The following is a 57077-nucleotide window of genomic DNA, read 5'->3' on the forward strand; positions in this document are numbered from 1 at the left end:
CGATGAAACGGCAGCATGGCCTGGGAGATCTGGTCTTCAGCAATGCCCGGTCCGCTGTCCTCCACGCTCAGCTCAACGGCATCGTTAGCCGTGCGCAGGTACACCGTCACGACGCCCTGCTCCGGTGTGTATTTGATCGCGTTCTCCAGCAGGTTGGCGCAAAGTTCGCCCAGCAACACGTCATCCCCCTCAATCATTACCGGCTGCTGTACGCCGTCATAACCGAGATCGATACCCTTGCTGCGCGCCTGCGCCAGCCGGGAAAAGCAGCAGTTTTGCACCACCTGTACCAGATCGACAGGCGCAAACTGTCGCTCCCCCTGCTCTTTTCGCTTCACCGCCGAAAGCTGCAACAGCCTTTCCGTCAGCACGATGGTGTTATCCAGCGTGACGTTCATCGCCCGTAAGCTCTCCTGCCACAGCGCCGGATCGTTACGCGTCAGGGCAACCGATACCTGGGTTTTCAGCACCGCCAGCGGCGTTTTGAGCTGGTGTGAGGCGTCAGCGTTAAAGCGCGCCTGCCGCGAAAGCACGCCACGTAACCTGTCGATATAGCGGTTAAATGCCACAATCAGCAGCCGCGTTTCCGACCAGGGCAATAACTCCGGCAGCGGAGCCAGCAGCCCCGGCTCACGGCGCACCATCAGGGACGAGAGCTGCCGCATCGGGCGCAGCACGCGACGCAGCAGCCACGCGGTCAGGACCAGCGTCAGCAGCACCAGCAGCCCCTGCGACACGAGCGAGGAAAACAGCAGCTGAGTGGCCAGATAGCGCCGCGACTGCAACGTTTCGGCGACGTAGATCTCCGCCATCCCGAACACACTGTCCTCGTTAACCGGCTGGAGCAGCTTCGCCACGCGGATCGCCTGCCCGCGATACTCGGTATGATAAAACCACGCCAGCGCCGGATAGTGTGTAGTGCGCGACGTGGAGGGAGGCATATTCGGCAGATCGTCGTAGCCGGAGATCGTCCGCCCGTCAGGGTCCACGACCTTGTAATAGAGGCGATCGTTCATGTTCAGCTCGAAGCTGTCGAGCACGACCCAGGGCACGTTCACCTGGAGTTTACCGTTGTGCACCACCAGCCGCTCTGACACCGTGCGCGCCGAGGATAACAGCGTGCGGTCATAGGCCTGCGTCGCCGCCTGTAACGCGCTAACGTAGCTGTTAAAGGCTGACAGCCCCCATAACAGCAGCAGCGGCAAACCCAGAAAAAGCAAAAGTTGCAGGTAAAGCGACTGCGGCTTAACCCACCTCATCGCCGCACTCCAGCACGTAGCCCAGCCCCCGGAGGGTAATGATCCGCACCCCGCTGCCGGTCAGCTTCTTACGCAGGCGGTGAATATAGAGATCGATGCTCTCGGGGCTGACGTCGTCGTTCAGGCTGAATACCTGGTCGAAAAGCTGTTGCCGGGAGACGGGACGGGTCCGGCGGTGCATCAGCACCTTCAGCAAAGAGAGTTCGCGCGGCGTGAGGGAAAGGGGTTCATCGCGCAGCAGAAAAAAGCCTTCATCATCGTACTCCAGCTCTCCCAGCCGCTGGCGCTCCTGGGTTCGTCCTTCGCTGCGGCGCAGCAGCGCGCGCAGGCGGGCATCAAGCTCCTCCAGCTCGAACGGTTTCGGCAGGTAGTCATCCGCCCCGGCATTCAGCCCCTTCACCCTGTCTGCCACGTTGCTGCGGGCGGTAAGAAACAGCACCGGCAGCGTCTGCCCGCGCTTTCTCAGGCGATGCACCACCTCCAGCCCGTCGAAGCCGGGCATGCCGATATCAAGGATCGCGACGGCATAGTTTTCTCCCTGCAAAAGATGATCGGCCGCCCGTCCATCATTGACGCAATCCACGGCAAATCCGTTTTGTACCAGCGCTTTTTCCAGCCAGTGAGCCAGCTCACGATTATCTTCCGCCAGTAAGAGACGCATATCACATCCTGTAAAGTTGGTGTCGCAGTGAAAGGGAAATGAAAGGTTATTGTTTTAACAATCACGCAACGGAACCGCTACAAGGTGGTTCACATAATCAGAAAAAATACACCCGTACCCGTACTCCCGGTTCTCCGGCGTGAGGATAAACGATGAAAAAACAATTACTTTCTACCCTTGCTGCAAGCGTATTGCTGTTGAGTGCCTCTGTCGTTCAGGCGCAGGACGCGCCATCCCGTACCGAATGTATCGCCCCGGCCAAACCCGGCGGCGGCTTCGACCTGACCTGCAAGCTGATTCAGGTCAGCCTGCTGGAGACGAAGGCCATTGAAAAACCGATGCGCGTCACCTACATGCCCGGCGGCGTGGGCGCGGTAGCCTATAACGCCATCGTCGCGCAGCGCCCTGCCGAAGCGGGCACCGTGGTGGCCTTCTCCGGCGGTTCGTTGCTGAACCTGTCGCAGGGGAAATTTGGTCGTTATGACGTGAATGACGTGCGCTGGCTCGCCACCGTAGGCACCGATTACGGCATGATCGCCGTGCGCGCGGACTCCCCATGGAAATCCCTGAAAGATCTGCTGACCGCCATGGAAAAAGATCCGAACAGCGTGGTCATTGGCGCGGGCGCCTCTATCGGCAGCCAGGACTGGATGAAAGCCGCGCTGCTGGCGCAGCAGGCCAAAGTGGATCCGCACAAGATGCGTTACGTGGCCTTTGAAGGCGGCGGCGAGCCGGTGACGGCGCTGATGGGCAATCACGTCCAGGCGGTATCGGGCGATCTCAGCGAAATGGTGCCCTACCTGAGCGGGGATAAGATCCGCGTGCTGGCGGTCTTCTCGGAAAACCGTCTGCCGGGCCAGCTGGCAGACGTCCCAACCGCTAAAGAGCAGGGTTATAACCTGGTCTGGCCGATCATCCGCGGCTTCTTCGTCGGGCCAAAAGTGACCGACGCCGAGTACCAGTGGTGGGTGGATACCTTCGCAAAACTTCAGCAAACCGAGGAGTTCAAAAAACAGCGCGATCTGCGCGGGCTGTTTGAGTTCAACCTGAACGGCAAGCAGCTGGACGAGTATGTCAAAAAACAGGTGAATGACTACCGCGAACAGGCGAAAGCCTTTGGTCTGGCGAAATAACCGGAGGCGCTATGAGCGATCGCATTTTTGCCGGGATATGGCTGCTGCTCTGCATTGGCGGCATGTTCGTCGCCTGGCAGATCCACAGCGAATACAGCTATGAACCCGTGGGGCCACGCCCCTTCCCCGTCGGCATAGTCGGCCTGATGCTGCTCTGCTCGGTGGCGCTGCTGCTGCGCCATCCGGATACCGTGGAGTGGCCGCCACGCCGTACGCTGCAACGTCTGCTGGTAATGGTAATTGTCCTGCTGATGTATGCGTGGGGCTTTGAGTGGCTCGGCTTCCCGATTGCCACCGCCCTGCTGACGATGGTGATTGGCATACTGTTTAACGCCTCGCTGCCTGCGGCGGGGATCTCCGGGGTCGTACTGGGCATTTTACTCTGGTACGCCTTCGACCGCCTGCTGGACGTGACCCTGCCGCTCGGCGCATGGTTTAACTAACGGAGCACGCTATGGATACCTGGATCTATCTCTCTCAGGGGTTCGCGGTAGCGATGACCCCGGAAAACCTGGTGATCGCCCTGATCGGCTGTTTCGTCGGGACCATCGTCGGCCTGCTGCCGGGCCTTGGCCCTATCAACGGCGTGGCGATTTTACTGCCGCTGGCCTTTGCGCTACACCTGCCTGCGGAATCGGCGCTGATCCTGCTGGCGACGGTTTATATCGGCTGCGAATACGGGGGGCGTATTTCCTCGATTCTGCTTAACGTGCCCGGCGATGCCGCCGCCATTATGACCGCGCTGGATGGCTACCCGATGGCGCAGCAGGGGCGCGGCGGCGTGGCGCTCTCTATTTCTGCCGTCAGCTCGTTCTTTGGCTCCATGATCGCCATTGGCGGCATCATCCTCTTCGCCCCGGCGCTGGCCCAGTGGTCGCTGGCGTTTGGTCCGGCCGAGTATTTTGCCCTGATGGTGTTCGCCATCGCCTGTCTCGGCAGCATGATGGCGCAGAATCCGCTGAAGTCGTTTTTGTCTGCGTTGATTGGCCTCAGTCTGGCCACCGTCGGCGTGGATGCCAACACCGGGGTTTATCGTTTTACCTTCGACAGCGTTCATCTCTCCGACGGCGTGCAGTTTATCGTCGTGGTGATTGGTCTGTTCTCTGTCTCAGAAATCTTACTGATGCTGGAGCATACCAGCAGCGGGCAGACGCTGGTGCGTAAAACCGGACGTATGCTCTTTAATGCCAAAGAGGGGGCGCAGTGTATTGGCGCCACCCTGCGTTCGTCGGTGATCGGTTTCTTCGTCGGCATTCTGCCCGGCGCGGGGGCTACTATCGCCAGCGCTATCACCTACATGACCGAGAAAAAGCTGAGCGGTAACAGCGACAGCTTCGGCAAAGGCGATATCCGCGGCGTGGCGGCGCCGGAGGCGGCGAATAACGCCTCGGCCTGCGGCTCGTTTATCCCGATGCTGACCCTCGGCGTGCCGGGCTCCGGCACCACGGCGGTAATGATGGGCGCGCTGACGCTCTATAACATCACCCCGGGTCCGGCGATGTTTACCGAGCAGCCCGATATCGTCTGGGGTTTAATTGCCGCCCTGCTGATCGCCAACGTGATGTTGCTGGTAATGAACATCCCGCTGATCGGCCTGTTCACCCGCATGCTGACCATTCCCCTGTGGTTCCTGGTCCCGGCCATCGCCGCCGTCTCTGCGGTTGGGGTGTACGCGGTGCACAGCACCACCTTCGACCTGGTGTTGATGGTGCTGCTCGGCGTGCTGGGCTACATTCTGCGCAAGATGCACTTCCCGATGTCGCCGCTGATTTTAGGGTTTGTGCTGGGGGAAATGCTGGAGCAGAACCTGCGCCGCGCCCTCTCCATCAGCAATGGCAACATGGGGATCCTGTGGGAGAGCAGCGTGACGAAGATCCTGCTGGCAATGGCGATTATGGTGATTGTCGTGCCGCCGGTGCTGCGCTGGATCCGCCGACGCCAGCACAAACCGCAGCCGGATATCGGCTGATTAGCCCCTCAACAGGGCATTGACCCACTGCTTTAACGCCTGGCGGGAGATTTTAATCCCGCCATTTTTCAGTTCTGACGGCAGCGCCAGCCAGTGTACCGGCTGCTCAAAGCGCGCCAGCCTGCCCTGAACCCACTCCGGCAGCAGCGTGATATCCGTGCCCGGCTCGCATTCCACTACCGCCACCGGACGTTGCCCGTACTCGGCATCATCCAGCGGAACGACAAACGCCTGGCTTACCTGCGGATGCGTGGCGATAACGCGCTCCAGCGCTTCGGGCTGGATCCCTTCTCCGCCGCTGAAAAAGAGATTGTCCATTCGGCCCAGAATGGTCAGGCGTCCGTCATGCCACTCGCCGCGATCGCGGGTGGCGAACCAGCCCTGCTCATTGACCAGCGGCAATAATGCGCCGTCTCGCCAGTAGCCCGCCGCCATGCTTTCCGCCCGGATCCAGACTTCACCGTTCACCACCTGAACGTCTCTGCCCGGCAGCGCGCTGCCCACGTCCGGCGCGCCGTCGGCCTCTTTGGCGCAGACGGTGGAGGCGAACTCGGTCAGACCGTAGCCGCAGAACGTACGGATCCCCTGCTCGCGCGCCTGTTCGGTCAGCGCAACGGGGATTTCCGCCCCGCCGAGCAGCACGGCTTTCAGCGCGACGGGATGGTGTGAATTAAGCAGCCGCCACAGCTGCGTTGGCACCAGCGAGGCGTGGGTACAGCCCTGTAGCGCCTGCTCCAGCGGCTGTTTTTCACGCACGGTGAGACGGCCTCCGCCCTGCAACCAGCGCCACAAAATCCCCTGACCGGAGACGTGAAACAGCGGCAGAGAGAGCAGCCAGTCGTCGCTACCGCCGTAAGGCATCAGCGCCAGCACGCCCTTTGCGCTGGCAAGGTGGGCGGCACAGGTGTGCACCGCCGCTTTCGGCAAGCCGGTGGAGCCAGAGGTGAGCGTCATTGAGGCCAGCCGTTCTGCCCGCCACGTGACGCCGCCCTGCCCCTCGCCCTCTCTTAATACCAGACCGGGCAGACCGTCATACTCACCGTTAAGCACCAGCGCAAAGCGCAGGGTCATCTGCGGCAGGAGGACGTCCAGCAGCGGACGGGGAAGCTGAGGGTTCACCGGCAAAATGCGGGCGCCGCACTGAAGCAGCGCCAGCCAGGCCAGCAGGGTCTGCGGGTGGTTGTGGGCGAGCAGCATGACGCCATCACCGTCCGTAACGCCCTGAGACTGAAAACCGGCTGCGAGACGATCGATACGCTCGCCCAGCTGAGACCAGCTGAGCGTTATATCGTCTAAACGCAGCGCGGGTTTATTGGCACTCCGGGTGCGCCAGTGCCGCCACGGCCAGTCGGTAAAACTCATCGCAATGGCTCCAGCGCCCCGACGTCGAGGCACGGCAAGGTGCTGCCAGGCCACTGACGAATCAGCTGGGCCTGCATCAGGTTTAGCGTATCGAGACCGGGAACGGTGTCCGGCGTTAACCATGCAGCGATGCGCGCCAGCTGCGTCAGGCCGAGGCTGGATTCGATGGATGAACTGATCACCGCCGTCAGCCCTGCGGCATGGGCCGCCGCAACCTGCTCGCGCACCTTGTCGAGGCTGCCGGTCAGCGTTGGCTTAATCACCACGGCCCTGACGCCCGGCTCGGCGGCAAACGCGAAATCGGCTTCGCGCAGGCTCTCATCCCAGGCAATGGCAATGCCGGTTTCCCGGGCAAAGGCGCGCGAGTCGTCGCGCGTTTTGCACGGCTCTTCGAGAAACGCGATGCGGCTGCGGTACGCCGGGTTGACGTACTTCGCAAACTGTTGCGCCCTGAGCGGCGTCCAGGCGCGGTTGGCGTCCAGGCGCAGGTGCAGATCGGGAATGGCTTCCAGTAACAGGTTAACCACCATTCCGTCGCGCACTGCTTCGTACAGGCCAACCTTTATTTTCGCCACCTTCTCGCCAGGCATCGCGGAAAGGAGCGCGAAAAGTTCATCCGGATCGCCGGTACAGAGCGGCGCGGCGCGATAGTTCGCCGCGTCCGGTAAACTGCCGTCCAGCTCTGCCAGCGCACAGCTGATGCCGAACGCGGCGGAAGGAACGTCCGGCAGCGCCGGAACTGCTCCCTCACGCCATTCGTACGTCCAGGCCATCAGCGCAGCCTGCGCCTCGTCCAGCGTTTCCAGGCTAAAACCCGGAAGCGGGGCGATTTCGCCCCACCCTTCCCGCTCGCCCTGCCGGAGATGCACGCAAAAGCCGTCACGGGTTTTTAACCGCCGTTCACGCAGCACCACGCCCGCGTCCATCGGTATCTGCCAGCGGTAAACCTGCGCGCAACGCATTACGGGTTCCGTTTGTATTTGCTGAAGTCTGGCTGGCGTTTTTCGTTGAACGCGTTGCGCCCTTCCTGACCCTCTTCGGTCATATAGAACAGCATGGTGGCGTTACCTGCCAGCTCCTGAAGGCCCGCCTGACCGTCACAGTCGGCGTTGAGGGCCGCTTTCAGGCAGCGCAGCGCCATTGGGCTGTTTTGCAGCATTTCGCGACACCAGCGCACGGTCTCTTTTTCCAGATCGGCGATCGGCACCACGGTGTTAACCAGCCCCATATCCAGCGCTTCCTGGGCGTTGTACTGACGGCACAGGAACCAGATTTCGCGGGCTTTTTTCTGACCGACAATGCGCGCCATATAGGACGCGCCCCAGCCGCCGTCGAAAGAGCCGACTTTCGGGCCAGTCTGACCGAAAATGGCATTTTCCGCCGCGATCGTCAGGTCACACATCATGTGCAGCACGTGACCGCCGCCGATGGAATACCCTGCCACCATCGCGACCACCGGTTTTGGACAGGTGCGGATCTGGCGCTGGAAATCCAGCACGTTCAGGTGGTGCGTGCCCGCATCATCCTGGTATCCGCCGTAGTCACCGCGGACTTTCTGATCGCCGCCGGAGCAGAAGGCTTTCTCCCCTTCCCCGGTGAGGATGATGACGCCGATAGTGTCATCGTAGCGGGCATCCGCCAGCGCCTGGATCATCTCTTTTATGGTCAGCGGACGAAACGCGTTGCGCACCTGTGGACGGTTGATAGTGATTTTGGCGATACCATCGGCGGATTTGTGGTAACGAATGTCGGTGTAGCCTTCGGAGCAGTCCTGCCATTCAACCGGCGCGTAAAGCATGTGTTCATCAGGATAGATCATAGCGTGTCCTTTGTTCGATAACGCAGTATCTGAGCCAGACTCGCGGCAACCGCGTCCGGGTTGTCCCGGTGGGCGTTGTGTCCGGCGTGAGGGATAGCATGACGTGTGGCGTTGAGTTCAGCAGCGATGGCTGCAAACTTCCCGTCACGTTCGCCATAGAGATAGTCAAAAGAAAAATCACGCGCGGTGAGCGCGGGACGTAAATCAGGCTGAACGGCAAGCGAGGTGGCTTCCAGCATCTCTGCCAGCCTCGGGCCGTTGTTCCGGCTGCGCAGCGCGATCAGCGCCCTGCGCTGATCATCCGTAAGTGAGGCAAAGACCGGCTGTTGATACCAGTCGGCAAAGACGGCCTCCAGCGGCTCACTGCGAAACCGTGACGCCCAGCGGCGGTCAGAGATCAGCCGGGCCTGGCGCGCATTGGCGTCTTGCAGGCCCGGGTGCCCACCTTCCACAATCACCCCGTCTAACCCCGCAGGATGCTGACAGGCATGGAACATCGCAATGCGGCCGCCGAGAGAGTACCCCACGAGCCAGTATCTTAGTATGTTGTAACTAACAAGGGTATGCGAGAGCAATTCACTTACCTCTGCAAACCCCGTCACGCCCGTATCCGCTGAACCACCGTGCCCGGGCAGGTCAATGTAGAGCCGGGGGTAGTCATGCAGCGACGCCCCGACAGCCTGCCACTCGCGACAGTCGCCGGAAAAACCGTGCAGGAAAACCAGCCAGGGGTAGCCTGGTTTTCCTGGCTGGGAGACGCCTGCGAGGATCACAGGTGACTCACCTGCGCAAGCAGATGTTGCAGCTTCTGCGCGCCGTCAGCATCGTTTACCACCAGCTCAATCAGCGTCGCGCCAGGCTGCCGCCAGGCGGTGTTCAGCGCCGTCTCCAGCGCGTCCCAGTTTTCCGGGCGATGGTACTTCAGGCTGAACATGGCGGCGGCGTGTTCGAACTGCACGTTTTGCGGCATCAGATAGAAGCGCTCACGCTCGCTTTGCGGCGTCGGCAGCAACGAGAAAATCTGCCCGCCGTTATTGTTCACAACAATCAGCACGAACGGGGCCGACGCCTGACGCAGGAGCGCCAGCGCGTTGAGATCGTAGAGGGCTGAGAGATCCCCCACAATCGCCAGCGTGGATTTCGCGCTGGCCCGCTGTACGCCAGCGGCGGTGGAGATCAGGCCGTCAATGCCGCTCGCGCCCCGGTTGCTGTACACCGGATAACCCGCCGGCAGCTGCGAAAAGGCGTCAATCAGGCGCACCACCAGGCTGTTACCGACAAAAAGTTGTCCCTGCTCGGGAAGATATTTGCGGATACGGTGCGCCAGCCCGGCTTCACTGAACGCCTCGCACTGCGCTTTGGTGAGTTCCCACGCCTGACGTGACAGCGCCGGGATCTCCACCGCCCAGGGTTTGCGTTTTTCCGCCGGATGCAATTCCAGCCAGCTGTCAATGTTGCTCACCAGGCGGCGGCCGCGATGGTGCGCCGGGTCAAGGCGTCCTTCGAGCGGATCCACCAGCCAGTACTCTTCTGGGGTACAGGTGGCCTGCCACTGGAGCAGACGCTTCCCCGTCAGGCTCGATCCCAGCTGGACGACAATCTGCGCCTGCGCCAGCTCGGTAACCGCTTTCGCGTTACCCAGCCAGAGGTCGGCGCAGGGCAGCGGCTGGCCCGTCTGGGAAAGCACGTCACCAATCAGCGGCCAGCCAAGCGTTTGTGCCCACTCCGCCGCCAGCTTGCCTTCCGCCGCACTCATCCGCCCGGCAATCACCACGCCGCGCTTCTGGCGCCAGAAGAACCAGTCGCGCTGTTTTGCGCTTTCCAGATGAGTCTGCTCGCGCAGCCAGGATTTTTCGCTCTCCCACCAGTCTCCCAGCTGCTGTTGCCAGACGAGGCCAGTATCGTTCATTTCACCGTACAGCGGCTCGGCAAACGGGCAGTTAATGTGCAGCCCGCCGCTGCGCAGTGCGTTTATGGCGTGGTCAAGGGTTGAGACCAGCCAGCTGGCGGGAATATCCTGGGTGGGGCGCGGCAACGAGACCGTCTGTGAAGGATGCGAGGCAAAAATGCCAGGCTGACGAATCGCCTGATTAGCACCGCAGTCAATAAGTTCCGGGGGACGGTCGGCAGTGAGTAAAATCAGCTTTTCGCCGGTTAATCCCGCTTCTATCAGCGCCGGATACAGGTTCGCCACCGCCGTGCCGGAGGTGACTATCACCGCCACGGGCGCTTTGCTGACTTTCGCCAGCCCGAGCGCCAGATGGCCCAGACCCCGCTCATCAAAATGGGTGTGGTGAATAAAAGCCCGGTTTTCCGCGGCAGCAAGGGTGAGCGGCGTGGAGCGAGAGCCCGGGGCAATACACACATGCCTGACACCATGACGGGTCAGGGCTTCAAGGATCACCGCCGCCCAGCGTCGGTTAAAAGAACTTACTGACATGAGATTGTCCAGTATCAAGAATGCGACACAGTATAAATAATAGAAAAAGTCAGAATTTTGATATGAATCGGGATTGCACGAATCAGTATTAATCCCTTAGGAGAAGGGAACGCAGCCCGGCGGCCTTGTTTTCGATCTCCTGCCACTCCTGCTCCGGATCGGAGCCGCTGACGATGCCCGCCCCCGCATAAAGACGCAGCGCAGCGTCGTGAACGCGGGCGGAGCGTAATGCCACACAGAATTCGCTTTGATCGCGCGATAAATAGCCCGCCGACCCGGCGTACCACTCCCGGTCAAACGGCTCCACTTTCGCAATAAATTCTCGCGCCGCCTGTCGCGGCAGCCCGGCCACCGCCGCCGTCGGTTGCAGAATATGCAGGCACTGCTCGTCGTCAGGCTGTTTAAGTTCGGTCCAGATACAGCGACGTAAATGCTGCACCTTGCGCAGACGCAGCACCTGCGCAGGCAGGATCTCCAGCGTCCGGGTATGGTGCTGAAGACGCTGGCAGATATCTTCCACCACCAGCATATTTTCCCGCTGATTTTTGTCGTCATTCATCAGCCAGTCGCCCAGACGCTGGGCCTGCTTATCGTCAGAGTGGCTGGCGACGGTGCCTGCCAGCGCTTCAGTGCGCAGCAGCGTGCCGCGTCGCCGCCACAGGCGTTCAGGCGTCGAGCCGAGGAACGCGTTGCTGGCGTCAAAGACCATACAAAAATGATAGCAGTTGAGGTTTAGCGCGCGGCTGGCAGCCATCAGCGCGATGGCGTTCACGGGCTGCTGGCAATGCACGTCTGTAGCACGTGCGAGGACCACTTTCTCAAAATCGCCGCGAGCAAGGGTATCCGTCGCCTGACGAATCAACGCCAGCCATTCCGGTTTTTCCGGATGATGGGTTTCCTGCACAATCTGCACGGACAACGGGCGGATCGGCGCGGCGTCGCGCAGGTTATCGACAAAATTCAGCGCCTCACGGGCATCTTCCCGCAGCGACGTTTCGCTCCACAGTTGCAGACGCAGCGTGGCGACCCCGCCAGACCGTCGCCAGAGAAGGCGCGGTAAAAACAACTTGCCCTGCGCTGGGTTGAAAGCGTTCAGGCCGCAGATACGGGTGTCATTGGCTACGTCGTGGGTGTGCAAAAACCGCGAGGCCGAGGCCAGAGAATCGAAATGGGCGAGGCTTCCGAGCGCGGCAAGTTCTTCATCACCGCTGCGCTGTTGCCAGTAAAACTGAGGATAGCATCGCTGCACACTGAGCCAGGCCAGCGGATCGAAGGCGTCGTTTAACGGGAAAGAGACATCGAAATGGCGTAAACCGGGTGTAGCTGGCAATGCTTGCGCAAGCTGAGTACGCAGGCTTTGCAGCGCGAGGAAAATCGAGTGCACGCGAACCTCTCCCTGTTAAAGCCTTATATTATACGGGGTACTGACGATAAATAGCAGTACCCACGTGTAGGGAGTGGTTTACCGGCTTAACGACGGGCTAACAGCAGACCCAGCACCAGCCCTACGGCCGCACCGACCCCAATGCCCTGCCACGGTTTTTCATGCACATAATCGTCAGCACGATAAACCGCCTGCTTAGCGCGGTAGTAGTAATTGTCGGATGCGTTACTGACGCGGTTTTTCACGTCATGCAGCGCCTGCTCGGCGCGGGCTTTGAGCTCAATGTACTTCTGATCGGCAGGATCGCCGGAAGAGCGCAGCACTTCTTCCAGCGTTTCGCTTAGCAGCGTCAGGTCGTCGTCGACTCGGGTATCCCAGGATTGAAATGACATATTTTTCTCCATGTTAGTACACCAGTCCGGTAACTATAGACAACGTATTGCTATTGCGCCTGTTTCGCTTCGCGCGCCATGCCGATGTGTGGGATGCCGTCTTCGTCGTAAATGTCCGTGACCGGGGTAAAACCAAAATGGCCATAGAATGATTGCAAATGCGCCTGCGCGCCCAGGTATAACGCCTTGTCCGGCCACTGTTTCTGGCATGCGTCCAGCGTTTTTTCCATCAGCTGATAGCCCAGCTTTTCACCGCGCGCGCGGCCGCTGATAATGACGCGCCCAATGACGACAGGGTCAAAATCCTCTTCGCTTTTCAGAATCCTCGCATACGCCACCAGTTCGTTATCGCGCCAGCCAAGGATGTGCCGGTTCTCGCCGACCAGGTCATCACCGTCGATATCCTGATACGGGCAGGTTTGTTCAACCACAAAAACTTCGCAGCGCAGCTTGAGCAGGGCGTAGAGTGAATGCACGGACAGTTCGCTGTGGTGTAGATCTTGCCACTGGATCATGTGTTTCTCCTTCCTGGGGTTCATCACGTTATACTAAACCCCTTCCCATTCGGCAAAGGGCTGATTGCGTTATGGAACTGATTTTTCTGGGTACGTCCGCCGGCGTGCCAACCCGCTCACGAAACGTGACGGCGATTCTGCTGGATCTTAAGCATCCTACCCGCGGTGGGCTGTGGCTGTTTGACTGCGGTGAGGGTACGCAGCATCAGCTGCTGCATACCTCCTACCACCCGGGGAAAGTGGATAAAATATTTATCACCCATCTGCACGGCGACCATCTGTTTGGCCTGCCGGGCCTGCTGTGCAGCCGTTCGATGGCCGGTAACGCTAACCCGCTGACCATTTATGGCCCCGCGGGTATTCAGGAATTCGTTGAAACCACGCTGCGCCTGAGCGGCTCGTGGACCGATTATCCGCTGGAGGTGTTAGAGATCGGCGAGGGTCTGGTGTTCGATGACGGAGATTACCTGGTGCGCGCTTACCCGCTTAACCATCCGGTGGAATGCTACGGCTATCGCGTTGAGGAGCATGACAAGCCCGGGGCGCTGAACGCCGCCGCGTTGCAGGCCGATGGGGTGAAACCAGGCCCGCTGTTCCAGCGTCTGAAGCACGGCGAGACCGTCACGCTGGAAGACGGGCGCGTCATCAACGGTCAGGATTACCTCGCCCCGCCGCAGCCGGGCAAAAAACTGGCTATTTTTGGGGATACCGCCCCCTGCCCTTCGGCGCTCAGGCTTGCCAGAGGTGTAGATGTGATGGTGCATGAGGCGACGCTGGAAGCGGCGATGGAAGAAAAAGCCAACAGCCGGGGGCACAGCTCTACGCGTCAGGCGGCGCAGCTGGCACGTGAGGCTGGCGTCCGGAAACTGATTGTTACTCACGTCAGCTCACGCTATGACGTCCGCGGCGCTGAAAGCCTGCTGGCAGAGTGCCGGGAAGTATTTCCGGCATGCGAGCTGGCGGAAGATTTTGCTCAGGTCAGCGTTTAGTCCTTCATTTTTCCCTCAGCGTGCCGATAACGATTAAAAGGCCAGCATTTCTCTTGAGGGTAGAATGGATAATTTCCAGAAAGATATTGATGACAGGGCAAACCTGACCCTGTCCAACCGTTTTGAACTGTTGCTGTTCCGTCTTGGCACCTCTCTGAACGAAAATAAATCCGAGCTGTTCGGCATCAACGTATTCAAATTGCGCGAAATTGTGCCGATGCCGACCTTCACCAAACCGGCGGGAATGAAGTCTCCGCTGATGGGGATGGTGAACATTCGTGACCAGGTGATCCCGGTGATCGATCTGGCCGCCGTCGCCGGCTGCAAACCAGCCACCGGGCTGAACATCCTGCTGATCACCGAATATGCCCGCAGCGTGCAGGCGTTTGCCGTGGAATCGGTGGAAAACATCATGCGTCTGGACTGGAAGCAGGTGCACGCCGCGGAAACCGCCGTCAGCGGTCGCTACATCACCAGCATTGCCTGTCTGGACGAGAAGACCGATACCAACGATCTGGCGATGGTGCTGGACGTGGAGCAGATCCTGTACGACATCACCCCGGCGAACCACGATCTGCACGCCACCCATCTGGAAACCACCAAATTCAACATCAAGCCTGGCTCTGTCGCGATTGTTGCAGAAGATTCAAAAGTAGCGCGCTCAATGCTGGAGAAGGGATTGCAGGCGATGGAGATCCCGGCCCAGCTGCATATCACCGGCAAAGACGCATGGGAGAAAATCACTCAGCTGGCCGCGCAGGCACAGGCCGAGGGCGTTCCCGTTACCGATAAGATTGCCCTGGTATTAACCGACCTCGAAATGCCGGAGATGGACGGATTTACGCTGACGCGCAAAATCAAAACCGACCCGGTACTGAAAGATATTCCGGTGGTGATCCACTCGTCTCTTTCCGGCAACGCGAACGAAGATCATATTCGCAAAGTGAAGGCGGACGGCTATGTGGCGAAGTTTGAGCTGAACGAGCTGTCGTCGGTAATTGAAGAGGTGCTGGACCGCTCGATGAAGAAGATTGACGGGCCGTTGATTAGCCGCAAGCAGCTGGCTTAGTCGGGTGGCGCTTCGCTTACCCGACCTACAAGACCCGTAGGCCCTGCAAGCGTAGCGCCGCTGGGCATGTTTTACTCTGTGCGGGCTGGTGCCCTCACCCCGGCCCTCTCCCACGGGGAGAGGGAGAAAACAATAAAAAACCCGCCGAGGCGGGTTTTTTGTTTTTACATCAGCGGCATCGCGCGCTGCACGATATCAATCAGCGGCTGCGGATAGATACCGAAGATCAGCACCAGCAGCGCGGAGATCAGCACCACAATGCCCCCCGCGCTGTACTGCCAGTTAGACGGCGCATCGCGGTTGAGCTGCTGAGGCGCGCTCAGGTACAGGCTCACCGCTACGCGCAGGTAGTAGTAGAGACCAATCGCGGAGCCGATAACGACACCCGCCGTCAGCCACCACAGACCCGCCTGCACACCGACGGCCAGCACGTAGAACTTACCGATAAAGCCCAGCGTCATCGGGATACCCGCCAGAGAGAGCATCATCACGGTCATTACCGCAGACAGAATCGGACGGTGCCAGAACAGACCACGGTAGGAGAACAGGGAATCCGCATCCGGGCCACGGTACGGGCTGGACATCAGGCTCACCACGCCGAACGCGCCGAGGCTGCTAAACAGGTAACCGGCCAGATAGACGCCCACAGTTTCCATCGACATCTCACCGCTTTGCAGCGCAATCAGCGCCACCAGCAGGTAACCCAGATGGGAGATAGAGGAGTAGCCCAGCAGACGCTTGATGTTGGTCTGGCTCAGCGCCATCAGGTTACCGAAGATGATGGACACGAACGCGATAATGCCCAGCACCACGCGGACCGCTTCGCTGTCACCCACCGGGGCGTACAGGAACAGACGCATGACCACACCGAAGATAGCGATTTTGCTCGCCGTCGCCAGGAAGGTCGAGACCGGTGCAGGGGCACCCTGGTATACGTCTGGCGTCCACAGGTGGAACGGAACCAGTGAAAGTTTAAAGCCAAGGCCAACAATCATCATGCCCAGACCAGCCAGCAGCAGCGGCTCATGCATCATGCCGTCGCCAAGGCTCTTACCGAGCGCCATGAAGGAGAGATTACCCGTCTGTGCGTACAGCAGCGCGATACCAAACAGCAGGAACGACGACGCGGCAGCAGACAGGATCGTGTACTTGATTGCCGCTTCCAGAGAGCGCTTCTGGCGGAAAGCGTAACCAATCAGGCCGAACAGCGGGAGTGAGATCAGCTCAATACCGAGGAACAGCGCGGCCAGGTGGTTCGCGTTCGCCAGCAGAATACCGCCCAGTGCGGCAATCAGTACCAGCAGGTAAAACTCTTCTTTGTTGTCGTTGTAACCTTCGAGCCACGGGTACGCAAAGGTACAGGTTGCCAGGCTCGCCAGCAGCACCAGACCGGTGTAGAGCATGGCGTAACCGTCAACGCGCATCAGCGGCGTGACGTCCATCGCTCCCGCCTGGCCAACAAACCAGAGGGAAACTAACGCAGCGTTCAGACCCAGAACGGACAGGGTCGCATTCAGGAAGTGATTGCGTCGCCACGCAATGGAGAGCATCACAACCACCACCGTCAATCCGACGATCAGCAGCGGTAGCAGCGCGATCAGTTGTTGTGGAGTTATTGTCATGGCGAATTACGGCCTTGTAGTAGAAGCAGAATTAACAAACCACTGCTGGATGTTACCCATCGCGGAGTGCGAGGTATCCAGAATCGGCTGCGGATAGAAGCCCAGCAGCACCAGCAGTACGACCAGCAGCAGGATGATGAACAGCTCACGCAGCGACATCCCCGGCAGTTCTTGTGCAGCAATTTCACTCTTCGCTTTACCGAAGTAAGCGCGGTGCAGCATCGCCAGCGAGTACACGGAGGCAAACACCAGACCAAAGGTGGAGATGACGGTGATCGTCGGTACCACGTTGAAGCTGCCGAACAGGATCATAAACTCGCCGACGAAGTTACCGGTACCCGGCATACCCAGAGTCGCCACCGCGAAGAACATGGAGAGCGCCGGCAGCCATTTCATTTTGCCCCACAGACCGCCCATCATACGCATGTCGCGGGTATGCAGACGTTCATACAGTTGACCGCACAGGATGAAGAGACCGGCAGCGGACAGGCCGTGCGCAATCATCTGGATCACCGCCCCCTGGTACGCCAGCTGGCTGCCGGTGTAGATGGCAATCAGCACGAAGCCCATGTGGGAAACGGAGGTGTAAGCAATCAGACGTTTGATGTCGTACTGCGTGAAGGCCATCCACGCACCGTAGAAGATACCGATCACGCCAAGCCACATGGCAATCGGCGCGAACTCTGCGGAGGCGTTCGGGAACAGCGGCAGGGAGAAACGCAGCAGACCGTAGGCCGCCGTTTTCAGCAAGATACCCGCCAGGTCAACGGAACCCGCCGTTGGCGCCTGAGAGTGCGCGTCCGGCAGCCAGCCGTGCAGCGGTACGACCGGCATTTTCACCGCGAAGGCGATGAAGAAGCCGAGCATCAGCAGGTATTCCACACCGTGAGACATCGGGGTCTTCAGCAGGTCTTCGTAGTTGAAGGTCCAGACGCCGGTCGCATTGTAATGCACAAATACCAGCGCCAGGATGGCAATCAGCATCACCAGACCACTCGCCTGGGTATAGATGAAGAACTTGGTGGCCGCCGTGATACGCGTTTTACCGTCGGATGCCTTGTGGCCCCACAGCGCGATCAGGAAGTACATCGGCACCAGCATCATCTCCCAGAAGAAGAAGAACAGGAACATGTCGATGGCCAGGAACACGCCGATCACGCCGCCCAGGATCCACATCAGGTTCAGGTGGAAGAAGCCCTGGTATTTTTCGATTTCTCGCCAGGAGCAGAGTACCGCCAGAACGCCGAGCAGACCGGTCAGCACCACCATCAGCAGCGACAGACCGTCAATCGCGAGGTGGATCGTAATACCAAAACGTGGGATCCACGGCAGAATGAACTCAGACTGCCACTGCGGAAGGCCCGCGGACTGGGTCAGTGAGTAGCCACCCTGCAACCAGAGTTGCAGACCAAGCGCGAGCGTCAATCCCATGGTGATCAGCGCGATCCAGCGCGGCATCTTCACGCCAAAGCGTTCGGTCTGCCAGCACAGGAAGCCGCCGATGAAGGGAATTAATATTAGCCAGGGTAGTAACATGGCGATTTTTATTCCTTGTTAAAGTCCCTCAGGGACCGATTTTCAACGAATTCGACAAAATTCACGTTTGAGTGCGGGGCCTTTTGCCCGGTGGCGCTTCGCTTACCGGGCCTACGGTCCGTAGGTCGGGTAAGCGCTAGCGCCACCCGACAATCCCCGCTAACTCAAAATCAACGCAACACCATCAGCAGCGCCAGTACGACAACCGCACCGATGCTCATGGACGCCACATACCAGCGCAGATAACCGTTCTCGCTGAACAGCAGGCCTTTACCTGCAAAGCGGGAGAGGATCGCCGGGATATTCATCAGGCTGTTCAGTGGATCGCGCTTCAGCAGCCACGCAATGCCCAGGAACGGCTTCACGAAGATCATGTCGTACAGCCAGTCGAAGCCCCATGCGTTGTACCACCAGGTGCCCAGCAGACGGCCCGGCGCGCTGTTGGCAACGGCAGTCACCAGCGTGCGTTTGCCCAGCCACAGCCATGCGGCAATCAGGATGCCCGCGATAGCCACTACGCCGGAGGTGATTTCAAGCGTCAGAACGCGACCGTGCTCAAGCTCGGTTGTCGCCGGCAGTACGCCCTGCAACGGTGGCACAATCATCGCGCCAACGAAGGTGGACAGGACCAGCAGCACAATCAGCGGCAGGTGGTGGGTAATCCCCTTCCCTGCGTGAGCGTGAATTTGTTCTTTACCGTGGAAGACGATGAAAATCATACGGAAGGTGTACAGGGAGGTCATAAACGCACCGACCAGACCCGCAACCATCAGATTGATATGACCATTCGCCATGGCGCCCGCCAGGATTTCGTCCTTACTGAAGAAGCCTGCGGTGATCAGCGGCAGTGCCGCCAGCGCCGCGCCGCCTACCAGGAAGCAGACATACACCAGCGGGATAGACTTACGCAGTCCGCCCATTTTGAAGATGTTCTGCTCGTGGTGGCAGGCCAGAATCACCGAACCGGATGAGAGGAACAGCAGCGCTTTAAAGAACGCGTGCGTCATCAGGTGGAAAATGGCCGCGTCCCACGCCTGAACGCCCAGCGCCAGGAACATGTAACCAATCTGGCTCATGGTGGAGTACGCGAGCACGCGTTTGATGTCGGTCTGCACCAGCGCGGCAAAGCCAGCCAGCACCAGCGTAACCGCACCGACGATACCCACCAGATGCAGAATTTCCGGGGTCATCAGGAACAGGCCATGGGTACGCGCAATCAGGTAGACACCGGCGGTGACCATGGTCGCGGCGTGGATCAGCGCGGAGACAGGGGTTGGACCCGCCATCGCGTCGGCCAGCCATGTCTGCAACGGCAGCTGCGCGGATTTACCCACAGCGCCACCCAGCAGCATCAGCGTTGCCCACCACAGCATGTTGTTGCCTGCTTCGAAGTGCGCCGGCGCCAGTTCCACCATTTCGCGGAAGTTCAGCGTGCCCAGTTCGTTGTAGAGAATGAACAGCGCGAAAGCGAGGAACACGTCACCCACACGGGTCACGACGAACGCTTTCATGGCCGCTGCGCCATTCTTCGGATCGGTGTAGTAGAAACCGATCAGCAGGTAAGAACACAGACCCACGCCTTCCCAGCCCAGATACATCAGCAGCAGGTTATCGGCCAGCACCAGAACCACCATGCTGGCGATAAACAGGTTGGTGTAGGCGAAGAAGCGGGAGTATCCCTCTTCACCGCGCATGTACCAGGAGGCGAACATGTGGATCAGGAAGCCGACGCCGGTAACTACGGAGAGCATGGTCAGAGACAGACCATCCAGCACCAGGTTGAAACCGATGTTGAAGTTACCGACCGACATCCAGTTCCACAGCGGTACGCTGTAGGCCTGACGTCCATTGTTAAAGAAGTCGATACCCGCATACGCTGTGACCAGCGCAGCCAGGCCGATAGAGCCAATGCCCACGGTGGCAGACAGATTCTCAGACCAGCGGCCGCGAGAAAACGCCAGCAGCACGAAGCCAATCAGCGGAAAAATAATGGTTAAGGCAAGCATGTTCATCCACGCAACTCACTTACTGAATCGATGTTCAGGTTCTGGCGGCGACGATGGAGCTGTAGCAACAGCGCCAGGCCAATACTCGCTTCAGCAGCCGCGAGGCTGATGGCGAGAATGTACATCACCTGACCATCGGTCTGGCCCCAGTAGCTACCGGCGACCACAAAGGCCAGCGCGGAAGCGTTGATCATGATTTCCAGACCGATCAGCATAAACAGCAGATTGCGGCGGATAACCAGACCAGTTAAGCCCAGAACGAATAAAATCGCAGCGAGGATCAGTCCATGTGTTAAGGGGATCATGCGCGTTCCTCCGTTTTTCTTTTCGCGCGGTCGTCAGTGCGGTTGCTCAGCACCTCGCCGACACGCTCTTCGCGGCCAACGTGGAAGGCCACAACCAGACCCGCCAGCAGCAGCATTGAGGCCAGCTCAACCGCCAGAACGTACGGACCAAACAGGGTGATACCCACGGCTTTCGCGCTGATTGGCGTCCCGTCGATACCCTGGTCGTTGACGCCCAGAATGGCGTAAACAATCACCGCCAGCATGATGGCCGACAGAATCGCCGGGCCAATCCACACCTGTGGTTTTAACCACTGACGTTCCTGCTCAATTTCAGAGCCGCCCAGGTTGAGCATCATCACCACGAACACAAACAGCACCATGATGGCCCCGGCGTAGACGATGATTTCCAGCGCACCAGCGAAGTGCGCGCCCAGCGCAAAGAACACCCCGGAAATAGCCAGCAGCGAAATGATTAAATACAGCAGCGCATGCACCGGATTGGTGTGCGTGATCACTCGCAGCGTAGCCAGGATGGCGATAAGGCCACAGATATAAAAAGCGAATTCCATTGCCCTCTCCTTACGGTAACAGGCTCTTGACGTCGATAGGCTTAGCTTCGTTCTCTGCTTCGCCTTTATCTTTGCCGTCGATTGCCATACCCGCCATCCGGTAGAAGTTATATTCCGGGTATTTGCCCGGACCGGAAATCAGCAGATCCTCTTTCTCGTACACCAGATCCTGACGCTTGTACTCACCCAGCTCGAAGTCTGGAGTCAGCTGAATCGCCGTGGTTGGGCACGCTTCTTCACACAGACCGCAGAAAATGCAGCGTGAGAAGTTGATGCGGAAGAACTCAGGGTACCAGCGGCCGTCTACCGTCTCTGCTTTTTGCAGAGAGATACAGCCCACCGGACACGCTACCGCACACAGGTTACAGGCAACGCAACGCTCGGAACCGTCCGGGTCGCGCGTCAGCACGATACGTCCACGGTAGCGCGGCGGCAGATATACCGGCTCTTCCGGGTACATCCGGGTTTCGCGTTTGGCAAACGCATGCAGGCCGATCATCCAGATACTGCGTACCTGAGTGCCGAAACCTACCAATAATTCTTTTAAGGTCATGATCTCAAAGCCCCTTATGGCTGCTGCCAGAGAATGACAGCCGCCGTTACCAACAAGTTGACGAGCGTCAGCGGCAGGCACACTTTCCAGCCGAAGGACATTACCTGGTCATAACGCGGACGCGGTAACGCTGCGCGAATCAAAATGAACATCATCATGAAGAACGCGGTTTTCAGCGCGAACCAGATGAACGGCGGTAAGAACGGGCCATGCCAGCCACCAAAGAACAGCGTTACCATCAACGCGGAAATGGTGACAATACCGATGTACTCGCCCACGAAGAACAGACCGAACTTCATACCGGAATATTCAATGTGGTAACCGTCGGCCAGTTCCTGTTCGGCTTCTGGCTGGTCAAACGGGTGACGGTGACATACCGCCACGCCCGCGATGGCAAAGGTAATAAACCCAAAGAACTGCGGGATAACGTTCCAGATGTCGGCCTGGTTGTTGACGATGTCGGTCATGTTAAATGAGCCGGCCTGCGCCACCACGCCCATCAGAGAGAGACCCAGGAACACTTCGTAGCTCAGCGTCTGCGCGGAAGCACGCATCGCACCCAGCAGCGAGTATTTGTTGTTACTGGACCAGCCTGCGAACAGCACCGCGTAAACCGCGAGGCCTGCCATCATCAGGAAGAACAGAATGCCGATGTTCAGGTCAGCCACCACCCAGGTCGGGCTGACCGGAACGATAGCAAACGCAAGCAGCAGCGAGGTGAAGGCAATCATCGGCGCCAGCGTAAAGATCACGCGGTCCGAGAAGCGCGGAACCCAGTCCTCTTTAAAGAACATCTTGATCATGTCCGCGACCAGCTGGAGTGAACCACCCCAGCCCACGCGGTTCGGTCCGTAACGGTTCTGGAACAGACCGAGCAAACGACGTTCACCAAAGCTCATGAACGCGCCGCAGGTGACGACCACCAGCAGAATCACAACCGCTTTCAGAATGCTCAGCAGGATGTCGATAAGATCCGGCGTTAACCAACTCATGCTTTTGCCTCCTGAAGGTTATCAAGATGCGCACCCGCCAGGACCGGCGCGATGCCAGGCATACCCATCGGCAGACCCACCTGCCCTGCTGACAGGCGTTCAGAAATAATCAGCGGCAGGCTGATTGTCTGGCCGTCGTAGCTAAAGGCAATGTTCGCACCCGCGTTAACGCCAAGCTTCGCGGCATCCGCCGGGTTGAGCTTGATGTACGGCTGCGGCATACGCTGCTGGAATACCGGAGAACGCTGGGACATTTCGTCGCTACCGAACAGATGGTAGTACGGTGCAATACGCCAGTGACCTTCCTGCGCCTGGAAGCTCGCCGGAACGGTGGTGAAGAAGTCCAGACCGGTTTCGGAGGCTTCAATCAGACGCACGCCCGGATCGCCGTGGCGCAGGTGACCGCCCACTTCAGCCTGGAACTTGTTCCATGCCTGCGGGGAGTTCCAGCCCGGTGCCCATGCAAACGGGATTTGCGAACGCGGCGCAGACGGCTGGTTGTTCCCTTCCATCGAGAAGGCAAACATAGTGTCTTTATCCTGCGGCTGACGCGGTTCGTGCACGCTGATGTTGGCGCGCATCGCGGTACGACCGCTGTAGCGGTGCGGCTCACGCGCCAGTTTCTGGCCGCGAATGCGGAAGCTTGCGTCAGGCGCGGCGTCTTTAATGCCCGCCAGCTGAGGCAGTTTCTCAACAACCGCGTCAATAACGTGGTCGAGCTGCGTCCAGTCCACTTCACGGCTCTGCACGGTGCTGTGCAGAGAGTGCAGCCAGCGCCAGCTTTCCAGCATCACGGTGTTGCTGTCGTAGTAGGCCGGGTCATAAACCTGGAAGAAACGCTGGGCGCGGCCTTCGTTGTTGATCACCGTCCCGTCGCTTTCTGCGAAGCTTGCCGCAGAGAGAACCAGGTGCGCTTTGTCCATGATCGCGGTGCGCTGATGGTCGATAACCATCACCAGCGGCGCTCTGGAGAGCGCGGCGTCAACGCGAGCGGCAGAAGCATGGCGATGCAGGTCGTTTTCCAGCACCACAACGGCGTCAGCGGCACCGGATTCCAGTTCGCTTAACGCGTCTTCCAGCGAGCCGCCGCCAATCATACCCAGACCGATGCTGTTCACCGCACGGGCAATCATAGTCACACCGACGTCAGCGCCACGGCCCTTCAGGGCTTTGGCAACGTTCGCTGCGGCCTGAATGATTTCAGCGCTACCGGCGTTGGTACCGGAAATAATCAGCGGTTTCTTCGCCCCCGCCAGTGCCTGAACAATCACGTCGACCTTGTTTTGCAGGTCGCGATCCAGTTCAACGGCCGGCGAGTTGCTGTCCAGCGCGTGGGCAATGGCAAAGCCGAGGCGCGCCTGATCTTCAACCGGCGCGCAGTAGGTCCACGCGGCGATATCGTCCAGACGGGTGTTGTCGACGTTAGTCACAAACAGAGGATGCTTCGCGCGCTGACCGATGTTGAGGATGGCCGCAATCTGCCAGTCAGCCACTTTCTGCGCCGCTGCCATTTCACGTGCTTTGCCTTTCACCGCCTGACGAACCGCCAGGGCAGCGCGTGCGCCAGTCTGCGTCAGGTCTTCACCCAGCACCAGAACCGCATCATAAGATTCGATTTCGCGCAGCGCAGGCGTATGAATGCCGCCTTCACGCAGCACTTTCAGCACCAGCTGGAGACGTTCCTGCTCGCCCTGGGCGATACCGGTATAGAAGTTTTCCGCCCCAACCAGCTCGCGCAGCGCGAAGTTGCTTTCGATGCTGGCGCGCGGGGAACCGATGCCGATCACTTTCTTCGACTGACGCAGAATATCCGCCGCGCCCTGCATCGCCTGCTCAGCGTTGAGGGTAATGACGTCATCGCCACGGCGCTGTACCGGCTGACGCGGACGGTCTTTCAGGTTCACATAGCCATAGCCGAAACGACCGCGGTCGCAGAGGAAGTAGTGGTTAACGGTACCGTTGTAACGGTTTTCGATACGACGTAGTTCGCCGTAGCGCTCGCCCGGGCTGGTGTTACAGCCAAGGGAACACTGCTGGCAGATGCTTGGCGCAAACTGCATGTCCCATTTACGGTTGTAACGTTCAGAGTGGGTTTTATCCGTGAATACGCCGGTCGGACAGATTTCTACCAGGTTACCGGAGAATTCGCTTTCCAGCGTACCGTCTTCCGGACGACCGAAGTAGACGTTGTCATGCGCGCCATATACGCCCAGATCCTGTCCGTCTGCATAATCTTTGTAATAACGCACGCAGCGGTAGCAGGCGATGCAGCGGTTCATTTCGTGAGAGATGAACGGCCCCAGATCCTGGTTACGGTGGGTACGCTTGGTAAAGCGATAGCGACGGAAGCTGTGACCGGTCATGACGGTCATATCCTGAAGGTGGCAGTTACCGCCCTCCTCACACACCGGACAGTCGTGCGGGTGGTTGGTCATCAACCACTCCACCACGCTTTCACGGAACTGTTTGGCTTCTTCGTCATCAATCGAAATAAAGGTGCCTTCGGCGGCTGGCGTCATACAGGACATCACCAGGCGACCACGCGTGTCTTCCGCGTTTTGATATTGCTTCACCGCACACTGGCGGCAAGCACCGACGCTGCCCAGCGCCGGATGCCAGCAAAAGTACGGAATATCGAGGCCAAGAGACAGACAAGCTTCCAGCAGGTTGTCCGCCCCGTTGACTTCGTATTCTTTGCCGTCTACATGAATCGTAGCCATTAGCATGCTTCCAGTTGGCTCGGCCGAAACCGAGCGTTAATCAAAATTCTGTTTTTACCAGCGCGCTTTCAGCAGGTTCGGCTGAATACCATTGATCGAATGGGTATTGCTGAACGGCTGCTTGATGCCTGCTTCGAATTCGTCGCGGAAATATTTAATCGCGCTTTGCAGCGGCTCGACGGCGCCCGGTGCGTGGGCACAGAAGGTTTTACCCGGCCCTAAGAATCGACACAGTTGCTCAAGTGTCTCGATATCGCCAGGCTGGCCTTCGCCACGTTCGATAGCACGCAGGATCTTCACGCTCCACGGCAGACCATCACGGCACGGTGTACACCAGCCGCAGGACTCGCGGGCGAAGAACTCTTCCAGGTTACGCACCAGGGATACCATGCCGATCTCATGGTCGACGGCCATCGCCAGCGCCGTACCCAGACGGCTGCCTGCTTTACCAATGCTTTCGAACTCCATTGGCAGGTCAAGGTGGGCTTCGGTCAGGAAGTCCGTCCCTGCCCCACCCGGCTGCCAGGCTTTGAATTTCAGGCCATCGCGCATGCCGCCGGCGTAGTCTTCAAGAATTTCGCGTGCGGTGGTGCCGAACGGCAGCTCCCAGACGCCAGGGTTCTTCACGCGACCGGAGAAGCCCATCAGCTTGGTACCGGCATCTTTGCTTGAGGAGATGCCCTGATACCACTCCACGCCGTTCGCGAGGATCGCCGGGACGTTGCACAGGGTTTCGACGTTGTTGACGCAGGTCGGTTTACCCCACACGCCGGAGCTTGCCGGGAACGGTGGCTTGGAGCGCGGGTTCGCGCGGCGGCCTTCCAGGGAGTTAATCAGCGCGGTTTCTTCACCGCAGATATAACGCCCGGCACCGGTGTGCACGAACAGCTCGAAGTCAAACCCGGTGCCCAGGATGTTTTTACCCAGCAGACCGGCTTCAGTGGCTTCGGCAATCGCGCGACGCAGGTTTTCAGCCGCTTCGATGTATTCACCGCGCAGGAAGATATAGCCACGGTACGCTTTCAGCGCGAACGCGGAGATCAGCATGCCTTCAACCAGCAGGTGCGGCAGCTGTTCCATCAGCAGGCGGTCTTTATAGGTACCCGGCTCCATTTCATCGGCGTTACACAGCAGGTAACGGATGTTCATGGATTCATCTTTCGGCATCAGGCTCCACTTCAGACCGGTGGAGAAGCCCGCGCCGCCGCGGCCTTTCAGGCCAGACTCTTTCACCGCGTTAACGATGTCGTCCGGCGCCATGCCGCCAAGGGCTTTACGCGCGCCGGCATAGCCGTTTTTGCTCTGATATTCGTCGAGCCAGACCGGCTGTTTGTCATCACGCAGACGCCAGGTCAGCGGATGCGTCTCAGCAGTACGAATTACAGTTTTCATTTGTACTGCTCCAGCAGGTCAGGAATCGCTTCCGGCGTCAGATGGCTGTGAGTGTCCTCATCAATCATCATGGTCGGCCCCTTGTCGCAGTTACCCAGGCAGCAGGTTGGCAGCAGAGTAAAGCGTCCGTCGAAGGTGGTCTGGCCCGGCTTGATATTGAGTTTCTTCTCAATCGCAGCCTGAATGCCCTGATAACCGGTGATGTGGCAGACCACGCTGTCACAGTAGCGGATCACATGGCGGCCTACCGGCTGACGGAAGATCTGGCTGTAGAACGTGGCTACGCCTTCTACGTCACTTGCCGGAATGCCCAGCACTTTTGCGATCTCGTAGATCGCCCCATCCGGCACCCAACCACGCTGTTTCTGTACGATTTTCAGCGCTTCAATGGACGCCGCACGCGGGTCTTCGTAGTGGTGCATCTCGTGCTCAATGGCGGCACGCTCTGCTTCACTCAGCTCAAAAGCCTCGGTTTGTGGTTGTTGATTCTCGTGCATAATTAGCGGTCCACATCTGACATAACAAAATCGATACTACCCAGATACACAATCAGGTCGGAGACCAGACTGCCGCGAATGGCGGCCGGGATCTGCTGCAAGTGCGCGAAGCTTGGCGTACGCACGCGGGTGCGGTAGCTCATGGTGCTGCCGTCGCTGGTGAGGTAGTAGCTGTTGATACCCTTGGTCGCTTCAATCATCTGGAAGGATTCCTGTGCCGGCATGACCGGGCCCCAGGAAACTTGCAGGAAGTGGGTGATCAGGGTTTCGATATGTTGCAGCGTGCGCTCTTTCGGTGGCGGCGTCGTCAGCGGGTGATCCGCCTTGAACGGGCCTTCCGGCATGTTGTTGAGGCACTGCTCAAGGATGCGCAGGCTCTGGCGCAGCTCTTCCACTTTCAGCATCACGCGGGTGTAGCAGTCGGATACGCCGCCGCCAACCGGGACTTCAAAGTCGAAGTTCTCGTAACCAGAGTAAGGACGCGCTTTACGCACGTCGAAATCAATCCCGGTCGCACGCAGGCCAGCACCTGTGGTTCCCCACTCCAGCGCTTCTTTCGCGCCGTAGGCAGCAACGCCCTGGGAACGGCCTTTCAGGATGGAGTTACGCAGCGCGGCTTTCTCGTAAGACGCCAGACGTTTTGGCATCCAGTCGAGGAATTCACGCAGCAGACGGTCCCAGCCGCGCGGCAGATCGTGCGCCACACCGCCGATGCGGAACCAGGCCGGGTGCATACGGAAACCGGTAATCGCTTCCACCAGATCGTAGATTTTCTGACGGTCGGTAAAGGCGAAGAAGACCGGCGTCATCGCGCCGACGTCCTGAATGAACGTGGAGATGTACAGCAGGTGGCTGTTAATACGGAACAGTTCAGACAGCATCACGCGAATCACGTTAACGCGATCCGGGACGGTGATGCCTGCCAGCTTCTCAACGGCCAGCACGTATGGCATTTCGTTCACGCAGCCGCCGAGGTATTCGATACGGTCGGTGTACGGAATGTAGCTGTGCCAGGACTGACGCTCGCCCATCTTCTCGGCACCACGGTGGTGATAGCCGATGTCAGGCACGCAGTCGACAATCTCTTCGCCGTCAAGCTGAAGAATAATACGGAATGCACCGTGCGCAGACGGGTGGTTTGGACCGAGGTTGAGGAACATGAAGTCTTCGTTTTCGGTGCCGCGCTTCATGCCCCAGTCTTCCGGCTTGAAGGTCAGCGCTTCCATCTCCAGATCCTGCTTGGCTTTGGTCAGCTCAAACGGGTCAAATTCGGTGGCGCGTGCCGGGTAGTCTTTACGCAGCGGGTGGCCGGTCCAGGTCTGCGGCATCATGATGCGCGTCAGATGCGGGTGACCGTCGAAGGTCATGCCGAACATTTCCCAGGTTTCACGCTCGTACCAGTTGGCGTTCGGGAAAAGTTTGGTGATCGTCGGCAGATGCATGTCGTTTTCAGACAATGCCACCTTGAGCATGATATCCGCGTTGCGGTCTATTGAGATCAGGTGGTAGAAAACGGAAAAATCCGCAGCAGGGAGACCCTGGCGGTGCGTTCTCAGACGTTCGTCCATGCCGTGTAAGTCAAACAGCATGACGTAAGGTTTTGGCAATTTCTTGAGGAAATCGACAACTTCCAGTAATTGCTCACGCTTCACCCAAACAACGGGTACCCCGGTGCGGGTGGCCTGAACAGTAAAGGCATCCGGCCCAAAACGGTTGCGCAGTTCGCCAATGACGGGGTCATCGAGATGATCCCGGGTCTGCCAGGCGGCTTCTTGCGCGGTTAAGTCGGTCATATTGTTCACCATTGCAAATGGTCCGTGGTGACTGTTAAGCCTGGCTTCGCGCTATTTGAGTAGTGATATGCGAAGGTGTTCTCCAGGCCCACAGGCGCAAATTAAATTTCGTCAGGCGTACGCAGGTTGGTGACGGCAATACGTTCACCACGTTTACGCTCGCGCTCAGACTGCATGTTCGCGCGATAGACACCCTGATCGCCAACAACCCATGAAAGCGGGCGGCGTTCTTTACCAATTGACTCCTGGAGCAGCATCAGCGCCTGCATATAGGCCTCTGGACGCGGCGGGCAGCCCGGGATGTACACATCCACCGGAATGAACTTATCAACGCCCTGCACAACGGAATAAATGTCGTACATACCGCCGGAGTTTGCACATGCGCCCATGGAGATAACCCATTTTGGCTCCAGCATCTGGTCATAAAGACGCTGAATAACTGGTGCCATCTTGGTAAAGCAGGTCCCGGCCACCACCATCAGGTCAGCCTGACGTGGAGAAGCACGCAGTACCTCGGCCCCAAAACGCGCAACGTCATGCACCGCAGTGAATGACGTCACCATTTCAACGTAGCAGCAAGAAAGGCCAAAGTTGTATGGCCAGATGGAGTTCTTACGACCCCAGTTGACCATGTCGTGCATGGCATGTTCGAGCTTGCCCATGTACACGCTTTTGTTGACTTCTTGCTCCAGGGGGTCGGTTACGATCTCCTGTTTTTGCAGGGGGTAACGGTCATTCTCACCGTTAGGATCTATGCGGGTGAGCGTATAATCCATCTTATTGCCTCGCTGTTACTGCTGACGATTAGAGATACTGTTTTCCGGGTTGATGTGTTCACGGCGTGAACGCACAGGTGTCCAGTCCAGCGCGCCAATACGCACCAGATAAACCAGACCGGCCAGTAACACTAAAATGAAAATTGCGGCCTCGACAAAGCCCACCCAACCACTTTCGCGAATGGAGGTAGACCACGCGAAGAGGTAAAGCGCTTCCACGTCAAAAATGACGAAGAACATGGCTACCAGGTAGAACTTGGCAGACAGGCGTAAGCGAGCGGTACCTACTGAATCAATACCTGATTCGAAAGGTGTGTTTTTGTGCCTTGCGCGGGCGCGACCGCCCAGGAACCAGCCGCCGACTAACATCAGGCAGCACAGGCCAATGGCTACAATAAGAAAGATTGCGAATGCCCAGTGATGAGCGATGACTTCTGTGGATGTTGACATACTCATTGCTTACTCATCAAAAGTGATACCGACGACACTGCTCTTGCTGGCAGATGGGCATCACATCGATTCATGGGGAGGAACAAAATAACCTTACACTAACTGTCAGAAATGAGACATAGACAGCAAAATGATGGGGTTTTTTACTCCTTTCTATAACCTTTTGTCAACTTTAACAAAGGTTTCTTCACATTAAATTACAACATGCGATTCTCATTAACATTTGGTGCCCTTTAACCCTGGTGGGTACATGACTTTCCGTCAAATGCATCTTGTTGAATCGTGTCCGTTTTGGAAGTAAAAAAAATAACCCTCCTATTTTGACAGGATTTGCCAACGATTCCTCCCCCCAAATGGGAGTATTTTCTTGATCTGAGACACGCTTTTGTTAATTCAATCAAAAAAACAGCAACATATTTCCTGTTTTTTTAACATCGGCGGGGTATGAGGTAAGTTAGAACAGGTATTGTTTACATCTTAACCAAAAACATTTTCTGCATTGATAAATAAGCGGTATTTGCTTTATCCCTGCTCCGTTCACGGTTATGAATAGCAAAAAAAACCACTCGCAGGAAAAAATCATGCGAGTGGCTCTTTTTTGCACTTACATTTTGTTACGAGAATTTTGAGGGAATGATCACTCAAAATCCCCTTCCACGATCAGGGAGTCGTCCCCTCCTTCGGGAGTAACAGGCGCGTACTGCCATGGATTGTGGTAGTTTTCCATTGCCTCGAACACCACTTTTGCCAGCTCGTTGTTGCTGGCGGCGTTATGGCACAGCAGGTACTCCGTATCCGGCAACGACGGGAGTCCCTCGGATTGACCCAGCACACGCAGATCGGGGCTCATCATCTCCACCGGACGGGCCGTTACGCCAAGCCCGGCCTTCACCGCCGCTCGCACTGCGGGCAAGGTTGACGCCACGTACGCCAGGCGCCATGGAATACCGGCTTCGTTGAGCGCAGCCAGCACCATATCGCGGAACGGACTCGGATCGTCCAGCAGGACCAGGGGTATCGGCTCACCTTTCTGCAATACATACTCCGCGGCACAGTACCAGTGCGTTGGAGAAGTACGCAGCGTCAGGCTGTCAAACTGGCCAGGTCGATGCGTGGTGACCACCAGGTCAACCTCGTTTTCTTTCAGCATCTCAACCATGAAAGCATTGCGTTTAACGCTAACGTCCAGGGCAAGCTTCGGATAAACCGAGCTAATTCGGTTGAGAAGGAAGGGTAAAATGGTATCTGCTGATTCATCTGACGCCCCTAATGTTAACACTCCCTGAAGGTTGCTAAACATTAATGACATACAGGCTTCATCATTAAAGCGCAGTATCTTTCTGGCATAACCCAGAAGCTGAATACCATGTTCTGTTAAAAGCTTATTACGTCCATGACGCGCAAAAAGCTCTTTACCAACCAGTTGTTCCAGCCGCTGCATTTGCTGACTCACGGCGGACTGGGTACGGCAAACGGCGGCAGCAGCTGCTGCAAAAGTGTTGAGATCGGCGACCGCAACAAACGTTCTCAGCAGATCGAGGTCGAGATTCATTATCGGACGATTTGCATTTATCATATCTTTTCACTTTCAGGTTGCTCGTGCGGAGCTGCCCGGGTTGAAGCTGTGTGTAACAGTTAAGCAATTCCTTCTGAAGAGTTTCCCTCGCATCCCGGCCCGGCAGACTGCCTGACAGATAGTTATTGTACTGCGGTATATCACCAGTCAGAAATCACGTTTCATGACGTTATTTTTATTCTCTTGCGTCCAGGATATTTCGTTGTTTGCAGGTCGATGTTAATACCATAAAGAGTAAGACATGTTTTCTGCCATCTATATCGCAGCGTTGGCAACGTAGCAAGATGTGACTTACCCAATCAGCCAGAGATAATTTTAACAATAACAATCGATTAATACAGGAAAGCAGTATCCGATATACGTAACAGGCCTATCGCTATGCTGCATTCCCGAAACACATCTTAACCCAAATCCACTATATTTATAAGTCTTATTGCAATATTAAGGATTTACCGCCAATGATAAGCAACTACACTCTTTTTATTAAAATTAACGAAAGTTGCATTTTCGTCGTTAATAATAAATAAAGTTTAATTTAGATTCAGGCCATTCATTAATAACCCTTAACATTAATTTCACATGAGTAACTTTTAACCTGGCTTTGCTAATATGGCAATCGGTATCTCAGCATTCAGGTTTTACGAATGGTCACTCAGGGGGACTAATGCATCAGCCCGAATCGTCTTTTTATTTATTCCAGAATAATATTCATCCTTATATGAAATTTTTAGCATAAACCACCCAGCACCCCTCTTTATCACGATAAATTCAGGCACAAAATCACTCCGTCGTTAGAGTAAGCGATCACCGCGGCATTGCCCGGTTGGACGAAATCTTCTTCTGTGCGCCCTTCAAAACGAAGCGCGGTGGGAGTACATTGTTCCGTGCTCACTTCCACGGCAGGAAGTTGCAATAATAGCGAAAAGGTTAAAGGTTCATGTCCCCTATCGAAAAATCCAGCAAGCTCGACAACGTCTGTTACGACATCCGTGGCCCGGTACTCAAAGAGGCAAAACGCCTTGAAGAGGAAGGCAATAAGGTTCTGAAACTCAACATCGGCAACCCCGCGCCATTTGGTTTTGAAGCGCCGGATGAGATCCTGGTGGATGTGATCCGTAACCTGCCCACTGCACAAGGCTACTGCGATTCAAAAGGGCTTTATTCCGCGCGTAAAGCCATCATGCAGCACTATCAGGCTCGCGGTATGCGCGACGTCACCGTTGAAGATATCTACATTGGCAACGGTGTCTCGGAGCTGATCGTTCAGGCGATGCAGGCGCTCCTGAACAGCGGCGATGAAATGCTGGTTCCTGCCCCGGATTATCCGCTGTGGACGGCTGCGGTGTCCCTGTCCAGCGGTAAAGCGGTGCACTACCTGTGCGACGAATCCTCTGACTGGTTCCCGGATCTGGATGATATTCGCGCCAAAATTACCCCGCGCACCCGGGGTATCGTGATCATTAACCCGAATAACCCGACGGGTGCGGTCTATTCAAAAGAGCTGCTGATGGAGATCGTCGAGATCGCCCGCCAGCACAACCTGATCATCTTTGCCGACGAGATTTACGACAAGATACTGTACGACGCGGCGCAGCACCACTCTATCGCCGCGCTGGCGCCCGATCTGCTGACGGTCACCTTTAACGGACTGTCTAAAACTTACCGCGTTGCCGGTTTCCGTCAGGGCTGGATGGTACTGAACGGTCCGAAAAAACATGCGAAAGGCTACATTGAAGGGCTGGAGATGCTGGCATCCATGCGTCTGTGCGCCAACGTACCGGCGCAACATGCGATCCAGACAGCTCTCGGCGGCTATCAAAGCATCAGCGAGTTTATCGTTCCAGGCGGCCGCCTGTATGAACAGCGCAACCGCGCATGGGAATTGATTAATGATATTCCGGGCGTCTCCTGCGTGAAGCCTAACGGCGCGCTGTACATGTTCCCGAAAATCGACGCGAAGCGCTTCAATATTCACGACGACCAGAAAATGGTGCTCGACTTCCTGTTGCAGGAAAAAGTGCTGCTGGTTCAGGGGACGGCGTTTAACTGGCCGTGGCCGGATCACGTGCGTATCGTCACCCTGCCGCGCGAAGACGATCTCGAGATGGCCATCAGCCGCTTCGGGCGCTTCCTCTCCGGGTACCATCAGTAACGCTGACTTTCCGCCGGGTAGCGCTGCGCTTACCCGGCCTGCAACATCCGCAAATTTGCATCTTCCCTCCCCTCCCCGCACAATGAAGTCTGTCGCAGTGAAGACATAAGGTAACCTATGAGTCAGAGTCATTTCTTTGCCCACCTCTCCCGCCTGAAACTCATCAACCGCTGGCCGCTGATGCGCAACGTGCGTACTGAAAATGTGTCTGAGCACAGTTTGCAGGTTGCCATGGTCGCGCACGCGCTGGCCGCGATTAAAAACCGCAAATTCAACGGGCAGGTGAATGCCGAACGTATCGCCCTGCTGGCGATGTATCACGATGCATCGGAAGTGCTGACCGGGGATCTGCCTACGCCGGTGAAATATTTCAACTCGCAGATTGCCCAGGAATATAAGGCCATTGAGAAGATTGCCCAGCAGAAGCTGATCGACATGGTGCCTGAAGAGCTGCGCGATATCTTCGGGCCGCTGATCGATGAGCATCAGTATACGGAAGAGGAGAAATCCCTGGTTAAGCAGGCCGATGCGCTGTGCGCCTACCTGAAGTGTCTGGAAGAGTTATCCGCCGGGAATAACGAATTTTTACTGGCAAAAACGCGTCTGGAAAAAACGCTGGAATCCCGTCGCAGCGAAGAGATGGACTACTTTATGCGCGTGTTTGTGCCGAGCTTCCATTTGTCACTGGATGAGATTAGCCAGGATTCGCCACTCTGATTTTCGCCCAGCGGCGCTGCGCTTGCAGGGCCTACGGGGTTGTAGGCCGGGTAAGGCGTAGCCGCCACCCGGCAAAATGCTCAGAACGGAAACAGGACCGGTATCAATACCACGCACACCACCATCACCAGCACGGTGAACGGCACACCCAGCTTCACGAAATCACTGAACCTATAATTCCCGGGCCCCAGCACCAGCGTATTGACCGGGGAAGAGACCGGCGTCATAAATGCCGCGGACGCCGCCATCGCAACCATCATCGCAAACGGATACGGCGAAACGCCCATCGATTTTGCCATCGCCAGCGCAATGGGCGCCATCAGCACCGCCGTTGCGGTATTGGAGATGAACAAACCAATGGTGGCGCACATGACGAACAGGCAAACCATCATCAGGTACGGACCATATCCCCCTCCCGCGTCCATTAAGCCTTTCACGATCAAATCCACCCCGCCGGTTTTCTGTAGCGCCAGGGCGAAGGGCATCATCCCGACGATGAGAATGATGCTCGGCCAGTGAATCGCTTTGTAAGCGCTTTCGGCGTCAATACAGCGGAATTTGCCCATTAACAGACAGGCGATTATCGCCGCCACCGGGTTAGGGATCTCGTCCGTCAGCATCAGCGCGACCATCAATACCAGGCAAAAAATCGCATGGGGCGCCTGGCTGTGCGCCGGTGATGCATCGTTCTCTTCAATCGGCATATTCAGCACCACAAAATCGCGGCCTTTCTGCCCGAGCTGGCTAATCAGTTTCCAGTTGCCGACCACGAGGAAGATATCCCCCAGCAGGATCGGCTCATCCACCACCGCCCCTTCAAGGGCTACGCCATCGCGCTTCAGGCCCACCACGTTGAGGCCATAGCGGGTACGAAAGCCGATTTCACGCACGGTTTTGCCCAATAACTCCGATTCCGGGATCAGCGACACCTCGGCCATTCCCACATCCAGCGCCTGGTCAGAGAAATACTCGCCGCGCAGGACCATCGGCTCCAGCAGTTGCTCGCTACAAAACTCCCGCAGATCCACGTCTGCGGTGGACATATCAATCAGCAGGACGTCACGCGCGCGAAACTCTGACACCCCGTTCACGTTAACGATCACCCGACGAAAACGACGCCAGCGCTCAACCCCGATGACGTTCGCGCCATAGCGTTCGCGTAGCTTAAGGTCATCCAGCCGCTGCCCCACCATAGGCGATCCCGGGCGGATAGCCAGACGTCGGGCACGCCCGGTCAGACGATACTCTTTAATCAGATCGCGGAAAGAGCGCCGCTTCCAGCCCTCTTTGGCTTTATCCTGCTTCTCCCCTTTCAGCGCGAAACGGGTCAATAGCATATAGATAATGCCCATCACCAGTACCACCAGCCCGATCGGCGTAACGCTGAAAAAGCTAAACCCCTCAAGCCCCTCACGGATCAGTTCGCTGTTCACGACGAGGTTCGGCGGCGTTGCGACCAGCGTCATCATGCCGCTGATGAGCCCGGCGAAGCTCAACGGCATCATCAGCCGCGACGGGGAGATCTGCATCCTCATGCAGACGCTCAGCACGACCGGAATAAAGATGGCCACGACGCCCGTAGAGCTCATAAACGCGCCCAGCCCGGCGACCGTCAGCATCAGGTAAATCAGCATTTTGGTTTCGCTGCTGCCCGCCACCTTAACCAACCACGACCCCATCATCGTCGCCACGCCGGTGCGTACCAGCCCGTCGCCAATAATAAACAGGGCGGCAATCAAAATAACGTTGGGATCGCTAAACCCGGAAAAGGCTTCCGGCAGGGAAAGGGTACCGCTCAGAACGAATGCGACAATCACAAACAGGGCGACGGCATCCATGCGCACCTTGCCCGTGGCAAAAAGAATGATGGCGATTAACAGCAGGCTCAGGACCCAAATCAGTTCACCGTTCACAACATGTCCTTGTCAGTGGAGGAGAAGCAATTCTGCCATAAAAAAGCCCCGGTAATGCGGGGCTATATCATGGGATTACATTTTTAGCGAGACGGTTACAACTCCGTCTGACGCCTTCGAGACGTCGATGGCGGTCAGGGTGTTAAGCACGAAATCCGCCTCTTCCAGCCGGGGGGAACCCGCCGGGACGTTAACGGCAATGACGTGGCTTCCGGCGTTCAGCCCGGCCAGCACGCCTGCCGCCGCGTCTTCCACCACCACGCACTCCGCTGGCGCAAGGCCAAGCAGTTCTGCGCCGAGCAGAAACGCATCCGGTTCAGGCTTGCCGCGCTTCACGCGCTCAGCGGTAATGAAGACGTCCGGCGTCGGTAAACCTGCCGCCTTATGACGGGCATGCGCGACGGGAACCGAGCCGGAGGTGACGATAGCCCACGGGATCTGCGCTTCATTCAGGTGCTCAAGCAGTTCACGCGCACCGGGCAGCGCGGTGATGCCTTCGGTATCGGTAGCTTCAATCTGCTCAAGATAGCGGAACTCCGCCTGAATCTCTTCCTCAGAACGTCCCGCAAGGAAGTGCCGCAATGAGGTAATGGCCTGTTTGCCATGGATGAAATTCAGTACGTCCTGATGGTCGATGCCATGCCGGTCGGCCCAGTGGCACCACGAGCGCTCCACCACCGGTAGCGAATCCACCAGCGTACCGTCCAGATCAAACAGAAAACCTTTACACTGCACACACACCTCCGTCAGGCATTAATGATTTGTTGAATTTCGTTGCTGCTTAAATGGTACTGACGCGGACAGGCGTGCCACGCGCTCAGCATACGTTGATACTTATCCCACATCGGGGTCTGGGCGTTGAAGCCATGCGTACCCGCATCAAAATGGGTGTAACGCCCTTCGGTATTCACCATAAAGCGTACATAGCTCAGATAGCGCGCTTCCGTCGCGGCATCAAAGCCCAGGAACGTCACGCGGCGCTCGTCAATGGTCTGCTGGTCCTTCAGATTGGTCCAGGACACATGCAGCGCATGGTACATCTCCATGATGTCGATAACGATACGGCAGGTTTCCTCTTTCAGTTCGCCAAATTCGCGATCCAGTTCGCGCATCTGCAAGCCAAAACCACGTTCAACAATGGTTTGCAGGCGGCTGTAGCGCGCAGCGTTATCGGGATCAAGCATAGTCATCATCTTGTACTGGTTAGACAAAATCAGACGTTGAGCATGGGTCATTTCCATCTTTCGACTCCTGTAGCGCATTGCACTGTAAAAAAAAGACACGGTAACTGATTGTTACTGTGCCTTCTTTTGGTCGTCGTTTCGATGATCAATCACAAGTCATCGAGGAATGTTTTATCAAGCTGTTTAAACGCACGCTTGAGGGTATCCGCCAGCGCCTGATAGTCTGGCTTGCCTTCAACCGGCGCCAGCGCCTGGCCCGCCTCCTCCAGTTTTCCACGCACTTCATAAAACCAGTGTAAAACAGAAGGCGGAAGTGGCGTGACGGAACGTTTGCCTAACCACCATAGCCCCTGCATCGGCAGGCTTAAAGCAAAAAGCGCCGTCGCGACGGCAGGGCCAAGCTGTCCACCTAACGCTATCTGCCAGCACAGGGTAAAAACGGCAATCGGGGGCATAAAGCGAATCGCATAGCGCGTGGCGCGAATAGTGCGATTTTCAATAAACATGGGCGCGAGGCGCTTTTCCATCGGCCATGTCTTTGCGTAATGCTGTCCCCGACGAAACAGACTAAAAAAGTTCACGGACGGGATTTCGGGTGTCGACATGGCTGTACCTCAACTTCACATATAAAAATTAAAATTTTCGTGCAAAACCACAACAGGCTATGACAACGTTCAAAATATTTTGTCATCGCTACCCCGTATCGGGTATCCTGTGCCAGCCTGATAGGGCCGTAGACGATAAGCGTTAACTCGTCAAATTATCGCATATTATGCCATTGTCTGAAAAATGTTCAAAATGGCTTAAAATCATAGGTATTTCTTCCATCCTGCCAGAATGTTTGTTTGGCATGATGTTAATCATAAATGTCTGGGTCAGCATGCGTTACGCTTTTAGACTCACTGACGTTTTTTTAGCCACGTATCAATAATAGGTACTTCCATGTCGAGTAAGTTAGTACTGGTTCTGAACTGCGGTAGCTCCTCACTGAAATTCGCCATCATCGATGCGCTCAACGGTGACGAGTACCTCTCTGGTTTGGCCGAATGTTTCCATCTGCCTGAAGCACGTATCAAGTGGAAGATGGACGGCAGCAAACAAGAAGCGGCTTTAGGTGCAGGCGCCGCTCACAGTGAAGCGCTGAACTTTATCGTTAACACTATTCTGGCACAAAAACCAGAACTGTCTGCTCAGCTGACCGCAATTGGTCACCGTATCGTCCACGGCGGCGAAAAATACACCAGTTCCGTGGTAATCGACGACTCCGTGATCCAGGGTATCAAAGACTCTGCGTCTTTCGCACCGCTGCATAACCCGGCTCACCTGATCGGTATCGCTGAAGCACTGAAATCCTTCCCGAGTCTGAAAGACAAAAACGTGGCCGTGTTTGATACCGCGTTCCATCAGACCATGCCGGAAGAGTCTTACCTCTATGCCCTGCCATACAGCCTGTACAAAGAGCACGGCGTCCGTCGTTACGGCGCCCACGGCACCAGCCACTTCTATGTGACTCAGGAAGCCGCAAAAGTGCTGAACAAGCCGGTTGAAGAAGTCAACATCATCACCTGCCACCTGGGTAACGGTGGTTCTGTTTCCGCTATCCGCAACGGTAAGTGTGTTGACACCTCTATGGGTCTGACCCCGCTGGAAGGTCTGGTGATGGGTACCCGTTCCGGTGATATCGACCCGGCGATCATCTTCCACCTGCACGACACCCTGGGCATGAGCGTTGACGATATCAACAAAATGCTGACCAAAGAGTCTGGCCTGCTGGGCCTGACCGAGGTCACCAGCGACTGCCGTTACGTTGAAGACAACTACGCAGAAAAAGCTGACGCTAAACGTGCAATGGACGTTTATTGCCACCGTCTGGCGAAGTACATCGGTTCTTACACCGCGCTGATGGAAGGCCGTCTGGATGCTGTTATCTTCACCGGCGGTATCGGTGAGAACGCGGCAATGGTACGTGAACTGTCCCTGGGCAAACTGGGCGTTCTGGGCTTCGAAGTTGATCATGAGCGTAACCTGGCTGCCCGCTTCGGCAAGTCTGGCTTCATCAACAAAGAAGGCACCCGCCCTGCTATCGTTATCCCAACTAACGAAGAGCTGGTCATCGCGCAAGACGCGCACCGCCTGACTGCCTGATTCCACACCGCCAGCAATGCTGGCGGTGCTGTTTTGTAACCCGCCCAACGCGGCGGTAACGAAAGAGGATAAACCGTGTCCCGTACTATTATGCTGATCCCTACCGGAACCAGCGTCGGCCTGACCAGCGTCAGCCTCGGCGTGATCCGCGCTATGGAACGCAAAGGCGTTCGTCTGAGCGTCTTTAAGCCTATCGCCCAGCCACGTGCCGGTGGCGATGCGCCAGACCAGACCACCACCATCGTTCGCAAGAACTCCAATCTGCCAGCGGCTGAACCGCTGAAGATGAGCCACGTTGAATCTCTGCTCTCCAGCAACCAGAAAGACGTGCTGATGGAAGAGATCATTGCCAACTACCACGCAAACGCGCAGGACGCGGAAGTGGTGCTGGTTGAAGGCCTGGTCCCGACCCGTAAACACCAGTTTGCCCAGTCTCTGAACTTTGAAATCGCGAAAACCCTGAACGCAGAGATCGTTTTCGTGATGTCTCAGGGCACGGATACCCCAGAGCAGCTGAAAGAGCGTATCGAACTGACGCGCAGCAGCTTCGGCGGTGCGAAAAACACCAGCATCACCGGCGTGATTGTTAACAAGCTGAACGCGCCAGTAGATGAGCAGGGCCGTACGCGTCCTGACCTGTCCGAAATTTTTGACGACTCTTCCAAAGCGAAAGTCATCAAAGTTGACCCGGCTAAGTTGCAGGATTCCAGCCCGCTGCCTGTTCTGGGCGCGGTGCCATGGAGCTTCGATCTGATTGCCACCCGTGCAATCGATATGGCGCGTCACCTGAACGCCACCGTGATCAACGAAGGCGATATCAACACCCGCCGCGTGAAGTCCGTAACTTTCTGCGCACGTAGCATTCCACACATGCTGGAGCACTTCCGTGCAGGTTCCCTGCTGGTAACCTCCGCAGACCGTCCGGACGTGCTGGTTGCAGCCTGTCTGGCCGCGATGAACGGCGTGGAGATCGGCGCGATCCTGCTGACCGGTGCCTACGAGATGGACCCACGCGTAAGCAAGCTGTGCGAACGTGCGTTCGCCACTGGCCTGCCAGTCTTCATGGTGAACACTAACACCTGGCAGACCTCCCTGAGCCTGCAAAGCTTCAACCTCGAAGTGCCGGTTGATGACCACGAGCGTATCGAGAAAGTTCAGGAATACGTTGCGGGCTACATCAACGCAGACTGGATCGAATCCCTGACGGCGACCTCCGAGCGCAGCCGTCGTCTGTCTCCTCCAGCCTTCCGTTACCAGCTGACCGAGCTGGCGCGTAAAGCGGGCAAACGCGTGGTTCTGCCAGAAGGCGACGAACCACGTACCGTTAAAGCGGCAGCCATCTGTGCAGAGCGCGGTATCGCGACCTGTGTGCTGCTGGGTAACCCGGATGAGATCAACCGCGTTGCGGCGTCTCAGGGCGTTGAGCTCGGCGCGGGCATCGAAATCGTTGATCCTGACGTGGTCCGCGAAAGTTACGTTGCCCGTCTGGTTGAGCTGCGTAAGAACAAAGGCATGACCGAAGCCGTTGCGCGCGAGCAGCTGGAAGACAACGTGGTGCTGGGTACGCTGATGCTGGAGCAGGACGAAGTTGACGGTCTGGTTTCCGGTGCGGTTCACACCACCGCGAACACCATCCGTCCACCGTTGCAGCTGATCAAAACTGCACCGGGCAGTTCTCTGGTCTCCTCCGTGTTCTTCATGCTGCTGCCTGAACAGGTTTACGTTTACGGCGACTGCGCGATCAACCCGGACCCAACCGCAGAGCAGCTGGCAGAAATCGCTATCCAGTCTGCGGACTCCGCGATTGCCTTCGGTATTGAACCACGCGTCGCGATGCTCTCCTACTCCACTGGCACCTCTGGTGCAGGTAGTGACGTAGAGAAAGTCCGTGAAGCGACCCGCATTGCACAGGAAAAACGTCCGGATCTGATGATCGACGGCCCGCTCCAGTACGATGCCGCGGTAATGGCTGACGTGGCGAAATCCAAAGCGCCGAACTCGCCGGTTGCAGGTCGCGCTACCGTGTTCATCTTCCCGGATCTGAACACCGGTAACACCACCTATAAAGCGGTACAGCGTTCAGCAGACCTGATCTCCATCGGGCCAATGCTGCAAGGCATGCGCAAACCTGTGAACGACCTGTCCCGTGGTGCGCTGGTTGACGATATCGTCTACACCATCGCGCTGACCGCAATCCAGTCTTCGCAGCAGCAGTAAGCTAAAAAGCCCGGTGGCGCTAGCGCTTACCGGGCCTACGGTTTTATAGGCCGGATAAGCGAAGCGCCATCCGGCAAGAGAGGCGACCACAAATGGTCGCCTTTTTTATTACAGCAGCTCCCGCGCCGCCGACACAATGTCATGTGCCGTCAGGCCATACTCCTTCTGCAAGAAGTCCTGCGTACCCACCTGACCATACCGTTCCTTCACCCCCACCCGCCGCATAGGCACCGGACAGGTTTCCACCAGCACTTCCGCCACCGCCGACCCCAGCCCGTTGTGAATGCTGTGATTTTCGCAGGTCACAATACGCCCGGTTTTCTCGGCATAGTTTTTCACCAGCATCCGATCGATGGGCTTCAGGGTAAACATGTCGATGACCGCTGCGCTTACCCCCTCCTGCTCCAGCTGGCGCGCCGCCTCCAGCGCTTCCGCCACCATAATGCCGTTAGCAATCAGGGTAATATCGGTTCCCTCGCGCAGCACGTTGCCCTTGCCGATGGTGAAGGTTGACCCCGGGGCATACACGCTCGGCGCCTGTTTACGGATGGTCCTTACCCAGTAAAAGCCTTCCAGGTCGATAAGCTGACGCAGCACATCTTCGAACATCACCGCATCGGTCACCTCCAGCACCACTGAATGCGCCAGACCGCGCACGATGCCCATATCCTCAAAAGACATATGCGTCCCGCCGTTGTGGCAGGCCGTCACGCCCGCATCCGAGGCAATCACCTTCACGTTATTGCGCTGGTAGTCCAGGGACATAAACAGCTGGTCGAAGCAGCGACGGCTGGCAAAGGCGGTAAAGGTATGGACGAACGGCTTACGTCCGGTAAGCGACAGCCCCGCCGCCGTGCCGATGACGTTGGCTTCCATAATGCCGCAGTTAATCACGTGCTGAGGATAATCGCGCGCCACGCCGTCCATAGCCATCGAGCTCATCAGGTCGGCTTCCAGGGCGATAATCTCACTGCCAGCCTCAATCTGTTTTGCCACAAAACCCGCGTAGACCTTACGCATCTCAACGGCATCTTTCTGTCCTGTCGGTGCAACCTTAATCATGTGAAGCCTCCAGTTGGCGAATCGTCTCGTTAAGCGCCGCTTTGCTCTCCTCGGTTAATCGCAGGTGATGCGAGTTGCTGAGCTGTTCCAGGTATGGCACTCCCTGCCCTTTGATGCTGTCGAGGATCACCACCCGCGGACGCGCATCGGCCTCAGGGATCGGCGCGGTCACCTCCAGCAGCGCCGGAATGTCATCCCCTTTCACCGTCACCACGTCAAAACCAAAGGCGCGGAATTTGCCTTCCAGGTCGAAGGCGCTGATGATTTCGTCCAGCTCGCCGTCGAGCTGCTGTTTGTTCCAGTCCACGAATACCGTCAGGTTGTTCAGTCGATGGTGAGCGATAAACTGGAAGGCTTCCCAGCACTGCCCTTCATTCAGTTCTCCGTCGCCAACGATGCAAAACACCCGGTTTGGCCTTCCTGCCAGCTTGTGCGACAGCGCCATGCCGCCAGCGATGGAGATCCCCTGCCCCAGTGAACCGGTGGTGGCATCCACGCCGCGTGTTTTCAGGCGATCCGGGTGACTTGGCAGACGCGTCCCGTTCTGGTTCAGCGTACTCAGCTCTTCAATCGGGAAGTAGCCCTTAATCGCCAGCGTGCTGTACAGCGCCGGCCCCGCATGGCCTTTCGACAGCACAAAGTAATCGCGCTCTGGCCAGTCCGGATCGGCCGGGTCGATCTTCATCACCGCGCCGTACAGAACGGCCAGCGTTTCAACGACTGACATGCTGCCGCCGTAGTGCCCAAAACCCAGCTGCGTAAGGGATTTCAGCGTCTCAAGGCGGATCTGACGCGCCAGGTCGGTTATTTCATTCTCATTCATGATTTGGCTCCGGGGTTTTCCTGCGCGTTACCGCTGGCAGGTTTGTTTTTAGCGAAGACGTTGTAGGCCACCAGCAGCGCGAACAACACAACAACCAGTCCGGTGATGGCAAGCGGCGACAGGAAGCGTGCCAGGTTGCCCAGCACAATCCCGACCGCACCAAAATCAGCGTCCGAGAAGGTCGTATTCGCAAAGCCAATTGCGCCCAGAACAGGCAGCAGCAGGACCGGGAGGAAGGTGATCAGCAGGCCGTTAGCAAAGGCGCCAATCATTGCCCCGCGGCGTCCACCGGTGGCGTTACCGAACACGCCCGCCGTTGCGCCGGTGAAGAAGTGCGGCACAACGCCCGGGAGGATCAGCACCCAGCTAAACTGACCGCAGATGAACAACCCAACAATCCCGCCGAGGAAGCTAAACAGGAAGCCAATCAGCACCGCGTTTGGCGCATACGGGTAGACTACCGGGCAGTCCAGCGCAGGCCGCGCATTGGGCACCAGTTTTTCCGAGAAGCCGGTAAAGGCCGGGACGATTTCCGCCAGAATCAGGCGCACGCCCTGCAAGATGATGAACACGCCTGCCGCGAAGGTGATGGCCATAATGATGGCGTATACCAGGTAGTTTTGGCCGCCGCTGAAGGTGGCCTCCACGTACTCACGTCCGGCGCTCACCGCCATGATCAGGTAGATAATCATCATGGTCAGGGAGATGGAGATTGAACTGTCACGCAGGAAGCTAAGGTTCTTCGGCAGGTTCATCTCTTCGGTGGAGCGCGAGCCTTTGCCGACCTTGCTGCCAATCCAGCCGGACAGCACGTAGCCCAGCGTGCCGAAATGACCGAAGGCGATCTCATCGTTGCCGGTAATACGCTTCATATAGCGCTGCGCAATCGCCGGGAAGAAGGCCATAATCAGGCCGAGGATCAACGAACCGGTAAAGACCAGCCCGACCCCCTCGAAGCCTGCAACCGTCAGGATCACGCCGATCATGCATGCCATGTAGAAGGTGTGATGCCCGGTGAGGAAGATGTATTTCAGGCGGGTAAAGCGCGCAACAATAATATTCGCCACCATCCCGAAGGCCATAATGAGCGCGGTGGAAGCGCCATATTTCTCCAGGGCAATCGATACAATAGCTTCATTGTTGGGAATAATGCCCTGAATATTAAAGGCGTGCTCAAACATACCGCCGAGCGGATTTAAAGAGCCCACCAGCACAGTTGCGCCGCCGCCCAGTACAATAAAGCCGAGAATGGTTTTAATTGTGCCTTTTACCACATCCGAAAAGGCTTTTTTCTGCGCCACAAGACCAATCAGAGCAATTAACCCGACCAGCACTGAAGGGACTTTTAAAATATCAACAACGAAATTCAGCGTTTCAAGGATAAACATATCCACCTCGCCTTATCAGGATTATTGTCTTTCGAACCAGGCGCGCAGCTGCGCTTCGAGTTCGTTGATATCGATGATATTGTTGATTACCACCAGCTGGCTTTCCGGCACGCTGGCGCTGGCGGCAATGTCTTTCGCCATTACAAACAGGTCCGCCGCGCCCGGCGTGGCCGAGGAGAGATCGGAGTGTTCAACCTCGGCCTCAATTTCCAGTTTTTTGAGCACCTTTTTAATATTCATTTCGACCATAAAACTGCTGCCCAGGCCGGAGCCGCAAATAGCCATGATTTTCATTGTTATCCCCTTTTTTGAGTAGAGTACGTCCCATCACGCTGACGCGTAATGTTGAGATGAATCGGATTAAATAATTAAATCAGAAGCGATCGATAACGGTTTTTATCTCCTCCAGCGTATTCGCCCGATGTAATTCAGCCATATCTTCGTCGCTGGAAAATAATTCCGCTAAGGCTGAGATCATTTCGATATGGCTATGCTTGTCCGGCGCCGCCAGCATCACAATCACATCGACGGGGTCAAACTCACCGGCACCAAAAGAGACGCCCTGTTTTAGTTTTAATAATGACAGGCCAAGTCCTTTCGCCCCTTCTTCCGGTCGCGCATGTGGCATTGCCAGCCCTGGAGCCAGCACATAGTAGGGACCTAACGTCTGGTGCTGCTCGATGATAGCCGTGACATATTCCGGCGCAATGACCTGCAAATCCAGCAGCGGTTTCGCGCACAGTTCCAGCGCCTGGGGCCAGCTTTCAACGCTATCCTGTAGGATGATGGTTGTATCATATATCCACTTTTTGAGCATTTTTCACTCCCGCTAAAGACCAGACATGGGCAAACTCTATTCAACCCATCAATCAATGACTGCGATCGCGATCACAAAGATAGCGCTACCAACGACTAACATGCAGAACTGTGATAGCGCTATCAAATTGCTATCATGGTGCGAAATCACAGCAAAAAAAGGGATTTAAGGCGTATACTGCCTGTCACGTAAAATGAAGGATGAAACTGAATCGCGTCCTGTCAGCAGGAAGATGTATGTCTTTAACCCGAAAACGGCGCAGTACCGGAAAAGTAACGCTCGCGGATGTCGCACAGCTTGCCGGCGTAGGCACGATGACTGTTTCCCGTGCCCTCCGCACGCCCGAACAGGTTTCCGATAAACTGCGTGAAAAAATTGAAGCCGCGGTGCAGGAGCTGGGTTATATGCCCAATCTTGCCGCCAGCGCACTGGCATCGGCGTCGTCATGGACGATCGCGATGGTAGTTCCCAATCTTTCCGAAGCTGGCTGTTCCGAGATGTTCGCCGGGCTACAGCAGGTGCTCCAGCCAGCCGGATATCAGATCATGCTGGCTGAATCTCAGCATCGTCTTGAACAGGAAGAGAAACTGCTCGAAACGCTGCTGGCCTCGAATATCGCCGCGGCGATACTGCTCAGCGTCGAGCACTCCGATACCGTACGCCACTGGCTGAAAAACGCCTCTATCCCGGTGATGGAAATGGGTGCAATGCGTGCCGATCCGATTGATATGAATATCGGGATTGATAACGTCGCCGCCATGTATGAACTTACCGAGATGGTAATTCAGCGTGGCTACCAGAATATCGGCCTGCTGTGCGCTAACCAGGAGCAGTGGATTTTTCAGCAGCATTTGCAGGGCTGGTACAAGGCGATGCTGCGCCACCACCTGTCGCCGAACAGAGTGATTAATGCCGCCATGCCGCCGAACTTCTCCACCGGCGCGGCACAACTGCCAGAGTTCCTGCTGGCGTGGCCGGAACTGGATGCGCTGGTGTGCGTATCAGATGAACTGGCCTGCGGCGCGCTGTATGAGTGCCAGCGTCGACGCATCAAAGTGCCGGACGATTTAGCGGTCGTGGGCTTTGGTGACAGCGACGTCAGCCGCGTCTGTCAGCCGCCGCTGACAACGATGGCAGTACCGCATCGCAAGATTGGGATTGAAGCCGGGAAAGCGTTACTGGAACGTCTGAATGACGGAGACTGGCGCGATCATAAACCCATCGCGTCCAGCCTGTGTATGCGGGAAAGCTGTTAAGGCTTACTCAGCCTCTTCCTCTTTTTCCGCCTTATTTTCCGGTTTAGCGGATTCGTTTTTGGCGTTGCGGGTCATCCACAGCGCCAGTGCTTTAAGGGAATCTGGCGTGAACTCGTCGCAACGCGCGGTGATCTCTTCCGGCGTCATCCAGCACACTTCGCTCACTTCCTCTTCCTGCAAGGCGAAAGGTCCGTGGGAAACGCAGCTAAACAGCCCGCCCCAGACGCGACAATGTTCATCTTCGAAATAAAATTGCCCGTGCTCGGCAAACGGCACGCCAGCGATACCTAACTCTTCTTCCGCTTCACGACGCGCGGAATCCAGCAATACTTCATCGGCCTGCACAACGCCACCTGCTGTGGCATCCAGCATACCAGGAAGAAAATCTTTGGTGTCGGTGCGACGCTGGACCAGAATCTTGCCCATGCCGTCATGAACAACGATGTAAGTCGCGCGGTGACGCAGACGCTCCGCACGCATTTGTTCGCGGCTGGCCTGCGCGATCACTTCATTCTCTTCGCTGACAATGTCAACCCACTCAGTACTTGCCAAATGATTCTGCTCCACCATCGGGAAACCTTCTCGTCTAAGCGCTCTTTTGGCGCGTTTGCAGTTGTGGTGTAACTTACGGATTAATCGCTATCTGCGCAATAACTTGCTGATCATTAAGTGCGATAACGCTTAATGTCCCGTCTTCATACATGCCGTAGCTTGCCGGATTGCCGCCTTTAGGAATGCTGACAGACCCGGGATTAAAGTGATAAAACGCCCCGCGTTTTTCCGCCACCGGAATATGAGTATGACCATAAACCAGGACATCGCCAGCGGCGAGTGACGGCAGGTTATCCGGGCCGAACAGGTGCCCGTGGGTCAGGAACAAACGGCTGTTTTCCATCAACACCTGTTGCCAGGGAGCGGTGATGGGAAAATGCAGCAGCATCTGGTCAACTTCGCTGTCACAGTTGCCGCGAACGGCGATAATGCGCGAGGCAAAATGATTAAGTTTTTCCGCCACCTGCGCGGGAGCGTAGCCTTCCGGCAACGCATTGCGTGGGCCGTGGTTTAACACGTCGCCCAGGATCACCAGCCATTGCGCCCCGCTTTGGGCGAACAGAGAAAGCACGCGTTCGGTCGCGGGCAGCGATCCATGAATATCCGACGCAAACATCAGTTTCATCAGTTACTCCTCAGGAATTCAGACTGCCCCTATCATACCTCAAGCGCCCCGTCTTATCAGCCCGCGCGCTTAGCAGAGAGTGCCAGATAGCGCTGTACCGACGCGCGTTGCCACTGGAATGTGGCGTAATCCACCAGCAGCTGTGGGACGTCATCGCCATTGAGGATCAAGCGATTGAGCATCAGCGCCAGATCGGTGTCGGCAATACACCACTCGCCAAACAGGTTGGGGTTACCCTGCGCCAGCAGCGATGACGCAGTTTCGATCAGCTTCCGGGCGCTGGATAAGCCTTCCTCGCTGAGGGCGGGCTTTTTGACGCCAGCGAACACCACATCCGTAGAGCGTTCTGTGCGAATCGGCACCAGGTCGCTACGCAGCCATGCCTGGATCTGGCGGGCGCGGGCGCGCTTTTGCAGATCGTGAGGATAGATGCGTTCCCACTCTGGCGGGGCAAAGCGGTCCTCAAGATACTCGTCAATCGCCGAGGATTCACTCAACTCAAAACCGTCGATCTCCAGCACAGGGACTCGGCGAGTGAGCGCGTAGCCCTGCCACTGGGGCTTCAGATGTTCGCCGCTGTCCAGGTCGACGGTTTTCAGACTAAAAGTAAGCCCCTTTTCTGCCAGCGCCACATAAACGCTCATGACATAAGGAGAAAAAAAGTTCGCATCGGACCACAACGTTATTACAGGCTGGCTCATAACATCCTCATCGGCTGATCGGTTTTCACTCAACATATAATCTCTTTGCCTCGCTGTCACTTGATGAAAACTCACGATTTACAACAAGCACCTATACTGATTTTTTATGGCAACACTATTCGCACTGACAGGAGTTGAGAATGATAGATCTCTATTATGCCCCCACCCCTAATGGCCATAAGATCACCCTCTTTCTCGAAGAAGCCGAAGTGGACTACCGGATCATTCGCGTGGATATCAGTAAAGGCGACCAGTTCCGCCCCGTTTTTCTGGCCATATCGCCCAACAATAAAATTCCGGCCATCATTGATAACCTGCCTTCTGACGGCGGCAAACCGTTAAGCCTGTTTGAGTCTGGAGAGATTTTGCTCTATCTGGCAGAGAAAACCGGCAAGCTCCTGAGCGGTGAGTTGCGCGAGCGTCATCACACGCTGCAATGGTTATTCTGGCAGTCGAGCGGCCTGGGGCCAATGCTGGGGCAGAATCACCACTTTACCGCCTATGCGCCGCAGACAATCCCTTACGCCATTGAGCGATATCAGGTCGAAACCCAGCGCCTGTATGGGGTCCTGAACCGTCGGCTGGAAAAATCACCGTGGCTGGGAGGTGAGCATTACAGCATTGCAGATATCGCCTGCTGGCCGTGGATTAACACCCATGAACGCCACCGGATCGATCTGGCCACTTATCCGGCAGTGAACAACTGGTTTGAGCGCATCCGGACGCGCCCGGCCACCGAACGCGCCATGCAAAAAATCCATCAGATTTGAGCCTGCGCCCCGTTGGGTGCAGGTGTTTTCCTCATGTATGATGAGGTGAAAATACTGACACGGAGAAGACCTGCAATGTCCCAGCATGACGCTATTATTCGTATAAAAAACTTACGCTTACGCACGTTCATTGGTATCAAAGAGGAGGAGATCGCGAATCGCCAGGATATCGTGGTGAATGTAGTGATCCACTACCCGGCAGACAAGGCGCGTGCCAGCGAGGACATCAATGACGCGCTGAACTATCGCACGATCACCAAAAGCATCATCCAGTACGTTGAGAACAACCGTTTTGCGCTACTGGAAAAATTAACTCAGGATGTGCTCGACATCGCACGCGAACACCACTGGGTCACTTATGCTGAAGTGGAGATCGATAAACTTCACGCCCTGCGCTACGCCGACTCCGTCTCCATGACGTTAAGCTGGCAGCGCCAGGCGTAAACCTGGAGGTTGTATGAAGATCCTGCTCACCGGCGGTACGGGCCTGATTGGTCGCCATCTCATTCCACGTTTGCAGGCGTTGCATCACGACATTACCGTGGTCACGCGCAGCCCGGAGAAAGCGCGCCAGGTGCTGGGCGTCGGCGTTGAGATCTGGAAAGGCCTGGCGGAAAGGCAGGATCTGAACGGCTTTGACGCCGTCATCAACCTTGCTGGCGAACCTATCGCCGATAAACGCTGGACCGAAGAGCAAAAACAGCGTTTATGCAGCAGCCGCTGGAACATGACCGAAAGGCTGGTTGAGCTGATTCGCAACAGCGAGACGCCGCCTTCGGTGCTGATTTCCGGCTCTGCTACAGGCTACTATGGCGATCTCGGTGAAGTGGTGGTGACCGAAGAGGAGCCGCCGCACAACGAGTTTACCCATAAACTCTGCGCCCAGTGGGAGCGCATCGCCTGCGCGGCGCAAAGCGATCGTACCCGCGTCTGCCTGCTGCGCACCGGCGTGGTACTTGCGCCGAAGGGTGGTATTCTCGGTAAAATGCTGCCGCCGTTTAAAATGGGGCTTGGCGGGCCCATCGGCAACGGTCGTCAGTATCTGGCGTGGATCCATATCGACGATATGGTCAACGGCATTCTCTGGCTGCTGGATAACGATCTGCGCGGGCCATTTAACATGGTATCCCCTTACCCCGTACGTAATGAACAATTTGCTCACGCCCTGGGGCATGCCCTGCATCGCCCGGCGGTGCTGCGCGTGCCTGCAACGGCGATTCGTCTGTTGATGGGTGAGTCTTCGGTGCTGGTGCTGGGCGGGCAACGCGCGCTGCCAAAACGGCTGGAAGCGGCCGGGTTCACGTTCCGCTGGTATGACCTGGAAGAGGCGCTGGGGGATGTGGAGCAGTGAATATGTTAGAGTTATACGCCATGTCTGGATGAGATGGCGTAACTATGGCAACCATTACCACAACCCGGCTTCACCTCACCCCTTTCGAACCTTCTGACTGGGCGTTCTTCCGCTCTCTGCGTGAAGACCCCGCCATCATGCGCTATATGGCCGCTATCACGCCGGAAAAAGAGACGCGCCGCGTATTTGCCGCGCGCCTGATGGCGGAGCATGTCTTTGTGATCCGTCTGCATAACGACGTTACGCCGCTCGGGGATATCGGCCTGCAAATCAGTGCGGCGAACCGTGAAGAGGCGGATATTGGCTACACGGTTGTGCCTGCCGCGCAGGGAAAAGGCATTGCCAGCGAGGCGCTGCACGCGGTGTGCGAGTATGCATTTAACCAGACGGGCGTGAAGGCGATAAACGCGTACGTGCTGGCAGATAACGTTGGGTCGGTGCGGGTCCTTGAGAAAGCGGGTTTTGTGCGCACGCAGGTGCTGGAGAAGGCGTACGAGATTAACGGCGTACGGTATGACGACTGGGTGTATCGGCTGGAGTGTTGAATGCCGGGCGGCACTGCGTTTGCCCGGCCTACGGGGTTTGTAGGCCCGGTAAGCAAAGCGCCACCGGGCAATTGGGCGGCTCTGCGGCCTGATGCCCTCACCCCGGCCCTCTCCCGCAGGGAGAGGGAGAAAGGCCAAACCTACTTCAACGAGCCTTTCAGGAACTGCTGCAAACGCGGGCTTTGCGGGTTCGCCAGCACCTCGTCCGGATGCCCCTGCTCTTCTATCTTGCCCTGATGCAGAAAGATAACGTGGTTAGAAACGTTACGGGCGAAGCCCATCTCGTGCGTCACCACCACCATCGTTTTGCCCTCTTCCGCCAGCTTTTGCATGATGCGCAGCACTTCGCCAACGAGTTCAGGATCCAGCGCGGAAGTCGGTTCGTCAAACAGCAACACTTCCGGCTCCATCGCCAGCGCACGGGCGATGGAAACACGCTGCTGCTGCCCCCCTGACAGGTGCACCGGATATTTGATCTGCTGCCGCTCGTCGATACCCACTTTCGCCAGGTATTTGACCGCACGCTCGCGGGCTTCCTGCTTGCTTAAGCCGAGCACCTGAACCGGCGCTTCCATCACGTTCTCCAGCACCGTCATGTGGCTCCAGAGGTTGAAGTGCTGGAACACCATCGTCAGGCGTGTGCGCAGCAGGCGCAGCTGGTTTTTATCCGCCACTTTAAGCTGGCCGTCTTTATCACGGACCATATTAATGTTCTGTCCGCTCACCACAATCGATCCTTCGCTCGGCTTTTCGAGGAAGTTGATGCAGCGCAGGAAGGTACTTTTACCCGAACCTGATGAGCCGATAATACTGATCACGTCGCCCGCGTTAGCCTCCAGCGACACCCCTTTCAGCACTTCATGTTCGCCGTAGCGCTTGTGCAAATCAATTACGTTTAATTTGTTCTCAGCCATCATAAATTCTCAGTGCGTCGACGGTTTTATATGCTGCAACCAGCGTTTTTCAGCCTTACGGAACAGACTGATCAGGACGTAAGAAATGATCAAATAGAGCACTGCCGCAATGCCAAACGCCGTAAACGGCTGGTAGGTGGCAGAGTTAATATCGCGGGCAATCTTTAACAGATCCGGTACCGTGGCGGTAAACGCCAGTGCCGTCGAATGCAGCATTAAAATCACTTCGTTGCTGTAGGCCGGCAGCGCAATACGCAGCGCCGAAGGCAGAATAATACAGCGGTAGAGCTTCACGGACGAGAAGCCGTACGCGCGCGCCGCCTCGATCTCACCGTGCGGCACAGAACGGATGGCCCCGGCGAAGATCTCGGTGGTATAGGCGCAGGTATTGAGGGTCAGCGCCAGCACCGTACAGTTCAGACCGCTGCGGAAGAACGCGTTCAGCATCTCGGTGCCTTTCACGATCTCCAGCGTGTACATCCCAGAATAGAACACCAGCAGCTGCACGTACAGCGGCGTACCGCGAAACACGTAGGTGAACAGCCAGATCGGGAACTGGATAAATTTATTGTTCGACACGCGGCCAATGGCGAGAAACACCGCCAGAATGCCGCCCATTACCACCGAGGAGATCAGCAGCCACAGCGTGATGGCCACGCCAGTAAAGCGGTAGCCATCCGTCCACAGCAGGGATTTCCAGTACTCCTGAATAATCTCAATCACAGGTCAGCCCTCTTCACACCCACGGAGTAGCGACGTTCGAGCAGAAGCAGCACACCATTGGAGACGGTCGTAAAGACCAGATAGATCACGCCGCAAACCACCGCAAAATAGAACGGTTCCCAGGTGCTTTTACCCGCCAGCTGCGTGGCCTTCACCACATCTTCCAGACCCAGCAGGGAGACCAGCGCCGTTGCCTTGAGAATAACCTGCCAGTTGTTACCGATGCCCGGCAGCGCGTAGCGCATCATGGCCGGGAACATGATCCGGCGAAACGTTTGTGAGGATGTAAAACCGTAGGCGGTCGCCGCTTCAATATGCCCTTTCGGCACGGCCATGTAAGCGCCGCGGAAAGTCTCAGTGAAATAGGCACCGTAGATAAAACCAAGGGTAATAATACCGGCCACCATCGGGTCGATATCGATCTGCTCCATGCCGATGGCATCCGTCACGCCGTTAAGTGCGATTTGCAGGCCGTAAAAGATCAGCAGCATCAGCACCAGGTCAGGCACGCCGCGAATCAGCGTGGTATAGCCTTCAAATATCAGCGCCAGCGGTCTGTTGGCGGATAATTTTGCCCCCGCGCCCGCCAGGCCTATCAGCACCGCCAGCACCACGGAGCTGATAGCCAGCTCAAGGGTGACAAGCGCGCCCTGTAAAATAACGCCAGAAAATCCGTACAGCATGCCGCGTGCCCTGTCGTCTCGTGAGTGGTGGAACCGTGTCTTTTCCCCTCCCGCAACGGGAGGGGCCGCACGTTATCAGACGGGGCGATTAGCCGCCGTAAATGTTAAAATCGAAGTACTTTTTAGCCAGCTTGTCATAGGTGCCGTCCGCGCGCATCTCGGCGAACGCTTTGTTCAGGGCTTCACGCAGTTCGTTGTCTTCTTTACGCAGGCCCATACCGGTACCGACGCCAAAGAGTTTTTCGTCCTTAATGGACGGACCGCCGAACTTGTAATCTTTACCCACAGGCTGTTTCAGGAAGCCTTCGCTTGCCGCCACTTCATCCTGGAATGCCGCGTCAATACGGCCTGCCGTGAGGTCTGCGTAGATGTTTTCCTGGCCCTGGTAAGAGACAATTTCAATCCCCTTTGGCGCCCAGTGCTCGTTGCCGTAGGTTTCCTGCGTCGTACCCTGCAACACGCCCACGCGTTTGCCTTTCAGAGATTCAAGGGTTGGCTGAATGTCAGAGGATTTCGCCACCACCAGACGTGAGTCCGCCGCATAGAGTTTGTCCGTGAAGGCAATCTCCTGCTGACGTTTTTCTGTGATGGACAGGGAGGACATGATCACGTCAATTTTCTTCGCTTTCAGGGACGGGATCAGCGCATCCAGCGGGTTTTCAACGTAGGTACATTGCACTTTAATGCGTTTGCACAGCTCGTTAGCCAGATCGATGTCAAAACCGACCAGTTCCCCCTTCGCATTCTTCGATTCGAAAGGTGCATAGGTTGGGTCAGTTCCAATACGAATTTTCTGCGGAATTGCTGCGAATGCCGCGGTGGCGCTGGAAAAAGCCAGTACCAGAGAAAGTGACAACACCAGTTTTTTCATATCTGTCCTCAACAAACTGTCTTAATACGAGATTTTTACGACGACGGGGTGTTGTTAATGTGCCATTAATCCCCTCATTCAGGCAAAGATTAATGCCTTTGAACGGGAATTTTTGCATTTTAAATGCTTAACTATGCACACAGCGATCCAGTATGGTGCATGTGTTGCACCATACTGGAACATAACCCCGTTAAGATGCACCACTTCAGTGCATCTTATTCAGGCATTAATCACCGTAGACGTTGAAATCGAAGTATTTCTTCGCCAGTTTGTCGTAGGTACCGTCTTTACGCAGCTCATTAAACGCTTTGTCGAAGGCGGCTTTCAGCTCGGTATCATCCTTACGCAGGCCAATACCGGTACCGTCGCCAAAGTATTTTTTGTCTTTTACCGACGGGCCGGCAAAGGCGTACTCTTTACCCGCAGGCTGTTTCAGGAAGCCTTCGCTCGCGGCGACTTCATCCTGAAACGCGGCATCCAGACGGCCTGCCGCCAGGTCAGAGTAGATCAGATCCTGGTTCTGGTAAGCCACAACATCGACGCCCTTCTCGCGCCAGTTAGCATTGGCGTAACCTTCCTGGGTCGAGCCCTGAAGCACGCCAACATGTTTGCCTTTCAGCGAGTCGATGGTCGGCTGGATTGGCGAGCCTTTCGCGGCAATCAGACGTGAGTCGGCAGCGTAGAGCTTCTCAGAGAAGGCGATCTCCTGCTGACGTTTTTCCGTGATGGAGAGAGAAGAGATAATGGCATCAATTTTCTTGGCTTTCAGCGACGGGATCAGCGCGTCAAAGTCACTGCCCACCCATGTGCATTTCACTTCCATGCGTTTGCACATCTCATTTCCCAGATCGATATCAAACCCCACGAAGTCGCCTTTCGCATCCTTGGAGGAGAATGGCGCGTAGGTTGCGTCTGTACCGATACGAACTGTCTGTGGAAGCGCTGCATAGCTACTTGCTGCTGCACTCAAGCCCACGAGCAAAGACAGAGCCAGAACCGTCTTCTTCATACATTTACCCTCAAGAACCGTGATTTTATTATGGTTTATGTTGTGTGTTGTGTTGCAGGCTGTTCTTGCAGGTCTTATGCCACATTGTCGTCGGGTTAAAACTTCGACGTTAAATATGTTAATAAAACGTTGCAATACTGCCTTAATGGTGAAAGATAGCAGGTCTGCCGAACGAACCGGAAAGAGAAAAAGGGAAAAAGCGAATTAAATGTCGAGGATATGATCGCGGTTGCAGTTTTGCCCTGAAACAGGGCAAATTGTCTTTTCATGCACCTTGTTTGTGCACAGCTTCACGCCCCCTGCCAGCGGGTAAAGAGATCTTCCGGCAGGTCGATATCGAACTGATCCAGTACGCGGTTAACGGTCTGGTTGATGACATCGTCCAGCGTTTGCGGACGATGATAGAACGCGGGGACCGGCGGCATAATCACGGCCCCCAGTTCGGCTGCCTGCGTCATTAAACGCAGATGTCCCAGGTGCAGCGGCGTTTCCCGCACGCAGAGCACCAGAGGACGACGCTCTTTCAGCACCACATCCGCTGCACGCGTCACCAGCGTGTCGGTATAGCTGTTTACAATGCCGGAAAGAGTTTTAATCGAACAGGGCAAAATAACCATGCCGGCCGTTTTAAACGAGCCCGAAGAGATGCTGGCGGCGATATCGCGGGCATCGTGGACAACGTCAGCCAGGGCCTGAACGTCGCGCAGGGAGAGATCGGTTTCAAGAGAGAGGGTCTGACGCGCCGCCTGGCTCATCACCAGATGGGTTTCTACGCCTGCAACGTCACGCAGCACCTGTAAAAGCCGGACGCCATAAATCGCGCCGCTGGCACCGCTGATCCCTACAATGAGTCGTTTCATGATTTTCGCCCTTGCTGATTTCAGGGCAGACTGTGCAG

Annotated in this window: 56 protein-coding genes (1 of these 56 running past the window's edge); 14 read left to right on the forward strand and 42 right to left on the reverse strand. The window is 56.7% G+C overall.

Going from position 1 to position 57077, the window contains the following annotated elements:
* Together IPZ49_RS01180 and tctD are read right to left on the reverse strand one after the other, a co-directional pair.
* On the reverse strand, window positions 1-1259 hold the 5' portion of the coding sequence (locus IPZ49_RS01180; protein WP_023304141.1) for a sensor histidine kinase. It extends 151 nt beyond the left edge of the window; only the first 1259 of its 1410 coding nucleotides appear in the window; the start codon lies at window positions 1257-1259; the stop codon falls past the left edge of the window.
* Window positions 1246-1920: a transcriptional regulator TctD gene (gene tctD / locus IPZ49_RS01185; RefSeq protein ID WP_006811361.1), complete on the reverse strand. Its 675-nt coding sequence runs from the start codon at window positions 1918-1920 to the stop codon at window positions 1246-1248. The genes IPZ49_RS01180 and tctD overlap by 14 nt, the downstream gene beginning before the upstream one ends.
* Before the next feature lie 152 nt (window positions 1921-2072).
* Between tctD and IPZ49_RS01190 the strand changes: the two genes are divergently transcribed.
* From IPZ49_RS01190 to IPZ49_RS01200, 3 genes are read left to right on the forward strand one after another with little or no spacing between them, the layout of a single operon-like run.
* Complete coding sequence (locus tag IPZ49_RS01190; RefSeq protein WP_006811363.1) at window positions 2073-3053, forward strand: tripartite tricarboxylate transporter substrate binding protein; 981 nt, start codon at window positions 2073-2075, stop codon at window positions 3051-3053.
* Between the two features lie 11 nt (window positions 3054-3064).
* Complete coding sequence (locus IPZ49_RS01195) at window positions 3065-3496, forward strand: tripartite tricarboxylate transporter TctB family protein (protein WP_003859443.1); 432 nt, start codon at window positions 3065-3067, stop codon at window positions 3494-3496.
* A gap of 11 nt (window positions 3497-3507) precedes the next feature.
* Window positions 3508-5022 carry a tripartite tricarboxylate transporter permease gene (locus IPZ49_RS01200; RefSeq protein WP_015572280.1) on the forward strand — a complete coding sequence of 505 codons (1515 nt, stop codon included), beginning with the start codon at window positions 3508-3510 and terminating at the stop codon, window positions 5020-5022.
* Here IPZ49_RS01200 and menE read toward each other — a convergent pair whose 3' ends face one another.
* The 8 genes from menE to IPZ49_RS01240 form a co-directional block, all read right to left on the reverse strand.
* Window positions 5023-6384 (reverse strand): o-succinylbenzoate--CoA ligase, encoded by a 1362-nt coding sequence (gene menE / locus IPZ49_RS01205; protein ID WP_032654327.1) that lies wholly within the window; start codon window positions 6382-6384, stop codon window positions 5023-5025. It lies immediately after the preceding gene.
* Window positions 6381-7346 (reverse strand): o-succinylbenzoate synthase, encoded by a 966-nt coding sequence (gene menC, locus IPZ49_RS01210; protein ID WP_047741419.1) that lies wholly within the window; start codon window positions 7344-7346, stop codon window positions 6381-6383. The genes menE and menC overlap by 4 nt, the downstream gene beginning before the upstream one ends.
* Window positions 7346-8203, reverse strand: coding sequence for a 1,4-dihydroxy-2-naphthoyl-CoA synthase (gene menB / locus IPZ49_RS01215; protein WP_032669451.1), 858 nt, complete (start codon window positions 8201-8203; stop codon window positions 7346-7348). Before menB ends, menC begins: the two co-directional genes overlap by 1 nt.
* Complete coding sequence (gene menH / locus IPZ49_RS01220) at window positions 8200-8976, reverse strand: 2-succinyl-6-hydroxy-2,4-cyclohexadiene-1-carboxylate synthase (protein WP_058689101.1); 777 nt, start codon at window positions 8974-8976, stop codon at window positions 8200-8202. The genes menB and menH overlap by 4 nt, the downstream gene beginning before the upstream one ends.
* Window positions 8973-10643, reverse strand: coding sequence for a 2-succinyl-5-enolpyruvyl-6-hydroxy-3-cyclohexene-1-carboxylic-acid synthase (gene menD / locus IPZ49_RS01225; RefSeq protein ID WP_193762831.1), 1671 nt, complete (start codon window positions 10641-10643; stop codon window positions 8973-8975). The genes menH and menD overlap by 4 nt, the downstream gene beginning before the upstream one ends.
* Before the next feature lie 88 nt (window positions 10644-10731).
* Window positions 10732-12027 (reverse strand): isochorismate synthase MenF, encoded by a 1296-nt coding sequence (gene menF, locus IPZ49_RS01230; RefSeq protein ID WP_048973462.1) that lies wholly within the window; start codon window positions 12025-12027, stop codon window positions 10732-10734.
* Window positions 12028-12113: 86 nt separating this feature from the next.
* Window positions 12114-12419: a stress response protein ElaB gene (gene elaB, locus IPZ49_RS01235; protein WP_017693006.1), complete on the reverse strand. Its 306-nt coding sequence runs from the start codon at window positions 12417-12419 to the stop codon at window positions 12114-12116.
* Between the two features lie 50 nt (window positions 12420-12469).
* Entirely contained in the window at window positions 12470-12934 is a 465-nt protein-coding gene (locus tag IPZ49_RS01240) for a GNAT family N-acetyltransferase (RefSeq protein WP_048247059.1), read from the reverse strand.
* A gap of 71 nt (window positions 12935-13005) precedes the next feature.
* On the opposite strand from IPZ49_RS01240, the gene rbn reads away from it, so the two are divergent.
* Window positions 13006-13923 carry a ribonuclease BN gene (rbn, locus tag IPZ49_RS01245; protein WP_015572275.1) on the forward strand — a complete coding sequence of 306 codons (918 nt, stop codon included), beginning with the start codon at window positions 13006-13008 and terminating at the stop codon, window positions 13921-13923.
* 64 nt (window positions 13924-13987) lie between these two features.
* Window positions 13988-14992: a chemotaxis protein gene (locus IPZ49_RS01250; protein ID WP_058689103.1), complete on the forward strand. Its 1005-nt coding sequence runs from the start codon at window positions 13988-13990 to the stop codon at window positions 14990-14992.
* A 164-nt stretch (window positions 14993-15156) separates the two neighbouring features.
* Here the strand turns inward: IPZ49_RS01250 and nuoN are convergent, their stop codons facing one another.
* From nuoN to lrhA, 14 genes are all read right to left on the reverse strand, one after another.
* Window positions 15157-16614, reverse strand: a complete 1458-nt coding sequence (nuoN, locus tag IPZ49_RS01255; RefSeq protein ID WP_015572273.1) for an NADH-quinone oxidoreductase subunit NuoN — start codon at window positions 16612-16614, stop codon at window positions 15157-15159.
* Window positions 16615-16620: 6 nt separating this feature from the next.
* Window positions 16621-18150 (reverse strand): NADH-quinone oxidoreductase subunit M, encoded by a 1530-nt coding sequence (gene nuoM, locus IPZ49_RS01260; protein WP_003861498.1) that lies wholly within the window; start codon window positions 18148-18150, stop codon window positions 16621-16623.
* Between the two features lie 170 nt (window positions 18151-18320).
* Entirely contained in the window at window positions 18321-20162 is a 1842-nt protein-coding gene (gene nuoL / locus IPZ49_RS01265; RefSeq protein ID WP_003861497.1) for an NADH-quinone oxidoreductase subunit L, read from the reverse strand.
* Entirely contained in the window at window positions 20159-20461 is a 303-nt protein-coding gene (nuoK, locus tag IPZ49_RS01270; protein WP_003861496.1) for an NADH-quinone oxidoreductase subunit NuoK, read from the reverse strand. Before nuoK ends, nuoL begins: the two co-directional genes overlap by 4 nt.
* On the reverse strand, window positions 20458-21012 hold the full coding sequence (nuoJ, locus tag IPZ49_RS01275; RefSeq protein ID WP_003861493.1) for an NADH-quinone oxidoreductase subunit J: 555 nt from the start codon (window positions 21010-21012) through the stop codon (window positions 20458-20460). The genes nuoK and nuoJ overlap by 4 nt, the downstream gene beginning before the upstream one ends.
* A 10-nt stretch (window positions 21013-21022) precedes the next feature.
* Window positions 21023-21565, reverse strand: coding sequence for an NADH-quinone oxidoreductase subunit NuoI (gene nuoI, locus IPZ49_RS01280; RefSeq protein ID WP_003861491.1), 543 nt, complete (start codon window positions 21563-21565; stop codon window positions 21023-21025).
* Window positions 21566-21579: 14 nt separating this feature from the next.
* Window positions 21580-22557: an NADH-quinone oxidoreductase subunit NuoH gene (gene nuoH / locus IPZ49_RS01285; RefSeq protein WP_003861490.1), complete on the reverse strand. Its 978-nt coding sequence runs from the start codon at window positions 22555-22557 to the stop codon at window positions 21580-21582.
* On the reverse strand, window positions 22554-25277 hold the full coding sequence (gene nuoG / locus IPZ49_RS01290; protein WP_003861488.1) for an NADH-quinone oxidoreductase subunit NuoG: 2724 nt from the start codon (window positions 25275-25277) through the stop codon (window positions 22554-22556). The genes nuoH and nuoG overlap by 4 nt, the downstream gene beginning before the upstream one ends.
* Before the next feature lie 54 nt (window positions 25278-25331).
* Entirely contained in the window at window positions 25332-26669 is a 1338-nt protein-coding gene (nuoF, locus tag IPZ49_RS01295; RefSeq protein WP_003861487.1) for an NADH-quinone oxidoreductase subunit NuoF, read from the reverse strand.
* Window positions 26666-27166 (reverse strand): NADH-quinone oxidoreductase subunit NuoE, encoded by a 501-nt coding sequence (nuoE, locus tag IPZ49_RS01300; RefSeq protein ID WP_006176513.1) that lies wholly within the window; start codon window positions 27164-27166, stop codon window positions 26666-26668. The genes nuoF and nuoE overlap by 4 nt, the downstream gene beginning before the upstream one ends.
* 2 nt (window positions 27167-27168) lie before the next feature.
* Complete coding sequence (nuoC, locus tag IPZ49_RS01305) at window positions 27169-28971, reverse strand: NADH-quinone oxidoreductase subunit C/D (protein WP_072204069.1); 1803 nt, start codon at window positions 28969-28971, stop codon at window positions 27169-27171.
* 89 nt (window positions 28972-29060) lie between these two features.
* On the reverse strand, window positions 29061-29735 hold the full coding sequence (gene nuoB, locus IPZ49_RS01310; protein WP_003861482.1) for an NADH-quinone oxidoreductase subunit NuoB: 675 nt from the start codon (window positions 29733-29735) through the stop codon (window positions 29061-29063).
* A 15-nt stretch (window positions 29736-29750) separates the two neighbouring features.
* On the reverse strand, window positions 29751-30191 hold the full coding sequence (gene nuoA, locus IPZ49_RS01315) for an NADH-quinone oxidoreductase subunit NuoA (RefSeq protein WP_003861475.1): 441 nt from the start codon (window positions 30189-30191) through the stop codon (window positions 29751-29753).
* 631 nt (window positions 30192-30822) lie between these two features.
* Complete coding sequence (gene lrhA / locus IPZ49_RS01320) at window positions 30823-31761, reverse strand: transcriptional regulator LrhA (RefSeq protein ID WP_017693002.1); 939 nt, start codon at window positions 31759-31761, stop codon at window positions 30823-30825.
* 937 nt (window positions 31762-32698) lie between these two features.
* On the opposite strand from lrhA, the gene alaA reads away from it, so the two are divergent.
* Both alaA and yfbR read left to right on the forward strand, forming a co-directional pair.
* Window positions 32699-33913 carry an alanine transaminase AlaA gene (gene alaA / locus IPZ49_RS01325; protein WP_003861471.1) on the forward strand — a complete coding sequence of 405 codons (1215 nt, stop codon included), beginning with the start codon at window positions 32699-32701 and terminating at the stop codon, window positions 33911-33913.
* Between the two features lie 117 nt (window positions 33914-34030).
* Window positions 34031-34630 carry a 5'-deoxynucleotidase gene (gene yfbR / locus IPZ49_RS01330; protein WP_003861468.1) on the forward strand — a complete coding sequence of 200 codons (600 nt, stop codon included), beginning with the start codon at window positions 34031-34033 and terminating at the stop codon, window positions 34628-34630.
* Window positions 34631-34710: 80 nt separating this feature from the next.
* Here the strand turns inward: yfbR and IPZ49_RS01335 are convergent, their stop codons facing one another.
* The 4 genes from IPZ49_RS01335 to yfbV form a co-directional block, all read right to left on the reverse strand.
* A complete protein-coding gene (locus IPZ49_RS01335) occupies window positions 34711-36543 on the reverse strand; it encodes an SLC13 family permease (RefSeq protein ID WP_017693001.1) in 1833 nt (610 codons plus the stop codon).
* Window positions 36544-36618: 75 nt separating this feature from the next.
* Window positions 36619-37278, reverse strand: a complete 660-nt coding sequence (locus IPZ49_RS01340; RefSeq protein ID WP_003861463.1) for a sugar phosphatase — start codon at window positions 37276-37278, stop codon at window positions 36619-36621.
* An 11-nt stretch (window positions 37279-37289) separates the two neighbouring features.
* Entirely contained in the window at window positions 37290-37784 is a 495-nt protein-coding gene (locus tag IPZ49_RS01345) for a YfbU family protein (RefSeq protein ID WP_003861461.1), read from the reverse strand.
* 92 nt (window positions 37785-37876) lie between these two features.
* Complete coding sequence (gene yfbV, locus IPZ49_RS01350) at window positions 37877-38332, reverse strand: terminus macrodomain insulation protein YfbV (RefSeq protein ID WP_017383434.1); 456 nt, start codon at window positions 38330-38332, stop codon at window positions 37877-37879.
* Between the two features lie 337 nt (window positions 38333-38669).
* Between yfbV and ackA the strand changes: the two genes are divergently transcribed.
* Window positions 38670-39872 (forward strand): acetate kinase, encoded by a 1203-nt coding sequence (gene ackA / locus IPZ49_RS01355; protein ID WP_015572267.1) that lies wholly within the window; start codon window positions 38670-38672, stop codon window positions 39870-39872.
* A 75-nt stretch (window positions 39873-39947) separates the two neighbouring features.
* Complete coding sequence (pta, locus tag IPZ49_RS01360; protein ID WP_017383435.1) at window positions 39948-42089, forward strand: phosphate acetyltransferase; 2142 nt, start codon at window positions 39948-39950, stop codon at window positions 42087-42089.
* Window positions 42090-42197: 108 nt separating this feature from the next.
* Here pta and IPZ49_RS01365 read toward each other — a convergent pair whose 3' ends face one another.
* The 5 genes from IPZ49_RS01365 to IPZ49_RS01385 all read right to left on the reverse strand — a co-directional run bounded on the left by IPZ49_RS01365 (window position 42198) and on the right by IPZ49_RS01385 (window position 46179).
* Window positions 42198-43151 carry a transketolase family protein gene (locus tag IPZ49_RS01365; RefSeq protein ID WP_015572265.1) on the reverse strand — a complete coding sequence of 318 codons (954 nt, stop codon included), beginning with the start codon at window positions 43149-43151 and terminating at the stop codon, window positions 42198-42200.
* Window positions 43144-43974, reverse strand: a complete 831-nt coding sequence (locus tag IPZ49_RS01370; RefSeq protein WP_015572264.1) for a transketolase — start codon at window positions 43972-43974, stop codon at window positions 43144-43146. Before IPZ49_RS01370 ends, IPZ49_RS01365 begins: the two co-directional genes overlap by 8 nt.
* Window positions 43971-45362 (reverse strand): PTS ascorbate transporter subunit IIC, encoded by a 1392-nt coding sequence (locus IPZ49_RS01375; protein WP_017383437.1) that lies wholly within the window; start codon window positions 45360-45362, stop codon window positions 43971-43973. The genes IPZ49_RS01370 and IPZ49_RS01375 overlap by 4 nt, the downstream gene beginning before the upstream one ends.
* 21 nt (window positions 45363-45383) lie before the next feature.
* Window positions 45384-45656, reverse strand: a complete 273-nt coding sequence (locus IPZ49_RS01380; RefSeq protein WP_003861447.1) for a PTS sugar transporter subunit IIB — start codon at window positions 45654-45656, stop codon at window positions 45384-45386.
* 79 nt (window positions 45657-45735) lie between these two features.
* Window positions 45736-46179: a PTS sugar transporter subunit IIA gene (locus IPZ49_RS01385; RefSeq protein ID WP_017383438.1), complete on the reverse strand. Its 444-nt coding sequence runs from the start codon at window positions 46177-46179 to the stop codon at window positions 45736-45738.
* Window positions 46180-46415: 236 nt separating this feature from the next.
* On the opposite strand from IPZ49_RS01385, the gene IPZ49_RS01390 reads away from it, so the two are divergent.
* Complete coding sequence (locus tag IPZ49_RS01390; protein ID WP_017692998.1) at window positions 46416-47435, forward strand: LacI family DNA-binding transcriptional regulator; 1020 nt, start codon at window positions 46416-46418, stop codon at window positions 47433-47435.
* A gap of 3 nt (window positions 47436-47438) precedes the next feature.
* Here IPZ49_RS01390 and yfcD read toward each other — a convergent pair whose 3' ends face one another.
* The 3 genes from yfcD to yfcF are packed head-to-tail and all read right to left on the reverse strand — an operon-like array spanning window position 47439 to window position 49313.
* Window positions 47439-48005, reverse strand: coding sequence for an NUDIX hydrolase YfcD (yfcD, locus tag IPZ49_RS01395; protein WP_006811396.1), 567 nt, complete (start codon window positions 48003-48005; stop codon window positions 47439-47441).
* Window positions 48006-48060: 55 nt separating this feature from the next.
* On the reverse strand, window positions 48061-48612 hold the full coding sequence (yfcE, locus tag IPZ49_RS01400) for a phosphodiesterase (RefSeq protein ID WP_017692997.1): 552 nt from the start codon (window positions 48610-48612) through the stop codon (window positions 48061-48063).
* Window positions 48613-48668: 56 nt separating this feature from the next.
* On the reverse strand, window positions 48669-49313 hold the full coding sequence (yfcF, locus tag IPZ49_RS01405; RefSeq protein WP_017692996.1) for a glutathione transferase: 645 nt from the start codon (window positions 49311-49313) through the stop codon (window positions 48669-48671).
* A gap of 140 nt (window positions 49314-49453) precedes the next feature.
* Between yfcF and yfcG the strand changes: the two genes are divergently transcribed.
* The 4 genes from yfcG to IPZ49_RS01425 all read left to right on the forward strand — a co-directional run bounded on the left by yfcG (window position 49454) and on the right by IPZ49_RS01425 (window position 51979).
* Window positions 49454-50083, forward strand: coding sequence for a GSH-dependent disulfide bond oxidoreductase (yfcG, locus tag IPZ49_RS01410; RefSeq protein ID WP_003861434.1), 630 nt, complete (start codon window positions 49454-49456; stop codon window positions 50081-50083).
* 75 nt (window positions 50084-50158) lie between these two features.
* Window positions 50159-50527 carry a dihydroneopterin triphosphate 2'-epimerase gene (gene folX / locus IPZ49_RS01415; protein WP_003861432.1) on the forward strand — a complete coding sequence of 123 codons (369 nt, stop codon included), beginning with the start codon at window positions 50159-50161 and terminating at the stop codon, window positions 50525-50527.
* Between the two features lie 13 nt (window positions 50528-50540).
* Window positions 50541-51434 carry a TIGR01777 family oxidoreductase gene (locus IPZ49_RS01420; protein ID WP_058689106.1) on the forward strand — a complete coding sequence of 298 codons (894 nt, stop codon included), beginning with the start codon at window positions 50541-50543 and terminating at the stop codon, window positions 51432-51434.
* Window positions 51435-51478: 44 nt separating this feature from the next.
* The gene (locus tag IPZ49_RS01425; protein WP_045343827.1) at window positions 51479-51979 is read left to right on the forward strand and encodes a GNAT family N-acetyltransferase; all 501 of its coding nucleotides are present in this window, start codon (window positions 51479-51481) and stop codon (window positions 51977-51979) included.
* A 140-nt stretch (window positions 51980-52119) separates the two neighbouring features.
* On the opposite strand, the gene hisP is transcribed toward IPZ49_RS01425, so the two are convergent.
* The 6 genes from hisP to IPZ49_RS01455 all read right to left on the reverse strand — a co-directional run bounded on the left by hisP (window position 52120) and on the right by IPZ49_RS01455 (window position 57039).
* Window positions 52120-52893 (reverse strand): histidine ABC transporter ATP-binding protein HisP, encoded by a 774-nt coding sequence (gene hisP / locus IPZ49_RS01430; RefSeq protein ID WP_003861426.1) that lies wholly within the window; start codon window positions 52891-52893, stop codon window positions 52120-52122.
* 9 nt (window positions 52894-52902) lie between these two features.
* Window positions 52903-53616, reverse strand: a complete 714-nt coding sequence (locus IPZ49_RS01435) for an ABC transporter permease (RefSeq protein ID WP_003861424.1) — start codon at window positions 53614-53616, stop codon at window positions 52903-52905.
* A complete protein-coding gene (locus IPZ49_RS01440) occupies window positions 53613-54299 on the reverse strand; it encodes a histidine ABC transporter permease HisQ (protein WP_015572256.1) in 687 nt (228 codons plus the stop codon). The genes IPZ49_RS01435 and IPZ49_RS01440 overlap by 4 nt, the downstream gene beginning before the upstream one ends.
* A gap of 88 nt (window positions 54300-54387) precedes the next feature.
* A complete protein-coding gene (hisJ, locus tag IPZ49_RS01445) occupies window positions 54388-55170 on the reverse strand; it encodes a histidine ABC transporter substrate-binding protein HisJ (protein ID WP_045906782.1) in 783 nt (260 codons plus the stop codon).
* Between the two features lie 226 nt (window positions 55171-55396).
* Complete coding sequence (argT, locus tag IPZ49_RS01450) at window positions 55397-56179, reverse strand: lysine/arginine/ornithine ABC transporter substrate-binding protein ArgT (protein ID WP_015572255.1); 783 nt, start codon at window positions 56177-56179, stop codon at window positions 55397-55399.
* Window positions 56180-56469: 290 nt separating this feature from the next.
* Window positions 56470-57039 carry a UbiX family flavin prenyltransferase gene (locus IPZ49_RS01455; RefSeq protein ID WP_015572254.1) on the reverse strand — a complete coding sequence of 190 codons (570 nt, stop codon included), beginning with the start codon at window positions 57037-57039 and terminating at the stop codon, window positions 56470-56472.
* Window positions 57040-57077 lie beyond the last annotated feature (38 nt).

The sequence above is a fragment of the Enterobacter cloacae complex sp. S2 genome (assembly GCF_015159675.1).
Taxonomy (GTDB): domain Bacteria; phylum Pseudomonadota; class Gammaproteobacteria; order Enterobacterales; family Enterobacteriaceae; genus Enterobacter; species Enterobacter intestinihominis.

Excerpts from the sequence above, each read along its gene's own strand:
- argT (WP_015572255.1), bottom strand. The coding sequence starts at position 56,179 with ATGAAGAAGACGGTTCTGGCTCTGTCTTTGCTCGTGGGCTTGAGTGCA.
- ackA (WP_015572267.1), top strand. The coding sequence starts at position 38,670 with ATGTCGAGTAAGTTAGTACTGGTTCTGAACTGCGGTAGCTCCTCACTG.
- IPZ49_RS01190 (WP_006811363.1), top strand. The coding sequence starts at position 2,073 with ATGAAAAAACAATTACTTTCTACCCTTGCTGCAAGCGTATTGCTGTTG.
- rbn (WP_015572275.1), top strand. The coding sequence starts at position 13,006 with ATGGAACTGATTTTTCTGGGTACGTCCGCCGGCGTGCCAACCCGCTCA.
- elaB (WP_017693006.1), bottom strand. The coding sequence starts at position 12,419 with ATGTCATTTCAATCCTGGGATACCCGAGTCGACGACGACCTGACGCTG.
- yfcG (WP_003861434.1), top strand. The coding sequence starts at position 49,454 with ATGATAGATCTCTATTATGCCCCCACCCCTAATGGCCATAAGATCACC.
- folX (WP_003861432.1), top strand. The coding sequence starts at position 50,159 with ATGTCCCAGCATGACGCTATTATTCGTATAAAAAACTTACGCTTACGC.
- nuoA (WP_003861475.1), bottom strand. The coding sequence starts at position 30,191 with ATGAGTATGTCAACATCCACAGAAGTCATCGCTCATCACTGGGCATTC.
- IPZ49_RS01390 (WP_017692998.1), top strand. The coding sequence starts at position 46,416 with ATGTCTTTAACCCGAAAACGGCGCAGTACCGGAAAAGTAACGCTCGCG.
- nuoI (WP_003861491.1), bottom strand. The coding sequence starts at position 21,565 with ATGACCTTAAAAGAATTATTGGTAGGTTTCGGCACTCAGGTACGCAGT.
- tctD (WP_006811361.1), bottom strand. The coding sequence starts at position 1,920 with ATGCGTCTCTTACTGGCGGAAGATAATCGTGAGCTGGCTCACTGGCTG.
- nuoB (WP_003861482.1), bottom strand. The coding sequence starts at position 29,735 with ATGGATTATACGCTCACCCGCATAGATCCTAACGGTGAGAATGACCGT.
- alaA (WP_003861471.1), top strand. The coding sequence starts at position 32,699 with ATGTCCCCTATCGAAAAATCCAGCAAGCTCGACAACGTCTGTTACGAC.
- nuoN (WP_015572273.1), bottom strand. The coding sequence starts at position 16,614 with ATGACAATAACTCCACAACAACTGATCGCGCTGCTACCGCTGCTGATC.
- IPZ49_RS01365 (WP_015572265.1), bottom strand. The coding sequence starts at position 43,151 with ATGATTAAGGTTGCACCGACAGGACAGAAAGATGCCGTTGAGATGCGT.
- yfcF (WP_017692996.1), bottom strand. The coding sequence starts at position 49,313 with ATGAGCCAGCCTGTAATAACGTTGTGGTCCGATGCGAACTTTTTTTCT.
- nuoH (WP_003861490.1), bottom strand. The coding sequence starts at position 22,557 with ATGAGTTGGTTAACGCCGGATCTTATCGACATCCTGCTGAGCATTCTG.
- menD (WP_193762831.1), bottom strand. The coding sequence starts at position 10,643 with ATGTCAGTAAGTTCTTTTAACCGACGCTGGGCGGCGGTGATCCTTGAA.
- nuoG (WP_003861488.1), bottom strand. The coding sequence starts at position 25,277 with ATGGCTACGATTCATGTAGACGGCAAAGAATACGAAGTCAACGGGGCG.
- nuoL (WP_003861497.1), bottom strand. The coding sequence starts at position 20,162 with ATGAACATGCTTGCCTTAACCATTATTTTTCCGCTGATTGGCTTCGTG.
- yfcE (WP_017692997.1), bottom strand. The coding sequence starts at position 48,612 with ATGAAACTGATGTTTGCGTCGGATATTCATGGATCGCTGCCCGCGACC.
- menC (WP_047741419.1), bottom strand. The coding sequence starts at position 7,346 with ATGCGTTGCGCGCAGGTTTACCGCTGGCAGATACCGATGGACGCGGGC.
- hisJ (WP_045906782.1), bottom strand. The coding sequence starts at position 55,170 with ATGAAAAAACTGGTGTTGTCACTTTCTCTGGTACTGGCTTTTTCCAGC.
- IPZ49_RS01200 (WP_015572280.1), top strand. The coding sequence starts at position 3,508 with ATGGATACCTGGATCTATCTCTCTCAGGGGTTCGCGGTAGCGATGACC.
- IPZ49_RS01195 (WP_003859443.1), top strand. The coding sequence starts at position 3,065 with ATGAGCGATCGCATTTTTGCCGGGATATGGCTGCTGCTCTGCATTGGC.
- IPZ49_RS01425 (WP_045343827.1), top strand. The coding sequence starts at position 51,479 with ATGGCAACCATTACCACAACCCGGCTTCACCTCACCCCTTTCGAACCT.
- IPZ49_RS01385 (WP_017383438.1), bottom strand. The coding sequence starts at position 46,179 with ATGCTCAAAAAGTGGATATATGATACAACCATCATCCTACAGGATAGC.
- IPZ49_RS01420 (WP_058689106.1), top strand. The coding sequence starts at position 50,541 with ATGAAGATCCTGCTCACCGGCGGTACGGGCCTGATTGGTCGCCATCTC.
- IPZ49_RS01455 (WP_015572254.1), bottom strand. The coding sequence starts at position 57,039 with ATGAAACGACTCATTGTAGGGATCAGCGGTGCCAGCGGCGCGATTTAT.
- nuoC (WP_072204069.1), bottom strand. The coding sequence starts at position 28,971 with ATGGTGAACAATATGACCGACTTAACCGCGCAAGAAGCCGCCTGGCAG.
- IPZ49_RS01375 (WP_017383437.1), bottom strand. The coding sequence starts at position 45,362 with ATGTTTATCCTTGAAACGCTGAATTTCGTTGTTGATATTTTAAAAGTC.
- nuoK (WP_003861496.1), bottom strand. The coding sequence starts at position 20,461 with ATGATCCCCTTAACACATGGACTGATCCTCGCTGCGATTTTATTCGTT.
- menE (WP_032654327.1), bottom strand. The coding sequence starts at position 6,384 with ATGAGTTTTACCGACTGGCCGTGGCGGCACTGGCGCACCCGGAGTGCC.
- nuoM (WP_003861498.1), bottom strand. The coding sequence starts at position 18,150 with ATGTTACTACCCTGGCTAATATTAATTCCCTTCATCGGCGGCTTCCTG.
- nuoF (WP_003861487.1), bottom strand. The coding sequence starts at position 26,669 with ATGAAAACTGTAATTCGTACTGCTGAGACGCATCCGCTGACCTGGCGT.
- IPZ49_RS01240 (WP_048247059.1), bottom strand. The coding sequence starts at position 12,934 with ATGATCCAGTGGCAAGATCTACACCACAGCGAACTGTCCGTGCATTCA.
- lrhA (WP_017693002.1), bottom strand. The coding sequence starts at position 31,761 with ATGATAAATGCAAATCGTCCGATAATGAATCTCGACCTCGATCTGCTG.
- yfcD (WP_006811396.1), bottom strand. The coding sequence starts at position 48,005 with ATGGTGGAGCAGAATCATTTGGCAAGTACTGAGTGGGTTGACATTGTC.
- IPZ49_RS01250 (WP_058689103.1), top strand. The coding sequence starts at position 13,988 with ATGGATAATTTCCAGAAAGATATTGATGACAGGGCAAACCTGACCCTG.
- IPZ49_RS01440 (WP_015572256.1), bottom strand. The coding sequence starts at position 54,299 with ATGCTGTACGGATTTTCTGGCGTTATTTTACAGGGCGCGCTTGTCACC.
- nuoJ (WP_003861493.1), bottom strand. The coding sequence starts at position 21,012 with ATGGAATTCGCTTTTTATATCTGTGGCCTTATCGCCATCCTGGCTACG.
- IPZ49_RS01370 (WP_015572264.1), bottom strand. The coding sequence starts at position 43,974 with ATGAATGAGAATGAAATAACCGACCTGGCGCGTCAGATCCGCCTTGAG.
- yfbR (WP_003861468.1), top strand. The coding sequence starts at position 34,031 with ATGAGTCAGAGTCATTTCTTTGCCCACCTCTCCCGCCTGAAACTCATC.
- hisP (WP_003861426.1), bottom strand. The coding sequence starts at position 52,893 with ATGGCTGAGAACAAATTAAACGTAATTGATTTGCACAAGCGCTACGGC.
- nuoE (WP_006176513.1), bottom strand. The coding sequence starts at position 27,166 with ATGCACGAGAATCAACAACCACAAACCGAGGCTTTTGAGCTGAGTGAA.
- yfbV (WP_017383434.1), bottom strand. The coding sequence starts at position 38,332 with ATGTCGACACCCGAAATCCCGTCCGTGAACTTTTTTAGTCTGTTTCGT.
- menB (WP_032669451.1), bottom strand. The coding sequence starts at position 8,203 with ATGATCTATCCTGATGAACACATGCTTTACGCGCCGGTTGAATGGCAG.
- IPZ49_RS01380 (WP_003861447.1), bottom strand. The coding sequence starts at position 45,656 with ATGAAAATCATGGCTATTTGCGGCTCCGGCCTGGGCAGCAGTTTTATG.
- IPZ49_RS01345 (WP_003861461.1), bottom strand. The coding sequence starts at position 37,784 with ATGGAAATGACCCATGCTCAACGTCTGATTTTGTCTAACCAGTACAAG.